General features: G+C 44.1%; 52 protein-coding genes and 2 pseudogenes (1 of these 54 running past the window's edge). 31 read left to right on the forward strand and 23 right to left on the reverse strand.

The genetic code is table 11. The annotated features are described in order from the left end of the window. The 3 genes and pseudogenes from FTU91_RS02550 to FTU91_RS02560 all read left to right on the forward strand — a co-directional run. Positions 1–117 (forward strand): annotated as a pseudogene (locus tag FTU91_RS02550) (IS982 family transposase); the annotation flags it as partial. 196 nt (positions 118–313) lie between these two features. Further along, positions 314–2,722: a YgiQ family radical SAM protein gene (locus tag FTU91_RS02555; protein WP_180080790.1), complete on the forward strand. Its 2,409-nt coding sequence runs from the start codon at positions 314–316 to the stop codon at positions 2,720–2,722. A 348-nt stretch (positions 2,723–3,070) separates the two neighbouring features. Beyond that, on the forward strand, positions 3,071–3,616 hold the full coding sequence (locus FTU91_RS02560) for a DUF2726 domain-containing protein (protein WP_180080873.1): 546 nt from the start codon (positions 3,071–3,073) through the stop codon (positions 3,614–3,616). Positions 3,617–3,660: 44 nt separating this feature from the next. Here FTU91_RS02560 and FTU91_RS02565 read toward each other — a convergent pair whose 3' ends face one another. Further along, positions 3,661–4,020, reverse strand: a complete 360-nt coding sequence (locus FTU91_RS02565) for a RidA family protein (protein WP_180080792.1) — start codon at positions 4,018–4,020, stop codon at positions 3,661–3,663. A gap of 279 nt (positions 4,021–4,299) precedes the next feature. Between FTU91_RS02565 and FTU91_RS02570 the strand changes: the two genes are divergently transcribed. Then, a complete protein-coding gene (locus FTU91_RS02570) occupies positions 4,300–4,731 on the forward strand; it encodes an Sbal_3080 family lipoprotein (RefSeq protein WP_180080794.1) in 432 nt (143 codons plus the stop codon). Between the two features lie 95 nt (positions 4,732–4,826). Further along, a complete protein-coding gene (locus tag FTU91_RS02575; RefSeq protein WP_180080796.1) occupies positions 4,827–5,066 on the forward strand; it encodes a hypothetical protein in 240 nt (79 codons plus the stop codon). 510 nt (positions 5,067–5,576) lie between these two features. Here FTU91_RS02575 and dinB read toward each other — a convergent pair. The 5 genes and pseudogenes from dinB to FTU91_RS02600 all read right to left on the reverse strand — a co-directional run bounded on the left by dinB (position 5,577) and on the right by FTU91_RS02600 (position 10,769). Beyond that, the gene (gene dinB, locus FTU91_RS02580) at positions 5,577–6,632 is read right to left on the reverse strand and encodes a DNA polymerase IV (RefSeq protein ID WP_180080805.1); all 1,056 of its coding nucleotides are present in this window, start codon (positions 6,630–6,632) and stop codon (positions 5,577–5,579) included. A 47-nt stretch (positions 6,633–6,679) separates the two neighbouring features. Continuing rightward, positions 6,680–7,636 (reverse strand): annotated as a pseudogene (locus FTU91_RS02585) (MBL fold metallo-hydrolase). 129 nt (positions 7,637–7,765) lie between these two features. Further along, positions 7,766–8,551 (reverse strand): GH25 family lysozyme, encoded by a 786-nt coding sequence (locus tag FTU91_RS02590; RefSeq protein WP_180080807.1) that lies wholly within the window; start codon positions 8,549–8,551, stop codon positions 7,766–7,768. A gap of 86 nt (positions 8,552–8,637) precedes the next feature. Then, the gene (gene mdtD, locus FTU91_RS02595) at positions 8,638–10,023 is read right to left on the reverse strand and encodes a multidrug transporter subunit MdtD (RefSeq protein WP_180080809.1); all 1,386 of its coding nucleotides are present in this window, start codon (positions 10,021–10,023) and stop codon (positions 8,638–8,640) included. Between the two features lie 125 nt (positions 10,024–10,148). Continuing rightward, positions 10,149–10,769 (reverse strand): TIGR00730 family Rossman fold protein, encoded by a 621-nt coding sequence (locus FTU91_RS02600; protein ID WP_180080875.1) that lies wholly within the window; start codon positions 10,767–10,769, stop codon positions 10,149–10,151. Between the two features lie 341 nt (positions 10,770–11,110). Here FTU91_RS02600 and FTU91_RS02605 point away from each other — a divergent pair, with 341 nt between their 5' ends. The 6 genes from FTU91_RS02605 (at position 11,111) to FTU91_RS02630 (ending at position 19,885) form a co-directional block, all read left to right on the forward strand. Beyond that, the gene (locus FTU91_RS02605) at positions 11,111–12,688 is read left to right on the forward strand and encodes a TerC family protein (RefSeq protein ID WP_086195153.1); all 1,578 of its coding nucleotides are present in this window, start codon (positions 11,111–11,113) and stop codon (positions 12,686–12,688) included. A 360-nt stretch (positions 12,689–13,048) separates the two neighbouring features. After that, positions 13,049–13,516, forward strand: coding sequence for a YchJ family protein (locus tag FTU91_RS02610; RefSeq protein WP_180080811.1), 468 nt, complete (start codon positions 13,049–13,051; stop codon positions 13,514–13,516). Between the two features lie 60 nt (positions 13,517–13,576). Then, positions 13,577–14,221 (forward strand): trimeric intracellular cation channel family protein, encoded by a 645-nt coding sequence (locus FTU91_RS02615; protein WP_086195155.1) that lies wholly within the window; start codon positions 13,577–13,579, stop codon positions 14,219–14,221. Between the two features lie 135 nt (positions 14,222–14,356). Further along, on the forward strand, positions 14,357–15,676 hold the full coding sequence (locus FTU91_RS02620) for an MFS transporter (protein WP_180080813.1): 1,320 nt from the start codon (positions 14,357–14,359) through the stop codon (positions 15,674–15,676). 164 nt (positions 15,677–15,840) lie between these two features. Beyond that, complete coding sequence (parC, locus tag FTU91_RS02625) at positions 15,841–18,060, forward strand: DNA topoisomerase IV subunit A (protein WP_180080815.1); 2,220 nt, start codon at positions 15,841–15,843, stop codon at positions 18,058–18,060. A gap of 148 nt (positions 18,061–18,208) precedes the next feature. Then, complete coding sequence (locus tag FTU91_RS02630) at positions 18,209–19,885, forward strand: AMP-binding protein (RefSeq protein ID WP_180080817.1); 1,677 nt, start codon at positions 18,209–18,211, stop codon at positions 19,883–19,885. Between the two features lie 58 nt (positions 19,886–19,943). Here FTU91_RS02630 and FTU91_RS02635 read toward each other — a convergent pair whose 3' ends face one another. Further along, positions 19,944–20,324, reverse strand: coding sequence for a hypothetical protein (locus tag FTU91_RS02635; RefSeq protein WP_180080819.1), 381 nt, complete (start codon positions 20,322–20,324; stop codon positions 19,944–19,946). A 105-nt stretch (positions 20,325–20,429) separates the two neighbouring features. On the opposite strand from FTU91_RS02635, the gene FTU91_RS02640 reads away from it, so the two are divergent. Both FTU91_RS02640 and ppa read left to right on the forward strand, forming a co-directional pair. Continuing rightward, positions 20,430–20,831 carry an MAPEG family protein gene (locus tag FTU91_RS02640; RefSeq protein WP_180080821.1) on the forward strand — a complete coding sequence of 134 codons (402 nt, stop codon included), beginning with the start codon at positions 20,430–20,432 and terminating at the stop codon, positions 20,829–20,831. A 125-nt stretch (positions 20,832–20,956) separates the two neighbouring features. Continuing rightward, positions 20,957–21,493, forward strand: coding sequence for an inorganic diphosphatase (gene ppa / locus FTU91_RS02645; protein ID WP_005233448.1), 537 nt, complete (start codon positions 20,957–20,959; stop codon positions 21,491–21,493). Positions 21,494–21,580: 87 nt separating this feature from the next. Here ppa and FTU91_RS02650 read toward each other — a convergent pair whose 3' ends face one another. Then, positions 21,581–22,915, reverse strand: a complete 1,335-nt coding sequence (locus FTU91_RS02650) for an OprD family outer membrane porin (protein ID WP_180080823.1) — start codon at positions 22,913–22,915, stop codon at positions 21,581–21,583. Positions 22,916–24,284: 1,369 nt separating this feature from the next. Here FTU91_RS02650 and FTU91_RS02655 point away from each other — a divergent pair. Continuing rightward, on the forward strand, positions 24,285–25,046 hold the full coding sequence (locus FTU91_RS02655) for a TorF family putative porin (RefSeq protein WP_180080825.1): 762 nt from the start codon (positions 24,285–24,287) through the stop codon (positions 25,044–25,046). A gap of 286 nt (positions 25,047–25,332) precedes the next feature. Here the strand turns inward: FTU91_RS02655 and FTU91_RS02660 are convergent, their stop codons facing one another. Together FTU91_RS02660 and FTU91_RS02665 are read right to left on the reverse strand one after the other, a co-directional pair. Beyond that, entirely contained in the window at positions 25,333–26,820 is a 1,488-nt protein-coding gene (locus FTU91_RS02660; RefSeq protein ID WP_180080827.1) for a YifB family Mg chelatase-like AAA ATPase, read from the reverse strand. A gap of 68 nt (positions 26,821–26,888) precedes the next feature. Beyond that, entirely contained in the window at positions 26,889–27,116 is a 228-nt protein-coding gene (locus tag FTU91_RS02665) for an accessory factor UbiK family protein (RefSeq protein ID WP_180080829.1), read from the reverse strand. A 279-nt stretch (positions 27,117–27,395) separates the two neighbouring features. Here FTU91_RS02665 and glnK point away from each other — a divergent pair, with 279 nt between their 5' ends. The 7 genes from glnK (at position 27,396) to FTU91_RS02700 (ending at position 33,571) form a co-directional block, all read left to right on the forward strand. After that, entirely contained in the window at positions 27,396–27,734 is a 339-nt protein-coding gene (gene glnK / locus FTU91_RS02670; protein WP_086174160.1) for a P-II family nitrogen regulator, read from the forward strand. Between the two features lie 58 nt (positions 27,735–27,792). Continuing rightward, on the forward strand, positions 27,793–29,199 hold the full coding sequence (locus FTU91_RS02675) for an ammonium transporter (RefSeq protein ID WP_180080831.1): 1,407 nt from the start codon (positions 27,793–27,795) through the stop codon (positions 29,197–29,199). Positions 29,200–29,337: 138 nt separating this feature from the next. Further along, the gene (gene nrdR, locus FTU91_RS02680) at positions 29,338–29,796 is read left to right on the forward strand and encodes a transcriptional regulator NrdR (RefSeq protein WP_086174158.1); all 459 of its coding nucleotides are present in this window, start codon (positions 29,338–29,340) and stop codon (positions 29,794–29,796) included. Between the two features lie 37 nt (positions 29,797–29,833). Beyond that, the gene (ribD, locus tag FTU91_RS02685) at positions 29,834–30,937 is read left to right on the forward strand and encodes a bifunctional diaminohydroxyphosphoribosylaminopyrimidine deaminase/5-amino-6-(5-phosphoribosylamino)uracil reductase RibD (RefSeq protein WP_180042633.1); all 1,104 of its coding nucleotides are present in this window, start codon (positions 29,834–29,836) and stop codon (positions 30,935–30,937) included. Continuing rightward, the gene (locus FTU91_RS02690) at positions 30,934–32,226 is read left to right on the forward strand and encodes a DNA adenine methylase (RefSeq protein ID WP_166169613.1); all 1,293 of its coding nucleotides are present in this window, start codon (positions 30,934–30,936) and stop codon (positions 32,224–32,226) included. Before ribD ends, FTU91_RS02690 begins: the two co-directional genes overlap by 4 nt. 27 nt (positions 32,227–32,253) lie before the next feature. Further along, the gene (locus tag FTU91_RS02695; RefSeq protein WP_180080833.1) at positions 32,254–32,913 is read left to right on the forward strand and encodes a riboflavin synthase; all 660 of its coding nucleotides are present in this window, start codon (positions 32,254–32,256) and stop codon (positions 32,911–32,913) included. Between the two features lie 112 nt (positions 32,914–33,025). Further along, complete coding sequence (locus tag FTU91_RS02700) at positions 33,026–33,571, forward strand: VTT domain-containing protein (RefSeq protein WP_180080835.1); 546 nt, start codon at positions 33,026–33,028, stop codon at positions 33,569–33,571. A 130-nt stretch (positions 33,572–33,701) separates the two neighbouring features. On the opposite strand, the gene FTU91_RS02705 is transcribed toward FTU91_RS02700, so the two are convergent. From FTU91_RS02705 to FTU91_RS02715, 3 genes are read right to left on the reverse strand one after another with little or no spacing between them, the layout of a single operon-like run. Next, positions 33,702–34,337: a hypothetical protein gene (locus tag FTU91_RS02705; RefSeq protein ID WP_349927960.1), complete on the reverse strand. Its 636-nt coding sequence runs from the start codon at positions 34,335–34,337 to the stop codon at positions 33,702–33,704. Between the two features lie 25 nt (positions 34,338–34,362). After that, positions 34,363–34,770 (reverse strand): DNA polymerase III subunit chi, encoded by a 408-nt coding sequence (locus FTU91_RS02710; protein WP_086195170.1) that lies wholly within the window; start codon positions 34,768–34,770, stop codon positions 34,363–34,365. Continuing rightward, a complete protein-coding gene (locus FTU91_RS02715) occupies positions 34,763–36,211 on the reverse strand; it encodes a leucyl aminopeptidase (RefSeq protein ID WP_180080839.1) in 1,449 nt (482 codons plus the stop codon). The genes FTU91_RS02710 and FTU91_RS02715 overlap by 8 nt, the downstream gene beginning before the upstream one ends. A gap of 159 nt (positions 36,212–36,370) precedes the next feature. Here FTU91_RS02715 and lptF point away from each other — a divergent pair, with 159 nt between their 5' ends. The 4 genes from lptF (at position 36,371) to FTU91_RS02735 (ending at position 41,418) form a co-directional block, all read left to right on the forward strand. Continuing rightward, positions 36,371–37,471 (forward strand): LPS export ABC transporter permease LptF, encoded by a 1,101-nt coding sequence (gene lptF / locus FTU91_RS02720; RefSeq protein WP_166169605.1) that lies wholly within the window; start codon positions 36,371–36,373, stop codon positions 37,469–37,471. 1 nt (position 37,472) lies between these two features. Beyond that, on the forward strand, positions 37,473–38,543 hold the full coding sequence (gene lptG / locus FTU91_RS02725) for an LPS export ABC transporter permease LptG (RefSeq protein ID WP_180080841.1): 1,071 nt from the start codon (positions 37,473–37,475) through the stop codon (positions 38,541–38,543). Between the two features lie 122 nt (positions 38,544–38,665). Then, positions 38,666–40,213 carry a 2,3-bisphosphoglycerate-independent phosphoglycerate mutase gene (gpmI, locus tag FTU91_RS02730; RefSeq protein ID WP_180080843.1) on the forward strand — a complete coding sequence of 516 codons (1,548 nt, stop codon included), beginning with the start codon at positions 38,666–38,668 and terminating at the stop codon, positions 40,211–40,213. A 26-nt stretch (positions 40,214–40,239) separates the two neighbouring features. Further along, positions 40,240–41,418 (forward strand): S41 family peptidase, encoded by a 1,179-nt coding sequence (locus tag FTU91_RS02735; protein WP_086195175.1) that lies wholly within the window; start codon positions 40,240–40,242, stop codon positions 41,416–41,418. A 25-nt stretch (positions 41,419–41,443) separates the two neighbouring features. Here FTU91_RS02735 and FTU91_RS02740 read toward each other — a convergent pair whose 3' ends face one another. The 3 genes from FTU91_RS02740 to FTU91_RS02750 are packed head-to-tail and all read right to left on the reverse strand — an operon-like array spanning position 41,444 to position 45,104. Further along, the gene (locus tag FTU91_RS02740; protein WP_180080877.1) at positions 41,444–42,856 is read right to left on the reverse strand and encodes a sigma-54 dependent transcriptional regulator; all 1,413 of its coding nucleotides are present in this window, start codon (positions 42,854–42,856) and stop codon (positions 41,444–41,446) included. Between the two features lie 19 nt (positions 42,857–42,875). Next, positions 42,876–44,441, reverse strand: a complete 1,566-nt coding sequence (locus FTU91_RS02745; RefSeq protein ID WP_180080845.1) for a PAS domain-containing sensor histidine kinase — start codon at positions 44,439–44,441, stop codon at positions 42,876–42,878. A gap of 27 nt (positions 44,442–44,468) precedes the next feature. Further along, on the reverse strand, positions 44,469–45,104 hold the full coding sequence (locus FTU91_RS02750) for a response regulator (protein ID WP_092819249.1): 636 nt from the start codon (positions 45,102–45,104) through the stop codon (positions 44,469–44,471). Positions 45,105–45,324: 220 nt separating this feature from the next. On the opposite strand from FTU91_RS02750, the gene FTU91_RS02755 reads away from it, so the two are divergent. After that, positions 45,325–46,371, forward strand: a complete 1,047-nt coding sequence (locus tag FTU91_RS02755) for a serine hydrolase (protein WP_180080847.1) — start codon at positions 45,325–45,327, stop codon at positions 46,369–46,371. Between the two features lie 102 nt (positions 46,372–46,473). Here the strand turns inward: FTU91_RS02755 and thrC are convergent, their stop codons facing one another. From thrC to xerD, 4 genes are all read right to left on the reverse strand, one after another. Beyond that, a complete protein-coding gene (gene thrC, locus FTU91_RS02760; protein WP_180080849.1) occupies positions 46,474–47,613 on the reverse strand; it encodes a threonine synthase in 1,140 nt (379 codons plus the stop codon). Between the two features lie 56 nt (positions 47,614–47,669). Further along, positions 47,670–48,974, reverse strand: coding sequence for a homoserine dehydrogenase (locus FTU91_RS02765; protein WP_180080851.1), 1,305 nt, complete (start codon positions 48,972–48,974; stop codon positions 47,670–47,672). 124 nt (positions 48,975–49,098) lie between these two features. Continuing rightward, the gene (locus FTU91_RS02770; RefSeq protein WP_180080853.1) at positions 49,099–49,914 is read right to left on the reverse strand and encodes a DsbC family protein; all 816 of its coding nucleotides are present in this window, start codon (positions 49,912–49,914) and stop codon (positions 49,099–49,101) included. A gap of 93 nt (positions 49,915–50,007) precedes the next feature. Beyond that, on the reverse strand, positions 50,008–50,925 hold the full coding sequence (gene xerD / locus FTU91_RS02775) for a site-specific tyrosine recombinase XerD (RefSeq protein ID WP_180080855.1): 918 nt from the start codon (positions 50,923–50,925) through the stop codon (positions 50,008–50,010). Between the two features lie 172 nt (positions 50,926–51,097). On the opposite strand from xerD, the gene FTU91_RS02780 reads away from it, so the two are divergent. The 5 genes from FTU91_RS02780 (at position 51,098) to ftsW (ending at position 56,241) form a co-directional block, all read left to right on the forward strand. Next, positions 51,098–51,358 carry a ferrous iron transport protein A gene (locus FTU91_RS02780; RefSeq protein WP_368856199.1) on the forward strand — a complete coding sequence of 87 codons (261 nt, stop codon included), beginning with the start codon at positions 51,098–51,100 and terminating at the stop codon, positions 51,356–51,358. Continuing rightward, a complete protein-coding gene (locus FTU91_RS02785; protein ID WP_180080859.1) occupies positions 51,355–53,217 on the forward strand; it encodes a ferrous iron transporter B in 1,863 nt (620 codons plus the stop codon). The genes FTU91_RS02780 and FTU91_RS02785 overlap by 4 nt, the downstream gene beginning before the upstream one ends. Before the next feature lie 30 nt (positions 53,218–53,247). Continuing rightward, a complete protein-coding gene (locus tag FTU91_RS02790; RefSeq protein WP_180042624.1) occupies positions 53,248–53,499 on the forward strand; it encodes a DUF6587 family protein in 252 nt (83 codons plus the stop codon). A gap of 177 nt (positions 53,500–53,676) precedes the next feature. Continuing rightward, entirely contained in the window at positions 53,677–55,023 is a 1,347-nt protein-coding gene (murD, locus tag FTU91_RS02795; RefSeq protein WP_180080861.1) for a UDP-N-acetylmuramoyl-L-alanine--D-glutamate ligase, read from the forward strand. A gap of 21 nt (positions 55,024–55,044) precedes the next feature. After that, positions 55,045–56,241: a putative lipid II flippase FtsW gene (gene ftsW / locus FTU91_RS02800; protein ID WP_166169579.1), complete on the forward strand. Its 1,197-nt coding sequence runs from the start codon at positions 55,045–55,047 to the stop codon at positions 56,239–56,241. Between the two features lie 15 nt (positions 56,242–56,256). Here ftsW and FTU91_RS02805 read toward each other — a convergent pair whose 3' ends face one another. The 3 genes in view from FTU91_RS02805 to dksA are tightly spaced (at most 55 nt apart) and all read right to left on the reverse strand, a layout consistent with a single transcriptional unit that may run on beyond the window. Further along, on the reverse strand, positions 56,257–56,490 hold the full coding sequence (locus FTU91_RS02805; protein WP_180080863.1) for a zinc-ribbon domain-containing protein: 234 nt from the start codon (positions 56,488–56,490) through the stop codon (positions 56,257–56,259). Positions 56,491–56,545: 55 nt separating this feature from the next. Next, entirely contained in the window at positions 56,546–57,445 is a 900-nt protein-coding gene (gene gluQRS / locus FTU91_RS02810) for a tRNA glutamyl-Q(34) synthetase GluQRS (RefSeq protein ID WP_257221644.1), read from the reverse strand. A gap of 22 nt (positions 57,446–57,467) precedes the next feature. After that, on the reverse strand, positions 57,468–57,671 hold the final stretch of the coding sequence (gene dksA / locus FTU91_RS02815) for an RNA polymerase-binding protein DksA (RefSeq protein WP_086174133.1). 324 nt of this gene lie beyond the right edge of the window; 204 of the gene's 528 nt are visible here — the last part of the coding sequence; its start codon lies off the right edge, out of view; its stop codon occupies positions 57,468–57,470.

The raw sequence follows: 57,671 nt of genomic DNA on the forward strand, positions 1-57,671 counted from the left end.
AAACATCGGACTATTTCCGGTTTTCTAGCAGGCATATTTTCATCTTTATGTGCTTATCAACTCTGTCAGAAGAATAAGCCAAAAATTCATGTCGTTAGAAATTTAGCTTATCCGTAACTAGGGTTATATAAGTGATCACTTACTGGAGCAGCGTTTTCAACTGAAGGATTATTTGGGGAGAATAAATTAAATCACTGGTTTTGTATAAATTATAATCAAGCAAGCTGAGTCGAATTCATGCTAAAATACTCGGCTTTCATCTTTGATCTAATTTTCAGATCTTCCATCATCTGCCAGCCGAGAATTGCTAGCCATGTCTACTGCTTATACCATGCAGACTGCGCCAAAAGCGTTGTTTGATTACGACAAATATTGGGCGTCCTGTTTTGAACCTGCGCCATTTTTGCCGATGTCACGCGAGGAGATGGATCAACTCGGTTGGGATAGTTGTGACTTTATTTTAGTCTGTGGTGATGCGTATATCGATCATCCCTCTTTCTGTTCTGGCATTATTGGCCGTACTTTAGAAGCTCAAGGTTTCCGTGTCGGGATTATTGCCCAGCCGGACTGGACCAGCGTGGATGCATTCCGAGTATTGGGTAAGCCGAATATTGCCTGGGGTGTGACGGCCGGTAATATGGATTCGATGATCAACCGCTACACCGCTGACCGTAAAATCCGTTCAGATGATGCCTATTCTCCAGACAATGTGCCGAATAAACGTCCTGACCGCGCGGCAACCGTATATTGCCAGCGTATACGTGAAGCCTATCCTGATGTGCCGGTATTGTTAGGGGGTATTGAAGCTTCTCTACGTCGTATTGCTCATTATGACTATTGGTCAGATAAAGTCCGTCGTTCGGTATTGATGGATTCTAAAGCCGATCTTTTGATGTACGGTAATGGCGAACGTTCGATTGTCGAAGTGATGCACCGTTTGGCCAAAGGCGAAAAAATTACGGACATCACGGATGTCCGTGGTACGGCCTTTATTGTCAATAAACATAACCGTGCTTCTAAAGCTAAATTCGTTGAAATTGCATCGAATGATGTGGACACCATCGGTCGTGTAGATCCCATTATCAACCCTTATGTGATGACGGAAGATCTGGATGGTTGTGAAATTGAAAAAGATAAAGGCAATAGTTTAAGCCAGTATCAAGGCTTCCAAAAAGAAGCGGTCGCCAATCCGATTGTCCGTGAAGGTGACAATCTGGATGCCGATACGCAAATTGTACAGCTACAACCTGCATCAAAGGCGATTAAACATAAGTTACCACCACGAGAACTGGCGGTAATCCGTTTGCCTGCTTTTGAAGAAGTGGTCAATGACCCCGTTTTATATGCACATGCCAACCGTATCTTGCATCTGGAAACCAATCCGGGGAATGCGCGTGCCTTAGTACAAAAGCATGGTGAACGTGATGTGTGGTTGAATGCACCACCTATTCCATTAACCACAGAAGAAATGGATTATGTGTTTGACCTGCCTTATGCACGTCTGCCACATCCTGCATATGGTAATGCACGTTTCCCGGCTTTTGACATGATTAAATTTTCTGTCAACATCATGCGTGGTTGCTTTGGCGGTTGTACTTTCTGTTCCATCACGGAACATGAAGGTCGTATTATCCAGAACCGTTCGGAAGACTCAATTCTGCGTGAAGTGGAGAAGATTCGGGATACCGCACCGGGCTTTACCGGCATTATCTCGGATTTAGGTGGTCCAACGGCTAATATGTACTGTTTGCACTGTAAAGACCCTGAGATTGAGAAAAACTGTCGTAAGCCATCGTGCGTATTCCCGGGTGTGTGTCAGAATTTGCATACCGACCATGCGCCATTGACGCAGTTATACCGTAAAGCACGTGCACTTAAAGGCATCAAGAAAATTCTGATCGGTTCAGGTTTACGTTATGACCTGGCGGTATTAAACCCTGAATATGTGAAAGAATTGGTCACTCATCACGTGGGTGGTTATCTCAAAATTGCGCCTGAACATACCGAAAAAGGTCCATTATCCAAGATGATGAAACCGGGGATTGGCACTTACGACCGTTTCAAACAGATGTTTGATCGCTTTAGTAAGGAAGCCGGTAAAGAACAGTATCTGATTCCTTACTTTATCGCGGCGCATCCGGGGACCACCGATTACGATATGATGAACCTGGCGATCTGGTTGAAAAAGAATGGTTTCCGTGCCGATCAGGTACAAACCTTCTATCCATCGCCAATGGCTACAGCAACCACCATGTATTACACCGGTAAAAATCCGCTGGCAAAAGTGGCGCGTTATACTGAAAATGTGGATATTGTGAAAGGTGAGAAACGTCGCCGCTTGCACAAGGCTTTCTTGCGTTATCATGATCCAAATAACTGGCCAATGTTACGTGAAGCTTTGAAAGAAATGGGCCGCTCAGACTTGATTGGTAATTCGAAACAACATCTGATTCCGAGCTATCAACCGCAAGGCACAGAAGGGCAATATCAGTCGGCACGCAAGAAAAACTCGACCTTGGCGGGAGATTCTGCAAAACGCACAGGTGAAAATACTGCACGTAATCAATCACGTAATGTTGCCAATACAAATGGCAATAATCGTCCTAAAAAAGGCCAGATCCTGACTCAACATACTGGCTTACCACCACGTGAAACTGGGGAGAAACGTCCATTTGCGGGTTCTAAATCCAAGATTAAATCTAAGCCTAAGTCAAAAGCTTGATTTTTTAAAAAAAAGGACGCTTAGGCGTTCTTTTTTTACCATTCAATTAAATAGCCCTCTAATGAAAACAGCTCATCGGAATTGTAGGACAATATTCAAAAGTAGTCTTGCATCCCTACTGTGCCTTGAGCTACAGTAATTTGGTGTCAGATAATGGATGAATCCTAGGCATAGATGTAAAAAATAAAATCAGTGCAACTTTTTGTCAGCATTTATAATGTTTTCGTCATGATTAAATGCAGTTCGTTTGCTTGAAATATTTAATAAAAATAAGCGTTGTATACTGAGGTTGATAACAAGCATCGGTGTGACACCGGAAATACTATAAAAAATTAAAGGATTAAGATGATGATAATTTATATTTTGGTCGGAAGTTTACTTCTGTTTGGCATTCTGTTGAAGGCTTGGAAAAGTCTGGAAGGTAGTGCTAAACAGCAAGATAGTGCTTTAAAACAAAGAGCTATTTTTAATATTAGTGAACAGATCACATTTACACGCCTTAAAGAAATATTGCCGCGCAGTACTGTGTTGGCTCATGTTTCATTTGATGCCTTGTTGACGACCAAATACAGCCGTACCCGCCATAAATATCGCAATATGGTGGCAGATTTTGTGATTCTGGATGAACATCATCAGGTGTTTGCCATTATTGCATTGGATGATCCCATGGCTTTACGCCATCCGCAAAATGCCCAATATCAGGATGCGCTGTTGGCGATGGCCGGGTATCGGGTGATTCGCTATGAAGATGTACCGGAATATTTTCAGTTAAGACAAGATTTTTTAATTGAAAACCCTACTGATTTTCAGCTAGATGAGTTAACAGAGGTTTCAATAAAAAAGTATGATTTTTATCCAGATTTGGGCCGAAAGAAAATCCGCCTGTTAGGTTAAATCACTATAAGCATGAATGACTGTTCATGCTTATTTTTTGGCTTTTAATTCGATGCACGAACAGCAGTGACAGTCATTTCTACCAGAACATCAGGAGCATACAACTTGGCCTCGACACAGGTACGAGGCAGGGCTTCAATATTAGCGACCCAGGCATCCCAGATTTCATTCATCGCCGCATAGTCATTTTCAATATCTTTTAAATAAATGGTCACAGACATAATTTGGCTCTTGTCTGTACCTGCATCCGCCAGCAAGCGATCAATAATTTCCAGGGTTTGCCGTGTCTGACCTTTAATATCCAGCGTGGTATCTGTAGCCAATTGACCAGCCAGATGTACTAGGTTTCCTGAAATGGCAATTTCAGAAAAGCGCTTTTCAACATGCAGACGTTGTACTGTCATAATATAAGTCCTTTATTTTCGGCATAATTGCTGCGAGCCATATCTTGGTCATACAGCCTGCAGCCAGGTAGATGGCAACATCATAATGCCATGAGCCCTTACCGTAAATCACTCATCGCGCAGTTATTGTTGGGCTATAGCTAACGCTGTACGTGCATGGAGTTAAAGTAATAGGGTAGTTATACTAAGCTATTTACGTACAGAGCTTAGGTCATTTCCTTTAAGCCTTAATGCTCAACTAAAATTATGCTATAAAACACTAATTAAAATAGGAATTTTATGAAAATAATAATTTTATTCGGCTCTATGATGCTTCTTACTGGGTGCGCTACAACTAAAATCACACCTGTACAATTAAGCCAAGGGGAAAAGATTCAAAAAGTTTGTATAAAGCATAACCCTAAAGTGATAGTTCAAAATCTAGAGGACATCATTACTTCTCGTTTGGAATATCACAATATTGTTACTCAAGTTTATAGTGGGGAAAGACCAGAACTATGTGAATATTCACTCAGGTATGTAGCATATCAAAAGTGGGATTTTTCAATGGTACTTACTCAGGCACAATTAATTCTCTATAAAAATGAAAAACGAATTGGGGTTGCTGAATACAAATTACATGCTGGGGGATTATTAAATCCTACTAAGTACAAAAGTAATGAATCCAAAATAGAACCGTTAGTGGATCAGTTAATTGGGGAAATTCAATAATGACATTTATGAAAGTTAAAGCACTGGTTATTAGCGTGCTGATTTTAACTGGTTGTGCAACAGCAGATATTGTTCCTATTGGTAGAGATACCTAGATGATTTCTCAAATGTCAGCTGGTGGAGTATTTACCAATACTTCCAAACTTAAGTCAGATGTAATTTTAAGAGCTAATGCCTTTGCCGAAAGTAAAAATAAGATCGCTATCCCTGTTGCATCCACTGCACAATCTGCTGTTCCAGGTAGACTTCCTAGTTTTGAATATCAGTTTCGATTAGTTGATAAGGATGATCCTAAGCTATTGGTAATGAATTGCGCTCTACTCCTGACAAAATAAACGAAGAAAGAACCATATTGAAGCACGCGTAAGCTTCTTAAAATTGTTTCATCTATGTATATGATTTATCTAAAGCAGAAAGTCCGCCTAGTTGCGGACTTTATTGCATTATCGCCTGTCAAAAATCTATCACTGCACTATGGTTACCACAGCAGAGACTTTTAAAATAACAGGGACCAGCAGAAGATACCGTAGCAAATCGGAGTGATCGAGAGTAGCTTGTATAAAATGCTTCAGTGCAGTAGGAGATATGCTGTTTTTAGGAATTTATAGAGATATATGCAGAAGAAATGCGAGCGAGGGACCATGCGGTTCAACAGAGTTGCCCTGTAATATTCGGATTTGATCGTCACGCCAATCACAGGACAGCATGCTAAAAGTAAAGGTGATTTTTAGCATCTCGGCGGTTACATGGATAAATGTATCGCGCCCATAGAGTACCGCAAAAATCATGCTTGTGTGTAATCAATTGGTCTAATTTCATTCTTTTGGTTGAAAAACATGCAAACTCTACCAGAGAGAAAGCTGTGACTGATCTTGCTGCTCCGAAAGCTGGTACAGCCCAACGCCAATGAGACGAAACTGAAAATGTTCTGGAATATGCATTTCAATGAGTAGCTGTTGCAGTACCTGTTCCAGTTGTTGCCGATTTTGCAAAGGCTGTTTAAAACTCTTGCTGTGTTGCAAGACCTGAAAATTTTTTAGCTTGAGTTTGGCCGAAACCCCACGTGCACAGAGTTGTTTGCGCTCTAGACGGTTCCAGACCTGATCAATCAGTCGAGGCCAAGCATTCTGGCATTGTATTAAGGTCAGGTCATCATCAAAGGTGGTTTCCTTGGAAATTTGCTGGCGTTCACGTTCAACTTGTACAGGCCGTTCATCAATACCCTGGGCATAGAGAAAAAGTCGTTTGCCATATTTGCCAAAATGCTGAACCAGCACATTTTGCTCAATTTTTTGTAAATCTCCCAGCGTTTGTAATTGCAGCAACTTGAGCTTTTCTTGCATCACTTTTCCCACACCGGGAATTTTTTTTAGCGGTAAATTCTGAATAAAATGCTGCACCTGTGAGGGCTTAATGATACAAATGCCATCCGGTTTGTTCCAGTCTGAAGCAATTTTGGCTAAAAATTTATTGGGTGCTACCCCGGCAGAGGCGGTTAAACCTGTAATTTTGAAAATATCTTCCCGTATACGCATCGCAACTTCAGTAGCACTTGGAATATTTTGCAGATTTTCTGTGACATCCAGATAAGCTTCATCTAAAGATAAGGGTTCAATCAGCGGCGTGTAACGCTGGAACACCTGATGAATCTGGGCGGAGATGGCACGGTATTTTTCAAAATTGGGTTCAATCACCACTACGTGTGGACAAAGCTTTCGGCCTTGTGCCATCGACATGGCAGAGCGCAATCCAAACTCGCGCGCAGGGTAGGACGCTGCACAAATCACGGCCCTTGGATGATGGGAAGACACGACCACCGGCAAATGCTTTAACTCCGGTCGGTCTTTGAGTTCCACAGATGCAAAAAAGGCATCCATATCGATGTGAATGATTTTTCTCATGCAGTCCCAAACTCTGCCTGTATGCGCTGGGCTTCAGTATCTCATCTTCATGGGTCAGATTGTAGAGCAGGATCAAGTGGATACGACACAGGTTGACTAAGTAAAACCAGCCGGGTGTTTTGTTGCTCCGCTGCTTGAATCAGAATCTTGAGGCTTTGCTCGGTGTGATCTGCCAGATAAGGTAAAAATTCCAAAGGCTGATCAATCGGCTGGAAAAAGTTATCCCAGTGAATTGGCATCACGACTTTATGCTTTAAGCTTCTCAGGGTTTGATCGAGATAGTGCTGCTGAAATTCTTTCGATTGGCGTGACAGTTGGGCAATGCCTAAAAATAGCGTATCGACTTGCAAGTTCCTGAGTTGATCTGGAATGGCACCAGTACCGGCTTTGACTAAAATACGATGTCCTGAATGTTCAATCAGATAGTCAAAACTATGGCCTTCTTTAAATTCAGAAAAACGGGCAGGAAGTTGCAGAGGCTGTTTAATTTCCTCACCAAGGTCATTATTGACTGCTGTTGCTGGCGTATGCTGGGAGGGAATGGTCATTACTTTGAATTGCCCAAAACTGATGAATTTAAAAGACTGAACCTGGATGAGTTGCTGTTCTGCAATATGGCCGCCACGGGCGATATTTAAGGTGCTGCTTGAACCGATAATTTTCGTATTTGGAAGTCTTTTGCCAAGTTCGGCAATATCCAGCGTATGGTCATAATGTGAATGGGTCACCAGTATGGCTTGGGTTCGCTGTAACTGCTGCTGTTGCACGATATGTTGAATGACTTGAGGCTGACTTTGAATTTTGCTGAACAGCACCTCTGCAATGGAAGGACGACTAAAGAAACCGTCAATTAAAATTTGGGTTTTGCCATTATCGAACAGTAGGGTGGAAATGCCAAAGAATTTGACCTGGAGCTTTGAAGACGGCGCTGTTTTTTCAGAGGGTGAATATTACCATTTTTGAAAATCAGACACCTGACCTGAAGGCTGCAGCAGCAAAACCATTGCAGCTACTCCAACGAGTATGCTGATGCCTACTCCCACAACAGCCAAAATCCTTTTTGATTTGCCATAAATTTCCCGTTTTTATGCAGTTTGATTTTTTATTGGGATTAGAGAAGTGGAGTTATCTTGTTATTTTTTCGGTAAATTTTCCACCTTGTTCAGTGGATAGATTCCATTGCGTTCTAAAAATCGTGTCCAGTCATCCTCATCACCATTAAACACATTTAAGTCGACGGTTTTGTTAATGCCCTTGATGGTACCCTGATTGGTATGCTGCCAGAACAGCCATTTTGGCTTGCCTTTTAAATCCGGTTTGCCTTTGTATTCACGTACCCAAAGAGGTGTTTTTATAAATTCCCCAGCCAGAATAATGTTATAGAAGGCTTTGGAGGTATAAAAAATCGGTTGTTTGCCATAATGCTGATACAGCCGGTCATGCATGACCTGAATTTCTTTTAGCAGTTGTTCCTTGGTATAGGTATTGATGCAGTTGCTGTCATATTCCAGATCAATCACTGGAGGCAAGGCATTGGCTTTATTGGGTACAGTTTCAATAAAATTTTGCGCCTGAACTTCGCCATCCCTGCATAAACGATAAAAATGATAGGCACCCACGGTGAAACCATGTTCACGGGCTTGCAGCCAGTAATCCTGAAATTTTCGATCTTTAAAATCACCACCTTCGGTCGCTTTCAGATAAACAAATCGATAGGTTTTGGGTGAAATCTGTTGCCATTGAATGTCGCCCTGATGATGCGATACGTCAAAACCTTTGACCGGATACTCCTGTGCCGAAGCAGGATTATGATGAAACACAAAAACATACAATACGATTGCAACACAGCTCAGCAACAGGCCGATGCAAGAAGCATACAGTTTGTGATGATGGTGCTTGGCAAATCGTTTATTAGACATAGATAATTTAGGCGTGATTTATCAAACACATGATAACGCGATCTGAACATTCAGACCACGTTGTTTCTGATGTCATCTGATTCTACTTAGGTGTGACGTGGAATTTGCCAGAAAATGGCTGCGGTAATCAGATTAATGCAGCCGAGGAAAATCAGTGTGGTATGGAAAGCTGTCACGATCTGCTCGCTACCGAAATAGGCGGTAAACAGGTTGACCAAGGTTCCGGCCAAAGCCACGCCGATACTCATCGATACCATCATGATCATTGACAAAAAGCTGTTGCCACTACTGGCATCTTGCTGAGGTAAATCCTTCAGGGTCAGGGTATTCATGGAGACAAACTGCAAAGAATTTAGTATGCCGAAAACAAAGAAATGTAAGGCTCTTAACCAAGTTGGGGTATCCGCCGTAGTGAGGGCAAAACTGGCAATACATGCTCCGACCAATAAGGTATTGACCAGTAATACCTGGCGATACCCAAAGCGTTGAATAATCTGGCGAATAATCGGCTTGGAAGCTAGAGAACCCAGTACTGTCGGAATCATCAACAGACCGGTAATAAATGGCTCAAAGCCAAAGGCAACCTGCAACATCAGCGGAATTAAAAAAGGTATCGCGTTGCCGCCTAAGCGGGCAAAGAAATTACCGATAATGCCTATAGCATAAATTTTATTGCTAAATAATGTACTGCGGAACAGCGCATTGTGATGTGTATGGGCATGAATGGCATAGATAATCGCTGCCAAGACACCCGCAAGTACCAGACCTATACTCCACCATAGCGATTGATGGGGGCTGGCAAAATTTTCAATGCCCAGTGAAAGTCCCACCATGGCAATCACCAGCAAGATAAAACCTGAAAAATCAAAAGATTTGACAGCAGGTTCAGTGACGTTCGGCATGGCCTTCAAGGTAATTAGAACGCCTAACAGTCCCATCGGAATATTAATTAAAAAAATCCAGTGCCATGTTGTCACTTCGACCATCCATCCGCCCAATGTCGGACCAATCAAGGGACCCATCAGACCAGCTAAACTCATCAAGCTCATGGCAGATAAAAACTGGGTACGCGGAATGACCTTGAGCATTGCCAGTCGGCCTACAGGAAGTAACAATGCACCGCCAATGCCCTGAATGACTCGATAAAAGAGCAGCTGGTTTAAACTGCTGGATAGTCCGCAGCCCAGTGATGCCAAGGTAAAAATAATAATGGCCGCAAAGTAGGTATTGCGCACACCAAAACGGTCGGCCAGCCATCCGCTTAAAGGAATACAGGCAGCGACCGAAAGCACATAGGCCACCACCACACTATGCATCTGGAGCGGATCTTCAGCCAGATTGGCTGCCATGGCGGGAATTGCCGTATTGACAATGGTGGTATCCAAACCTTGCATAAAAAAACCGATTGATACCAACAACACTAACAGGCGGAATTCAGGTTGTAGGGCTTGATGCGAAGGAGTGGCGTTCATAACAATATTAAAGTGATTTTTTACAGAGTTTAAAGCAATCCGTTTAAAGTGGTGTAAGAAAAAGTTGTGCTATCCATTATGGGATAGCACTGTCTGGAGTTCACTTTTTATGTCCTGGTTTGGACTTAAATGGCAAAGTGTTGTGGTGCATCCAGATTTTTAATGGCATTGAGAATCTGATCGGCATGATTGCAGATAATCAGTTTGGCCCGATGCTGCGGCGGTAAAAAGCCTTCACTGACCGCATGATCCAGCTGGCTCACTAGGGCATCATAAAAGCCATTCACGTTATAGAGCATCATCGGTTTTTGATGCTGATTTAACTGTCCCCAGGTGGCAATTTCCAGAATTTCTTCAAACGTGCCCAAACCACCGGGTAAAGCGACAAAAGCACTGGCACGCTTAGCCATCATGGCCTTGCGTTCATGCATGCTTCGTACAATGTGTAATTCGGTGAGCTGATGATGCGCAATTTCATAATCCAGCATAAATTCAGGGATCACCCCGACGGTTTCACCGCCACGCTGTCTGACGGCATCAGCCACTTGCCCCATGAGGCCTATACTTGCGCCACCATAGACCATGCCGAAACCCAGATCAGCCAGTGCCTGAGCCAAAGCTACGGCTTTTTCCTGATAAATTGGTTTATTGCCTGAACGTGAACCACAGTAGAGTGCAATTAAAGGTTGAGTTGTTTTGGGAGTAGGATTGTTATGTTTGGGAGTCATTTTTAATACACTGTTCATCATTATATTTTTACCATAGCATTTTATTTTTTCAGTCTCTAGCTTAACTGTTAAATATGACAGGTCGTGATCAGCCTTATACCAACCTTGCAAAGATTTGTTGAAATTGGGTGAGCAAAAAACAGCGCAGTGAGGAAAAGAGGATGAATTTCTACTTCATCTTGCTATACTAAAAATCTGTTTTCCAACAAATGAATTAACATGGGTAGTGGTTGTCCTCACTCTGAACACTTCAATGCTTCTGAAAAAAATATACAGCATGCTGTTCATCGCATATTCAGCGATTTTAATATGAACCTTCTAAAATCAGTCCCTCATCATCCTGCACAGGAGAATATCCAATGATCTTGGAATGGATGTCAGATCCATCAGCATGGATTGGACTGGCAACTTTAGTGGTTCTAGAAATTGTACTGGGTATCGACAACCTGGTTTTTATTGCCATTTTGGCGGAAAAACTGCCCCCAGAACAGCGTAATGCAGGCCGTATCGTCGGCTTGATTATGGCTTTGTGTATGCGGTTGATTTTACTGGCTTCCATTGCCTGGGTGGTGACCTTGACCCAGCCACTGTTCCATGTTCTGGATCATCCTTTTTCCGGCCGTGACCTGATTCTGCTGTTTGGTGGCGTATTCCTGCTGTTTAAAGGCACCATGGAATTACATGAGCGTATAGAAGGTGCTCAACCGCAGAAAGAAGAAAACCCGGTGCATGCCGCATTCTGGATGGTGATCGTTCAGATTGTGGTACTGGATGCCGTATTCTCTCTGGATAGCGTGATTACCGCAGTCGGCATGGTCAAAGACCTGTCGGTGATGATGATTGCGGTGGTGATTGCAGTCGGCATCATGCTGTGGGCATCTAAACCACTAATGACCTTTGTCAACAGACATCCGACCGTGGTGATTCTGTGCCTCGGCTTCCTGATGATGATCGGCTTTTCACTGATTGTTGAAGGCTTCGGTTTCCATATTCCTAAAGGCTATTTATACGCGGCGATTGGTTTCTCTGTGGTGGTGGAATTTATCAACCAGACTATGCGCCGTAATCAGGAGCGCATGGTGACCACGACGGACCTGCGTTACCGTACTGCTTCTGCCGTGATGCGTATGCTCGGGGGTAAAAGTGAATCGCAAAACAATGAAGCCGAAGATGTGCTGGCGACACGTGCCTTTGCCGATGAAGTCTTTAATGAAGAGAACGGGGTTTACCATAGTGTGCTGGTGCAAGGTGTGCTGGGGCTGTCGGAACGGCCTGTGAAATCGGTGATGACACCGCGTCCGGAACTGGAATGGATTGATCTGGATGAAGATGAAGCCTCCATTAAAGAACAGTTATTAAGCATGACCCATTCACGTTTGATTGTGGCACATGGTGAACTGGACAATATTGCCGGTATAGTGCTGACCCATAAAGTCATGAACGACTACATCGAAACTGGAAAACTGAATTTTGAAGCGCATTTACGCGAGCCGGTGATTGTGCATGAAAATGCTCAGGTGTTGATGGTAATGGAACAGTTGCGTCAGGCACCGCTGCAAATGGCAATTGTATTGAATGAATACGGTTCGATTGAAGGGCTTGCTACCCCGATTGATGTGCTTGAAGCGATTGCCGGTGAATTCCCGGATGAAGATGAATTTGAAACAGCTGCAGAAAGTCTGGAAGACGGGACTTTAATCCTTGAAGGTTCTACCGATATTCGTCATGTTTCCTTGTTGTTAAACCGTGATCTGGTAGATGAGTCTGAACAGTATTCAACCTTGTCCGGTTATATCCTGTTCCATCTGGGGCGTTTGCCGGAAAGTGGTGCCAAATTGCAGGCAGATAAACATATTTTTGAAGTGGTGACGATGAATGGCCATAAAATTGATAAGGTTCATATCATCCCGCTCAATCAAAATCAGACGGAAGATTAATTTCACCTGCACAGCTGATCTTTATCGATGTTGAATTAAAATAGCCCGCATTGTCGGGCTATTTGATTATGAGGGTCTGTTGACATTTCATAAATGGCTTGCGTTGTAGGCTAAAATTGATCAGACAAGGAATGAAATGCAAAGAATGGTGGTTCCATTTTTAAATTTCATAACGAAGTCTGGGATAATTTTAGCCACAACCCTTCGGGACTAGAGTATTTTTTGACGCTACGTCGTTGTGAACTACGCATTTAGAATGACTAAATTTTGTAGTTCACGCCTTGTATCCTCTAAAAAATATTCGTAGTCGCAAACATAGACGAAGTGTTAACAGACCCTAATCTAAGTTGGAAAAAATTGATGTCAGAAACAGAATGTCCATGTGGTCGAGGTGATTACGCCAGCTGTTGCCAGCCTTTACATTTGGGTCAGGCCAAAGCACACACTGCAGAGCAATTGATGCGTTCGCGTTATAGTGCCTTTGCCAAACAGGAAATTGACTATATTGTGAAAACCACGGCCTTAGGCCAACAACAAGCGCTGGATGTGGCAGCCATTGCCGAATGGAGCAAGGCCAATCAGTGGCTCAAGCTGGAAGTGGTTCAAGCCCAGGAAAAACTGGACAAGCACCATGCCCAGGTTGAATTTAAGGCACATTATCATGATAGTCAGCAAGCACAGGTTCATCATGAAATTTCCCATTTTGTGAAACATGAAGGGGCCTGGTATTTCCTTGATCCGACCACAAATATGCAAATCACCATGAAACAGCCGTGTATTTGCGGTTCAGGGAAAAAATTTAAGCAATGTTGTGCGCAATTTTTGTAATTTTCATCTGAATTTGCCTTAGAATAGCGCGCATCGATAACCCTCAGTGGAAGCAGGGCAATGTTGCTATTGGTCATTTATATTATCGCAATTACGGCTGAAGCCATGACAGGGGCACTGTCGGCAGGTCGGCGCAGTATGGACTGGTTCGGGGTAACGCTGATTGCCTGTGTGACTGCACTGGGTGGTGGCTCGGTTCGCGATGTACTGCTTGGGCATTATCCTTTGACCTGGGTGAAGCATCCGGAATATCTGGTGTTGACCTGCTGCGCAGCCTTTGTCACTATCCTGATTGCCAAATGGATGCGCCATTTACGTTCCATCTTCCTGATTCTCGATGCTCTGGGTTTAATCGGTTTTACTATTATTGGCTGCCAGATTGCCTTGCAGATGGGGCATGGTTTTGTGGTTTCCGCAGTTGCCGGTGTGTTGACTGGAGTTTCCGGCGGTATTCTGCGCGATATTTTGTGTAATGATGTACCCTTGGTATTCCGCCGTGAATTGTATGCCAGTATTTCTTTTGTTTCCGTGATCTGTTACTGGATTTGTCAGGATATCGGTTTCTCTCTGGAAATCACTGTCATTTCCACCTTAATCTTCGGTTTCTCTTTACGCTGCATCGCTATCTATTTTGGTCTGGAAATGCCGAAATTTATTTATAAAGATGACGATGACCAGTCCGCATCCTCCAAAGATGCTTCCTAGAATATTGCCTTAATATGATGAATGACTGACGAAATGAGCGGTCATCATCTGCAAATTGGCGTATAAAAATTAATACAATTATAAATCCTGTTGGGAAAGCAGCATGCATTCTTTCACCAAATCAGAGCTCTTGTTATGGATTTAGTCTCACGTATACAACGTTTACCGATTGGTAAATTTCACTATACCTTGCTATGGGTGATTGGTCTGGGCTGGATGTTTGATGCCATGGATACCGGATTGATTTCCTTTATTCTGGCCAAAATGGCGGAAGACTGGGCCATGACGCCGGATGATAAAAGCTGGGTGGTTTCCATTGGTTTTATTGGAATGGCCATTGGTGCAGTGTGTTCGGGAGCCCTTGCCGATCGTTGGGGGCGTAAAACGGTTTTTGCCTCAACTTTAGTGATTTATAGTCTGGCAACCGCTGCCTGTGCTTTTGCACCGAACCTGACTTGGTTGCTGGTGTTCCGTTTCATTGTAGGGCTTGGACTGGGTGGTCAGCTACCGGTGGCCGTGACGCTGGTGAGTGAATATATTCCTGCCCATGTCCGTGGCCGCTTTATTGTGCTGCTGGAAAGTTTCTGGGGTTTGGGGTGGTTGGTGGCAGCATTGGTTTCGCGGTTTGTGATTCCCGATTTTGGCTGGCATGCTGCTTTTCTGATTGGGGGTATTCCTGCGCTGTATGCGATTGTGATCTGGAAAATGGTGCCAGAATCAGTGCCTTACTTAATTAATCGGGGTCGACATAAAGAAGCGCATGCTTTGGTGAAAAAAATTGAAGCGCAATGTGGCGTGGAAGTGATTGAAATTTTTGAAGTCAAACCGGTGGCCGAAAAGCATGACATTAGCTTCTCTCAACTCTGGTCCGGCATTTTTGCCCGCCGTACCCTGATGCTATGGCTGATCTGGTTTGGTATTGTATTTTCCTACTACGGTATTTTTACCTGGCTGCCAAGTTTACTGGTCAAAGAAGGCTATACCATTGTGAAGTCTTTTGAGTATGTACTAGTGATGATTCTGGCCCAGTTGCCGGGTTATATTGCCGCGGCATGGCTGGTGGAAAAACTGGGACGTAAGGCAACATTGGCGGGTTTTATTGCCATGTGTGCAGTCTCTGCCTACTTCTTTGGTCAATCCGACAATGTGACCCAGATTGTGGTATGGGGCTGTTTGATGTCCTTCTTTAACTTGGGCGCCTGGGGTGTTTTATACACTTATACCCCAGAACAGTATCCAGCCAATATCCGTGCCTTTGGTTCGGGCTGGGCCGGAGCGATTGGCCGTATTGGTGGTATTTTCGCGCCATTTGCTGTCACCCATATAATGGTGCTCGACCATGGTTTCAGCTATGTCTTTATGATGTTTACCGCCGTTTTAATTGCCGTGGCACTGATTATCCTGCTGCTGGGTGAAGAAACCAAAGGTAAAACTTTAGAGTCGATTGGTTTATAAAATTGCTGATTTTTGGGTTGATTGGCCCTTATAAAATGGATATTTTTAGTCCATAAGACACAATTTGTCGCAGAGTGTGGGTTACTGCCCTTGTGTAGTCCGCAGCTGCGACATAGCATAACAACGTAGATACAAAAACGAATTATTTAGGATTTCACGCTTTTATGACCAGCCTTGTGCATCATGCGACAGAAAATCGTTCCGTAGCCGAATTTACTGAACAAGCTTACCTTAACTATGCCATGTACGTGATTATGGATCGTGCATTGCCGCATATCAGTGACGGTTTAAAACCAGTACAGCGCCGTATTGTCTTCGCCATGAGTGAATTGGGCTTAAAGCATAGCGGCAAACCGAAAAAATCGGCTCGTACCGTGGGTGATGTACTGGGTAAATACCATCCGCATGGTGATTCTGCCTGTTATGAAGCGATGGTACTGATGGCACAGCCATTCAGTTACCGTTATCCTTTTATTGAAGGTCAAGGTAACTGGGGTTCACCCGATGATCCGAAATCCTTCGCGGCCATGCGTTATACTGAAGCCAAACTTTCGCTTTATAGTGAAGTGTTACTGTCTGAGCTGGGGCAGGGTACCTGTGATTGGCAGGACAACTTCGATGGTTCAATGAAAGAGCCGGTGAATTTGCCAGCGCGTGTACCGAACATCTTATTGAACGGAACCACAGGCATTGCTGTGGGGATGGCGACCGATATTCCACCGCATAACTTGCGTGAAGTGATTAAAGGCACCATCGCGCTGATTCGTAATCCAAATTTAAGCGATGAAAAAGTGGCGGAATATATTCCGGCACCCGATTTACCGACCAAAGCCGAAATTATCACTGCACCTGAAGAACTGCTCAAACTGCAAACCACAGGACGTGGCAGTTACCGTATGCGTGCGGTTTATAAAATAGAAAAAAATGAAATCGTGATTACCGACTTACCGTATCAGGTGTCGGGTTCTAAAGTGATTACCCAGATTGCCGATCAGATGCAGGCGAAAAAATTGCCTTTGGTTAGTGACCTGCGTGACGAATCGGATCATCAAAATCCGACCCGTCTGGTGATTGTATTACGTTCTAACCGGATTGATGCCGAAGCAGTGATGAGTCACTTATTCGCAACGACCGATCTGGAATCCAGCTATCGCGTCAACATGAACATGATTGGTGCCGATGGCCGTCCGCAAGTGAAATCGATTCGCCGCATTTTGCTGGAATGGATCGAAATCCGTAAAAATACGGTAACGCGCCGCCTGCAATACCATTTAAATAAAATTGAAAAGCGTCTGCATATCCTGGTCGGCTTGATTATTGCCTACTTAAATATTGATGAAGTAATTCGGATTATTCGTGAGGAAGATCAGCCCAAACCGGTGCTGATGTCTCATTTCAATATTGATGAAATTCAGGCTGAAGCCATTTTAGAACTCAAGTTACGTCATTTGGCCAGACTTGAAGAAATGGAAATGCGCCGCGAACAGGAAGAACTGGAAGCGCGTGCGGCTATTATCCGCGAGCAGCTGGCCAATCCTGAATCTTTAAAAGCATTGATTATTAATGAACTTAAAGAAGATGCGAAAAAGTTTGGTGATGACCGCCGTTCGCCTATTGTACGCCGCGCCGAAGCATTGGCCATTAATGAACAGGACATGTTGCCAGCCGATCCTGTGACTGTGGTGTTGTCTGAGGCGGGCTGGATCCGTTCAGCTAAAGGCCATGAGGTCGATGCCGAAAATCTGAATTTCCGGGCCGGTGACCAATATTTAAGCCATGCCCAAGGTAAATCCAATCAACGGGTCTATGTACTGGACGATACCGGTCGTAGTTATGCACTGGCTATTAACACTTTACCTTCGGCACGTGGTTTGGGTGAACCTTTAAGTTCTAAACTTGCACCCGCCAGCGGTGTAGGTTTCATTCAGGTGTTTATTGCCGAGGATGAAGCTGAAATTTTGGCCTTGAGTTCCAAAGGTTATGGCTTTAAAACCCAGGCGAAACAACTGGATACCAATGCCAAGGCAGGGAAGTCCTTTCTGACTGTGCCTGAAGATGGCAAAGCGATGCCACTGCAAGCAATAGAACAGGCGACTCATGTGGCCTTACTCAGTTCAGCAGGCCGTATGCTGGTTGTCGATTTGTCAGAATTACCAAGCCTGAACAAAGGTAAAGGTAATAAATTGATACAACTCGAGGCGAAAGATCAAATTGTATCTATGACAATGTTGAATTTAGATGAAATAATTCAAGTAGTTGCTGGACAGCAACAATTAAAATTAAAAGGTGATGATCTTCAAAAATATATCGGTAAGCGAGGCACTAAAGGTCAACTCTTACCACGAGGATATCAAAAAGCAAATAGACTGTTCATTCAAAGATAAAACTAGCATCCCAGATATGAAATAGGCTATATATGGTGTAATTCGTGCAAATGGATGCTTTGTTGAACAATACAAAAGGAAAAAACCAGGTTCAGCAAAGAAAAAAATAGTTTAAAAACTAAGGATTAAGATTGGAGTGATAGGCATTATGGAAAAGATTTGGTTCGCTGAATACCAAAAGACAGGGATTCCAGAAACTGTAGAATTACCGGCTGAAAATACCTCATTGGTTGATGTGTTTGAGCGCAACTTCCAAAAATTTGGCTCACGTGACGCCTTTATTTTTATGGATAAAGTTCTCTCTTTTAGTGAGCTGGAAGAAGCAAGCCGTAAATTTGCAACATATTTACAAAGTTTAGGATTGGCAAAGGGTACACGTGTGGCGGTGATGATGCCAAACGTACTTCAATATCCTGTTGTCGCATTGGGGATTTTCCGCGCAGGTTTAGTGCTTGTAAACGTTAACCCGCTTTATACTTCTCGTGAACTTGAGCATCAGTTAAATGACTCCGGTTCTGAAGTGCTGGTCATTATTGAAAACTTTGCAACGGTTTACCAAGCGATTATTGGTAAAACTCCTGTGAAGCATGTGGTAGTGGCTTCTGTGGGTGATATGTTGGGGGCCTTAAAAGGTACATTGGTCAACTTTGTTTTACGCTCTGTACGCAAGCAAATCCCGGCTTGGAATATTCCAGGACATATCCGTTTTAACGCAGCAATGTCAAAGGTAAATCCAAGCAATTATAAGCGTCCAAACCTGACTTTAAGTGATACAGCCGTACTTCAATATACGGGTGGTACCACGGGTGTTTCTAAAGGTGCTGAACTGACTCATCGTAACCTAGTTGCGAACATGTTACAGTGCGATGGTATTTTCCAGAGTAAATTTGGTGCTCAAGATGGGCAACCGGATGACCGTATTTTCTGTGCTTTACCACTTTATCACATCTTTGCATTCATGGTTTGTGCGCTGTATGGCATGTATAAAGGTCAGGCCAACGTGCTTATTCCAAACCCGCGTGACCTACCTGCGGTAATGAAAGAATTGCGTAAATACCAGCCATCATTCTTCCCGGCAGTGAATACCTTGTTTAATGCATTGGTGAACAATGAAGAATTTAAACAGCTTGATCATAGCAAACTGAAAATGGCTATGGGTGGTGGTATGGCGGTATTACCTTCTACTGCTGAAGCATGGAAGAGAGTTACCGGTACCAATATCATTGAAGGTTACGGTTTATCTGAAACTTCACCGGTTGCAACAGCCAATCCACCGCAATCCACTGAATTTAGCGGTACCATTGGTATTCCATTACCACTGACTGAAGTTGCAATTTTGGATGATGACGGCAATGAAGTGCCGCTTGGCGAACAGGGCGAAATCTCGATTCGTGGTCCACAAGTCATGAAAGGCTATTGGAACCGTCCAGATGAAACTGAAAAAGTGATGACCAACGGTTTCTTCCGTACCGGTGATATTGGGATCATGGATGCTCGTGGTTATATCAAGATTGTCGATCGCAAGAAAGACATGATTCTGGTGTCGGGCTTCAACGTTTATCCTTCAGAAATTGAAGAAGTAATTTCTACGCATCCTAAAGTATTGGAAGTTGCTGCGATTGGTGTGCCGGATGAAAAATCAGGTGAAGTGCCTAAACTATTTGTGGTGAAGAAAGATCCGTCACTCACCACAGAAGAAGTGCTTGCTTTCGCTAAAGAGAACTTAACAGGCTACAAACGCCCACGTTATGTTGAATTTATAGATGAATTACCAAAGTCCAACGTAGGTAAAATCTTACGTAAAGACTTGCGTAAAACTGCATAAATGCTGCAATAAAAAAGCGCCGATCACGGCGCTTTTTTATTTGGAAATAGGCCAGGCTTTAATCTTTCAGCATCCATCGATCAATATAGGGACGTGCTATCCCGGTAATCCATAGAAAGGTCGTGATGCTACCGAATTGATAGATGTATCGCTGTAAATCAAATGCACCAAAGCTATATAAGTTATCAAGCAAACAGTAGAATGCAACGACTGTGGTCCATATCCAAAGGGCCTGACGTTTAATTCCCACCATCCAAAGCGCGAGAATTGAAATAACAATGGTAAAAATAAGGGAAAGCCTATTAAAATTGGCACACACGACTGAAAGTAAAAATCCCGTAATAGGCAATACGACTTTGAATACCCGATCCACTTTAAGTTGATGCTGGCGCTGCTTTTCGAGTACATCAAACATTTTTTCTTGATCAGGATTGATCATTATGGATCCTTATTGCTCATTTATAAAAACGCTATAATTTACAAAAAATATTGCGAAAACACCATGCTATGATAGGCAGCATAAAATTTTAATGAGAAAAGTGAGATGCAAAGCATTAGCGGAATAATCTATCTCATCTTAATCGCATGTTTATTGCCCTATGTTTTTACTGCAATTGCAAAAAAAACAGCAGGTTTTAAAGCACGAGATAACCAGAACCCGCGTGAATTTCTGGCTAAAACTACTGGTTTGGCCGCCCGTGCCAATGCGGTACAACAAAACAGTTTTGAAAGTTTACCCTTATTTATTGCTTCCATTTTAATGGCAGAATATATGGTGATTTCTCAAACCGTAATCATGACTTTTGGTATTGCCTATATTGTACTCCGTATTTTCTACGGCATCTGCTATTTAGCCAATTGGGCCACTTTGCGTTCCATTATCTGGACCTTATCCTTACTTTGCCCAATTTGCCTGTTGCTACTGGTGATTAAATTAACCACATGAGGCCTGAGAAGGTGGAAATACATATTTTCACCCAGCAGATGTATAATCGAAAAGTTATTTAATACGCAAAAACCGTTATAATCGTCGCGGTTTAAAAAAGATTTAACTTGTTAAAGAGTGATGCTATGAGCTACAGCAATATCCCAGCGGGTAAAGATGCACCAAACGACATCTATGTAATTATTGAAATTCCTGCAAATGCAGCACCAATCAAATATGAAATCGACAAAGATTCTGATGCATTATTTGTAGACCGTTTCATGGGTACTGCAATGTTCTACCCGGCAAACTACGGTTATGTGCCAAACACATTGTCACTTGATGGTGACCCACTTGACGTATTGGTTGTGACTCCACACCCGGTTGAACCAGGTTCAGTGATTCGTTGCCGTCCTGTAGGTAAATTGAACATGGAAGATGATGGTGGTGTTGATGCGAAACTGGTTGCAGTACCGCACGACAAATTAACACCGATCTATAAAGACGTTCAGGAATATACCGATCTTCCTCCGCTTTTAATCAGCCAAATTGAACATTTTTTCCAGCACTACAAAGACTTAGAGCCAGGAAAATGGGTGAAGTTAAGTGGTTGGGAAGGTGCTGATGTTGCTAAACAGGAAGTGCTTAGCTCAATTGCAGCTTATGCAGAAGCAAACAAATAATTGTTTGTTTCGAATTTAGCCTGAAAGGCTTAGATAAAAAAACCTGCACATTGTGCAGGTTTTTTTATCTCTTGAACTTACTGTGAATTAAAATAATTTCACAGGAATATCAAGGAAAATACGCCATTCATTGGTATCACCAATGTAATTACTTTGATAATCATTGCTTGCACGGTAGTAAGAATTACGTAGGCGAAGGCTAGCATCTTTAGCAAAACCACTTTGAACAGTATATTTCACCTGGTTAAAGAACTCGCGTTCTTGAGCATTGTCACTGATCATTGTTCCTTTATTATCAGTTGCTTTGATATCCCAACCGTAAACGAACGCTGATGTCCAGGTTAAACCAGGAACATTCATTGCACCAAAGTCATAAGTATATTGAATTTGCGCTGATTTTTCGTCATTACCAATAAAGTCTGACAGATAAGAGTTTGGCATGTAAATGGTTTGATGACCATCACCCACACCTCGACCTAAACCATAGTCATAACCAGTATTGCCTGAGTTTTGCTGGTAAGCCAACATGACATTATGCGGACCTTTGTTATAAGTACCAGAAACTGCCCAAATTGAGTTTTGGTAATTACCATCAGCTGGACCAATGAATGAATATAAGTTGCTATTGGCACCACGATCCCATTCAGTATGATAGCCACTGAAGTCATAAGTGAGTGAACTGTTGTTGGCAAGACTTTGCTTAAAGTTTACATTGGCATAATGGCGTTCTAATTTATCTTTAATGTCTACACCGTAGTATGCAGTATTTAAAGCATCATTCACTTTATATTTAGCACCCCATACCACAGCACGGTCTAGTTCATTACCATCTGAATTGATCTGGTCTGAATACTGGTTTTTAGTGAATTTACCTGCGGTTAGTTCCAGACCTTTAATTTCACGGCTTGTTACAAGGAAGCCGTCGAAATATTCAGGAACTAAACGGGCTGTATTGCTGGCTAATACAGGCAAGTCTAAAACTTGAGTACCATAACGTACATCAGTATTAGATACACGTGCTTTTACATTGGCACCACCACGGGTCCAGTGATCATAAGTATCACCTGCACCTTTAGTGAGTTGACCTTGACTGTTTAGGCCAGTTTCACGTGGAATCATGCCATTACCGGCATGTTTATTTTCGCCCAATTTAAATGAAGCATCACCCACGACACCCACACCAAAACCGATCAGGCCTTGAGTGTAGCCGGAATCCAGGTTCACAATTGCTGTTTGAGCAAAAGAGCTTGTGTCATCTACGCCATTTTTTTTGTCACGGCTTAAATAGCCTGTACGGAACAATACAGAACCTTCTGCATCTTCAACAAAGCCTTTCGATTCGCTTTGCTCGCTAGCATATACAGTTGAAATTAAGGCAGCTTGAATTAAAACTGCTAAGGTAAGTTTTTTAGCTTTTTGCATTGGGAGAGAGCCTTATACAAAATGGGAGAAGAAATTGGCAGAATTGTATACGTAATGTATCGCAAAAAAAGCTTTTTTTAATACATTTTATTTAATTAAAGTTATAACGTATTCAAATGTAAATTATACCTTTTGGTTAACAAAATATTAAAAAATTATTATTTGTGTAAATTTTTTTACAAAACAATATGATATTTTAACTCTAAATAAATTCTGGGCTAATGCCGATGCCTCATTAAAAATTGATAGGGAGTTGTGGTTTTGAAAAATGCTATTTTAGCATCCTAAATTTTGATATCAGGCCTAAAACATGGCTTTTATCAACCAGTGATATCAGCAGAAACACCTCTTTATAATGATTTAATTTTTAAAAAAGTAGCAAAATCAGCTGACTTTTGGCTGAAGTAATTAGACATTCTGGTCAAAAAATTAGGCTTACATGTCGATTTTTTTTGTTCAATAAATATGCTTTAAAATGATCAAAAAATTGACCAAAAATTATAGATAAATTTTTAATTATTGTTGTTCAGTTTATCATTGGGTAAAATATTAATCATTCCATAGTCGGAATAAATTCTGCTAGGTCCAGATAAAATTGTATTATTTTTCGCGCAATAAGTTCCTGATTTATATGAGTCGAAAATACGGTCTGATTATCAGCAAAAAAGTCCATGCGATGCTTTTGTGCATAAAATGTGGGCAGTGAGATAAAAATAATGATCTTTTTTAGCTATCAGTAGGGCATAGGTACATAAAAGCTGATTCATCCTTGGTTCCGCAGCTATTGTCCAGTCTATGTCAGGACTTTTGAATAATCGTGTGCAGATCAAGATGAAGGTTTTAAACAGAACTTTGCAGGAGCTGCTCATGCTCCCGACATTTACTGCGATGCATGCTTAATATGTCAGTAAGTCAAACATGGCCAATATTGTTTGATTAAAACTTGAGAAGGTAGCAGCTGATTTTGATCCAGATTTTTGAGCCGGTGGATTGGGGTTTTAACTGGCCGATTTTAGCCAGAGAAGGAGAGAGATGCATAAACAAGCGTACAGTGAATATTTTTTGTGCACTTTTTCTAGGCATTTTTAGCTCTACCGGAAAAAACAGTCTCAAAATAAGGCAGGTTGTAAATAAATATTTAAGCCGTATTAGCATGCAGACCATCTAAAAGAGAGAAAGCTATCAATCTGGTAAAGCTCGAAAAATGACTAGGTTTTGTTTTTATTTTTAAATAATAAATTTATAAATATCAATATATTAATATATTATTGGTGATTTGCGGGCTAAAAATTACTGTGTTGTTTTTTAAACTGGCATAGCAATTGCTGATATCTCTTGAATCCATAAAAATCTGTCGGGGATCTATAAAATGCTTAAAAAATTATTTGCTGTGACCACTTTAGCTACTATGTCAGGTGCTGTATTTGCTGCAGATGCTCCTGCCTTACCTTTTGGCCTGTCTTTTAGTGGTAGTGCAGCCGTCACTACAGACTATCGTTTCCGTGGTGTGACTCAAACGGAAAATGATCCAGCCGTACAAGCAGGATTCACGCTAGCTCATACTTCAGGGTTATATTTTGGCTTGTGGGGTTCCAATGTGAATTTTGGCAGCGGCACACCTAGCCTGGAACTAGATCCATCGCTTGGCTATGCCACCACGCTTGAAGCTTTCAGCAGCAAACCGACAGTAGATGTTGGGGTGGTGTACTATAATTATCCAAGTGCCAGCGATCTGAACTGGGCAGAATTATATGGCAAATTAGGCTTCAAAAGTGTGATTGCAGAAGGCGATAGCATTTTAACCAATCTCAATTATACCAATGACTATGCCGGTGCAGATGCAGACAGCTGGAATGTGAATGTGGGTTATTCAGTTCCATTTGGTTCATCAGGTTTTGGTGGGGTCGGCGCTGTAGGCTATACCGTTGTAGATGAAGACAAATATACCTTTAATGGTGATGATAATTATGTAGACTGGAAAGTGGGGGTAACGTATGGCTTTAAATCCATTTCAGGTGCCAGTGCTGAACTGGCAGCTGTAGGCACCAATATTGATACTAATGGTTTATCGGATGTCGCAGAACGTGCGGTGGATACCGGTGCGGTATTTACCCTTACCAAAACATTCTAATTGTAATTTCAAAGCATTAAAAAACCTCCAAAGCATGACTTTGGAGGTTTTTTTATAGGTCAGGATCTGATGTGCAGGCTGTTGCAGAAAATGCAGCGCGGATCAGCACTGAATTGATGCCGTGTTATGACTATCCAGGTAAAAAAAGCTAGCCAAGGTATTGGCAATCAGGTATTCGCTATCATTTGAACCGGGCTGACCTTTAAATGTCTGTTTAATCATTTAGCCCATCTGTATGGCATCGACAAGACTTTCAGGATGGCAGAATAAAGTTTCGCATCTAGTATTAACCCTGTTGTGCCCGATAGGACAGCGCTTCAGTTAAATGCTGGCTTTGAATGTCAGTATGTTGGGTTAAATCGGCAATGCTTCGCGCCACACGTAATACCCGATGATAAGCCCGGGCAGACAGGTTTAAGCGTTGCTGGGCCATTTCCATAATTTTCTGTGCCTGCGTATCAAGGCAGGCAAACTGTTCCAGCTGTTTGGGACTTAAAGCATGATTCAGGCATTGTTGTCGCTGGATTTGTAAATTATAGGCTTGAATTACCCGTTCCCGAACCGTGTGTGAGTTTTCAACTGGTGTAGTTGCCTGTAATTCATGGGCTTGTAAAGGCGGCACATCGATATGCAGGTCAATCCGGTCCAGGAGGGGGCCTGAAATCCGGTTTTGATAACGTTTAATTGCATCTGGGGAACATTGACAGCGGATATCCTGATTAAAAGCATAACCACAAGGGCAGGGATTCATTGCGGCAATGAGTTGAAAGTTGGCCGGGAAGGTAATTTGCCTGGAGGCACGGGAAATCACTATTTCCTTGGATTCGAGCGGCTGTCTTAATACTTCCAAGACCTTGCGATCAAATTCAGGTAGCTCATCTAAAAATAATACGCCCAAATGAGCCAGCGTAATTTCCCCCGGTTTGGGATGTGAACCCCCTCCCACCAAGGCAATTGCGGAAGCGGTATGATGTGGCGCACGAAAAGGGCGCTGCCCAAAGGGATGTGAGCTATTGGCAATCGAGTAAATACTGGCTACTTCCAGATTCTCCTGCATGTCCAGAGGGGGCAAAATGCTGGCCAGCCGTGAAGCCAACAGTGTTTTTCCTGTACCGGGCGGGCCTTTAAACAATAGTGAATGTCCACCAGCGGCAGCAATTTCCAAAGCCCGTCGCGGGCGCAATTGACCTTTGATATCGACTAAATCAAATTTGTACTGATTGATTGGATTGCTGCTAGGGGCTTGATATTGCTGAAGCGGATGTTGTCTGGATAAATGTTCACAGACATCTTTTAGATGGTGGGCAGCAAATACTTCAAAATTGGGCAGTTGCGAAGCATCTTGGGCATTCTGCTGCGGCAGAATCAGTTGATGTCCAGACTGCTGGCAGGCAATGGCAATGCTTAAAATACCGCTGATGGGACGAAGTTGACCATCCAGGGCCAGTTCACCAATAAATTCCAGCTGATCTGTCGCATTTTCAGGTAGTTGGCCTGAAGCGATTAAAATCCCCAAAGCAATGGGTAAATCCAGGCGCGAGCCATCTTTGGGTAAGTCTGCAGGCGCTAAATTGATGGTGAGACGTTTGGTGGGGAATTGGAAACCACTATTAATAATGGCAGAACGTACCCGGTCTTTACTTTCCCGAACTGCTGCTTCAGGCAGCCCGACAATGGTTAAAGAAGGCAAGCCCTGACTGACATGAACTTCCACTTCAATTAAAGGTGCATGAAGTCCAAGCAGACCTCGAGTGTAAATTTTAGCAAAAGACATTTATTATTGTTCCATTATGGTGCGTTATTTTTAATCGTTTTTGGTCTTTTTATGCACTAAACAAGTGCTTATTTATTGTTCTTGATTTTAATTTCTAAAGCTTCAACCTGTTTAAGCAGTTCATTCAAGCGCAGGTTGGCATGATTTAATGCAGTACGTTGACGTTCAATTTCTTCTTTGGAAACCAGATCCATCTTGCTGACTGCTTCATTCAGTAAGGCGCGTAAATTATGCTCAACATCTTTTTTCGGTTGATCGAGCTGTTCCATTATGGCTTGTAATAAGGTTTCAATCATTGCAGTACCCATATAAGGATGGAGAAGTGGCGTTAGTGTAACATTGCTGCTACTTGGACCATAGTCCCACTCGACCGGATATAGCTTTATCCGATGTTTAAAATCGTTAATTTTATAGTAAAAATGTCTAGTTTCTGGAATTCAGACTACATGTAAAAGGATAAAATAGGTTATAAAGAAAACTCGTGTCAAAGTTTCTATTTCCCCCAACCTTAGAATTTTTGGCACGGAATTTGAACATAAAACCTTACTGGTGAAAGAAGCCGAAGGAAAACAAACATGAAGCTCGTAACTGCAATTGTAAAACCCTTTAAATTGGATGATGTGCGTGAAGCACTCTCTGACATTGGTGTTCAAGGGATCACCGTAACTGAAGTCAAAGGCTTTGGTCGTCAAAAAGGTCATACTGAACTTTACCGTGGTGCAGAATATGTTGTTGATTTTTTGCCTAAAGTAAAAATTGAAATCGCCATTAGCGATGAAATGGTAGATTCGGTCATTGAATCGATTACCCGTGTAGCAAGTACAGGAAAAATTGGTGACGGTAAAATTTTCGTTACTAATTTAGAACAAGTCATCCGTATCCGTACCGGTGAAACAGGTGCAGATGCTGTTTAATTTGGCATGAAGTTTGCTGAGTAGCTAATAACTCACAAAACTAGGTTGGGGGATACGAATGAAAAAAATGCTTATTGCGCTGAGTTTATCTGGCGCACTTTTAGGTGGTTCTGTTGCATGGGCTGAAGAAGCGCTAACAGCAGCATCCACTCCTTCTGAAAATGTAGTAGTCACTGAAACTACTGATCCATCTTTAACAACAAATTCCGAATTGGCTGCAGCCCCTGCTCCAGCTGAACCAGCAGCACCTGCCGAAGAAGAACCAAAATTAGATACAGGTGACACGTCATGGATTTTAGTGTCTACAGCTCTGGTTTTATTGATGACCATTCCGGGACTCGCATTATTTTACGGCGGTATGGTTCGTAAGAAAAACGTACTGGGCACCATGGCACATAGCTTTGTTGCGGCAGCCGTTGTCAGTATTACCTGGGTGGTGATTGGTTATACCCTGGCCTTTGGCAGTGGCAATGCTTTTATTGGTAACCTGGATAAAATCATGCTATCCGGCATTACCACAGATGCCTTAACCGGAACGATTCCAGAAATTCTGTTTGTCATTTTCCAAATGACATTTGCCATCATTACTGTAGCCATTATTACAGGTTCGATTGCAGAACGTATGAAATTTGGAGCTTTCGTTGCCTTCATTACCATTTGGAGCATCGTGGTTTACGCGCCAATTACCCACTGGGTATGGGGCGGCGGCTGGTTAGCGAATGATGGCGCACTCGACTTTGCTGGTGGTACGGTGGTTCATATCAACTCGGGTGTTGCAGGTCTGGTTGCTGCTTACATGCTGGGTAAACGTATGGGTCTGGGCCGTGAATCGATGGCTCCGCATAACCTGACTTTAACCGTAATTGGTGCAAGCCTGGTATGGGTCGGCTGGTTTGGTTTCAATGGCGGTTCTGCACTCGGCGCAAACGGTTCAGCAGGTTATGCATTGATCGTAACCCAAGTTGCAGCAGCGGCAGCAGCCATTGCCTGGTTGATCACTGAAAAAGTGATTCGTGGTAAAGCTTCTGTATTGGGTGGTGCATCTGGCGCAGTTGCAGGTTTGGTGGTCATTACGCCGGCAGCAGGTTTCGTGACTGTAGGCGGTGCATTGGCGATGGGTTTGATCGGTGGTGTGGTGTGCTTCTGGGGTATTACAGCGCTTAAACGTGCACTGAAAGCGGATGACTCTCTGGATGCCTTTGGTCTGCATGGTGTAGGTGGTATTGTCGGTGCAATCCTGACTGCGGTATTTGCCAGTGAATTCATTATGGGCGATAAAGTGCCGACAGACATGATGCATCAATTATGGGTGCAACTTGAAGGTGTACTGGCAACCATTGCTTACTCTGCAGTATTGACCTTTATCATTCTGAAAGTGATTGATCTGGTCATCGGTATCCGTGTTGCGAGTGATGACGAACGTATGGGTCTGGACCTGAGTCAACATGGCGAACGTGTAGAATAATATAAAAACCCAAAATCAATATATTGTGTAAAACAGCCCGTCAGGGCTGTTTTTTTTCCATATCTTGCGTAAGTCTCTACAAAGGGCAGAATTTTTGCTACACTCTGAATCCGATTTGATTTGTTCAATTAAACCGCTATGCACTGTCCATTTTGCAACGCTGCAGATAGTAAAGTGATCGATTCGCGTTTGGCTGCTGAAGGTTGCCAGATTCGCCGACGTCGTGAATGTATCAGCTGCGGAGAACGTTTTACCACCTTTGAAACCTATGAAGTGGTGATGCCCCGGGTGATTAAATCTGATGGTAAGAGTGAACCGTTTGACGAAGCAAAAATGCGTCGTTCCCTGATGCATGCTCTGCAAAAAAGGCCGGTGACCCAGGAACAGATTGAAACCGTACTCAGCGATATCCAGTTGCAAATTCGTCGTTTAGGTGAGCGCGATGTAAAATCCCGTACTATTGGCGAAATTGTGATGCAGGCTTTATTTGCCCTTGATCATGTCGCGTATGTCCGTTTTGCTTCAGTCTATCAAGACTTTCAGGATGTTGAAGCCTTCCGTCGTCAAATTGAACAGATGCAGCAGCGCGAACACTAAATCGAACACTAAAATTATATTTTCCAAGAGTCATGCAATGTCCGAGTTAAAACAAGATTCCATTCAGCCAGATCAGCTCTGGATGCAGCGTGCAATCGAATTGGCACGACTTGGACAATATTCCACTAAACCCAATCCTAATGTCGGCTGTGTTATCGTCAAAAATGGTCAACTGGTCGGTGAGGGCTTCCATCCGAAGGCCGGACAACCGCATGCAGAAGTATTTGCCATGCGTCAGGCCGGTGAGCAAGCCAAAGGCGCAACAGCTTATGTCACTTTGGAGCCGTGTGCGCATTATGGCCGTACACCGCCGTGTGCCAAAGGTCTGGTCGAAGCTGGAATTGCAAAAGTGATTGTGGCCTGTCCGGACCCGAATCCCTTAGTGGCGGGTAAAGGCGTGCAGATTTTAAAAGATGCCGGTATTGACGTCAGTGTTGGTATTTGCGAACAAGAAGCAGAAAAACTCAATCTGGGTTTTTTAAAAACCATGGCCACTGGCATGCCTTATGTGCGTTTAAAAGTCGCTTCCAGCCTGGATGGTCGAACCGCCATGGCATCGGGTGAATCGAAATGGATTACCGGAAGCGAGGCCCGTCAGGATGTACAGCACTGGCGTGCCATTTCCGGTGTGGTGATTACTGGCATTGAAACGGTACTTGCCGATGACTGCCAGCTGAATGTGCGTCAGCTGAATGGCATTGCAGATATCAGTACGATTGTGCAGCCCAAACGTCTGGTACTGGATCGCCAGGGACGTTTGCCGCTGACTGCAAAAATACTGCAGCAGCCCGAAACGCTCATGGTGATGGGACCGTTTCGTCAGGAACTGGCCGATTTGGGCGTGCTACAATTGCCAGTACAGCCTTTAAAAGACTTGCTACAGACCTTATCTACCCAACATCAGGTTTATGATGTGCTGGTGGAAGCAGGGGCAACATTATCCACGGCCTTTTTACAGGCACAGCTGGTGGATGAAATGATCAGCTATGTTGCACCGACCTTTTTAGGTCAAACCGCTCGTGCGATGTTTAATGCGGAATTCGACCGTATGGCAGAGCAACTTCGATTTAAGCTCATCGACCTGGTTCAAGTCGGGAATGATGTGCGCTTAAGGTTAATCCCTTCTCAAGAGACAGTATGAATTCAGAGTCTTCGGTTTATCATAAACGTCGTCATTCAGCACGTACTACAGATGAATACCTTTTCAACCAGCTTGTTCCGTATTTAGGCAATAAACGCCGGTTACTGCATCTGATTTTGGAAGCGCTTGAGAGTACGGGAACCTTAAATAATCATAATGGTCGTGCGCCAATTTTTGCTGACTTTTTTGCCGGTTCCGGCGTGGTTTCGCGTCTGGCGCGACAAAATGGCTATCGGGTCATTGCCAATGACTGGGAACCCTACAGCCATGCGTTAAATAGCGCGATTTTGTCCTGTGTCGAAGCACCAGCATTTAAAGAGCTGGGGGGTTATCAAAAAGCGATTGATTATCTGAACCGTTTGCCGGAAGTCAAAGGCTGGGTGACGCATAACCTGTGTCCGCGCAATGACGAAATTTATGATCCGACCCGCGACCGTCTGTTCTTTAAACGCCGTAATGGCATGCGTATTGATGCCATCCGCCAGCAGATTGCCACCTGGCAGGCACAAGGTGCGATTGATGATGTGGAAATGTCGGCATTACTGGCTCCCTTGCTGTATTCCGCCAGTTTCGTCAGTAATACTTCTGGGGTATTTAAAAGTTTCCACCATGGCTGGGGTGGTAAAACCCAAACGGCTCTGGAACGGATTGAATCCTTACTTTGGCTGACCCCAAGCCGTTTCTGTGAAATCGGCGACCCGAAAAAACCGGCCGCGGAAATGTGGTGTGTTGATGCCCAGCATCTGGCCAACCAGATGAGTCATTTTGAAGTCGATATCGCTTATCTGGACCCACCGTATAACCAGCATGCCTATAGCAGTAACTATCATGTGCTAAATGCCTTGACGCTGTGGGATCAGGTAGATTTGCCGAGTCCAGACACCAAAGGCTTTAAAAGCGGGATTGACCGGGCATGGCGTAAAGAACGTCCGAGCCAGTACAATTCTTCCAAGCATGCCAAAGAAGCCTATGAAAAATTATTGGCAACCATTAATGCACGTTATATTCTGACCAGCTATTCGACCGATGGTAATATTGAAGCGGGCGATTTGCTGCAGGCTAACTTGAAGCGTGGTCGCGTCACCTTGCTGACCCAAGATGTACCGCGTTACCGGGTGAGCAAGCAGCGCCAGTCAGAACGCGCACGTGTGCTAGAATTTATTGTCATCACCGATACCCATGCCAAATCGGGTCCGCCATTACGTCAACTCTTGGGTCAGCTGTATCATTTTGCTGAGCTTGGCGGTGTGGATACGACCGGTGTAAGTACGCAACTGGCATTGTGGTAAAACAACGACAGAATTAGAGAAAAAGTTATGTTTACAGGCATTATTGAAAGTCTAGGTAAAGTAGAAAGCTTGCAAAATGTGGGTGGTGATGTGCGTCTGCGTATTGGCACCGACCTCGACATGTCTGATGTGCATTTGGGCGATTCGATTGCCACCAACGGGATCTGCCTGACTGTGATTGAATGGGGCGAAAACTGGTATGCTGCTGACGTTTCACGTGAAAGTCTGAATCGAACTACTTTAGGTACCTGGAAAGTCGGTCAGCCGGTTAATGTGGAAAAAGCCATGTTGCCAACCACCCGTTTTGGTGGACATATTGTCAGTGGTCATGTCGATGCAGTGGGTGAAATCACGCTGGTACGTGAAGATGCCCGTTCCATTTATTATGAGGTAACGGCTCCGGCTGAAATTGCCAAATATCTGGCAGAAAAAGGCTCGGTCACGGTAGATGGCATTAGTCTGACCATTAACCACCTGCGTGGCAATATTATCAGTCTGAACCTGATTCCGCATACGGCAGAACGAACCAATATTGGCACCTGGAAAACCGGCGCCAAAGTGAATTTGGAAGTCGATGTTTTAGCGCGTTATATCGAGCGTTTAATGCTGGGGGATAAAGCTGCTGAAGTCAAAGAGCAATCCAAATTAAGCATGGCATTTTTAGCAGAAAATGGCTTCTTGAAATAAAACATCTTAGAATAGAAAACAGTCTGATTGAAAAGTCAGGCTGTTTTTTTTGTTTTTTGTTTTTATTTTTAATAAGTTATGAAAATAATGTGGTTAAAGTGAGTAGCTGAAGATGCTTGATTTTCTAATGCATATTGAACAATGGTTACCTACTTTGCTGGATCAGTATGGTTTGTGGATCTATGCCATTTTATTTCTGATTATCTTTGCAGAAACCGGTTCCGTATTTATGTTCTTCTTGCCGGGAGACAGCCTGCTGATTGCGATTGGTGCCCTCTGCTCAACCACAGATGTGATCCATTTAAATACCATGGGGCTGTTGCTGTTTAGTGCTGCGGTACTGGGTTATATTGTCAATTATTATACTGGGCAGATTTTGGGGTTTAAGTTTTTCCATGAACATTCACGCTACTTAAAACCGACCTATATCGTAAAAACCAACCATTATTTTACCAAGCATGGCGGTAAAACCATTCTGATGGCTCGCTTTGTTCCATTTGTACGTTCATTTGCGCCCTTTGCTGCTGGGGCAGGGCACATGAATCTCTTGAGTTTTATGCTGTATAACGTGGCCGGTGGTTTAATCTGGATTGCGGTATTATTGAGTATAGGCTACGGTGCCGGGAATATACTGGGTCTAGCAGTGAACCTGTTTTAATTTAGGATGCTTGGGATTTAGATTCCAGCAGCATTTCACATGATTGGCTCAAAAAAAAGTCCACCGAAATGGACTTTTTTTTGTCATGGCAACAATATTTAAAAAATACCTGAAGTCGCCATGCTGAAACTCAAGTGCCAGGTTTTTCCGAAGATAAATTAGAGTTCTTTAAAATATAGTCAATTTCTTCCTGACTGGCTTGATGCAACTTGGCGCGAAATACAGTCACCGCTTGCTCAATCAGCGTTTCAGCTTCCAATTCCAGACGCAAACGCAGGCTTTCCAGCTCCGATAATATTTCATGGTCAGCAATAGAGAACATGCCCTTGGCAAAATTCAAGGCCGGGCCCGCAGGGTTCTTGTGATAACGTGCAGTATAGGTTTGCGTTTCATGCTCTATATTTTGACGTATAAAAGCCAAGGTATGAACCTGCTCGGCAAATTGTCTTTCTTCGTCTAGCTGTAATGCCCGTGCATAAGCCGCCTGTTCGGCACGCTTATTTTCCAGCGACTGTTCCAGTGCACGTTGCTTGCGCAAGCGCGCTTCTTCAATCAGCTGGGCCTTACGTTCGGCATAGGCATGTTCAATCTTTTCATAAGATTGCTGCTGGGCTTCTTTGTCTTTTTCTAGCCACTTCTGAATATTGGTTTCAGGTTTGAGGACATTGCAGACGCGGTGTAGGTCATCAATAAATGCCTGACGAACAGCCTCAGGTACGTTTAACCAGCGCTGTTTAAAATCTTGACCGACATTTAATGCCACCACATCTCTCCTTATTTCCATTGATCGGTTAAAGCTTGAACGTTCGAGGCTCAATACCTAAGCGTCGATATTGTTTAAATTTTTCACGACCCAGTTGTTTTGCCGATTCATTATTTTCGATGATTTCTATAATGTGACTAAATTTATCAATCTGTTCAAGGGCTTGATTGTTAAAATTAAACACAATCCAGTCAGACTCTTGCGGCAGGCGGGATGAAATGCAAATGCTAGCCTGTTCCTGATCAATGCCATGCGGAATAAAACTGCCAGGATCAAAACTCCACAACTGTTCATCAAGCTGCTGCTGCAAGTCGGTATTTTCGCAATATAACCAGATCTGTGCCGGCTGTTTCAGAATCTTGCGGCACAAACGGCAAGTGCTTTGCACTTGCCGTTCATTGCTTTTTTCAAACAGGTAAAAGCTGACTTTAGCCATTTGACTGCGCACGATTGGCCAGGAACTGAACCAGTAATGGTACAGGACGACCGGTTGCACTTTTGGCTGTACCTGAGTTCCAAGCTGTACCGGCAACATCCAGATGCGCCCAGCGGTATTCACGGGTAAAGCGTTGCAAGAAACAAGCAGCCGTCACAGAACCGGCTTTCGGTCCACCAATATTGGCAATATCGGCAAATGGTGAATCCAACTGTTCCTGATAGTCTTCAATCACCGGCATGCGCCATACCCGGTCAAATGAAGCCTGGCCTGCAGCGGTAATTTCAGCAGCCAATTCGTCATCCGGGGTAAATAAACCTGACAACACTGAACCCAAGGCCACCACGCAGGCACCGGTCAAGGTTGCAATATCAATCACCAGCGCCGGATTGAAACGCTTGATGTATGTCAGGGTGTCGCATAGCACCAAACGGCCTTCTGCATCGGTATTTAAAATTTCCACCGTTTGTCCACTCATGGTGGTCACGATATCACCTGGACGGGTGGCATGACCTGAAGGCATGTTTTCAGCAGCGGCAATGGCACCGACCACATGAATTGGCAGTTTAGATTCACACAGGGCACGGATGGTGCCGAGAACGGATGCTGCGCCGCACATGTCAAATTTCATCTCATCCATGCCCAGACCCGGTTTGAGTGAAATGCCGCCGGTATCAAAGGTTACGCCTTTACCGACCAGTACCACAGGTGCCTGTTCGGTATGGGCTTTATATTCGAGGGTAATCACACGACCTGGACGGTTTGAACCTTTGCTCACCGCCAGGAAGGCATTCATGCCCAAGTCTGCCATTTGCTGTTCATTAATCACAGTGACTTTCAGCAAGTCCGGATATTGTGCTGCCAAGGCTTGGGCCTGTTCGGCTAAATATTCAGGGAAACAGATATTACCTGGGCGATTGCCTAAATCACGGGCCAAATTTTGACCGGATTGCACTGCATGAATCAAAGATAATTGTTGCGGGTTTAATGTGCTGTTTTCGGCAATCAGATGAATTTCTTCAAGGATAAATTCATTTTTCTTCGATTTGTACTCATCAAATGCATAACTGGCCTGAGTCAGCGCCAGTGCAAATAAATAATGCTGTTCAGGGGCTAGGGCAGAAATATCAATACTGATCTGTTTGAATTTTTTTTGTGACTCTTTGATAATATTTTGTGCGATTTTTGCTAATTTGGTCGGCTGAATTTCAGCTGCTTTATCTAGGCCAATCAGCGTGGTATTGGTACAGGCAGCCACTTTGCCGATCAGGGTTAAAGATTCGCATAGACTCGCCTTGAATTGTGCAGCTTCGACTAAACTATTTAAATCATTGATTTGATAAGTGGTCGAGGCCTTTTGCAGCTGTTCGGAATCTACTAATATCAATAAACATGGGCTAGATGCATTCTCTTGGAATGACGTATTAATGGTCAGTTTCATGTGCTGTATTCATGCCTTGGAAAGATTGCAAATCATTAAACCATTGAAACATTTCTATGAATAGGGTTTCAATGCGCAACAACAGTATAGGTTTTATATTTTCACCATTCGGGTAAACTAGCGCTAGTTTTATTTGTTTCTTTTTTGGGAAGAATTAATTTGATTATTCGGCGTTATCTGGTCAAGCAAGTGCTGTCTACCTCCCTGGTGGTCATTGCTTTATTGACCTTAATCATGATGGGTGGTCGGCTGATCAAGTTTTTTGGTGTGGCGGCACAAGGTCGTTTAGATACCAGTATTTTGTTTAGCATTATTGGTTATCGACTGCCAGAATTTTTAACATTAATTCTTCCGCTCGGCTTTTTCATTGGTCTGATGCTGGTGTTTGGCCGTCTCTACGTCGATCATGAGATGGCAGTCATGAATGGTAGTGGCATCAGCCGTAATCAGTTGGGACGTTTGCTGATTCCACTGACTGTGGTTTTTCTTGCGGTTCAAACAGTATTGATGGTGTGGATGTCCCCTTGGGGACTACGTCACTTTGAAGAACTGATCACCAATCAGGCGGTGAGAACCGGTTTCGATTTGGTCCGCCCCAAAGAGTTTATTTCCTCTGGTCCCTATACCATTTATGCAGGGGATTTGTCGGAAGATCGTCATAATTTAAAAGATGTGTTTTTCTATCAGCGTGCTGAAAAACCGGGCAAACCTGATGTCATGATTTTGGCGAAGGAAGCCACCCGTGTAGAAGTGGCTAATGAAACGGCCAGTATTGTGGATTTGGTAGAAGGGCGCCGTTATGAAATTTTCCCGGGAACACCGAAATATACACAAGCAGAGTTTCAATCTTATCGTTTACGTTTAGAAAGTGATCAAGAAGCAAAATTTGAAAGTGCTGAAGTGGAAGCCTTACCAATTGCCAAACTTTGGAACAACCGCAATGATCCTGTCGTTGTGAGTGAATTGGGCTGGCGTCTCTTCGTACCCTTTTCCATTGTGGTTGCCTTAATGCTGGCGATTGCACTGTGTGAAGTAAGCCCACGTCAGGGACGTTATTTAAAACTGTTCCCGGCCTTACTGATTTTTGCCAGTCTGATTGTGGCTCTGATGGCGGTCAAAACGCGCATCAGTAAAGATGAAATGGGCATCTGGGCCTATCCTTTGGTGTTGCTGGCCTATGCTGTTGCCGCAGCACTGTTTTCCCGGAAACAGAAACTGGCACCCAAAATCAAGAAACGAATTCAGCAGGTGAGGTCTTAAAATGTTAGCACGTCGAATAGTCGCCAAACATGTGACCAAAACCACGGCACTTGCCATGCTGGGTGCAACCGCAGTGCTCTCTGTTTTACAGGTGCTGTTCACCTATTTGGGTGAATTGGGTTCGCTGAACGAAAACTATGGGGCTTGGCAGGCATTTCTCTATGTATTATGGGGTGCACCGCGTTATCTCTATGAGATTTTGCCGATCTCTGCCCTGATTGGGGCGGTGCTGGGTTTAGGTACTCTGGCTTCCAATAGTGAGCTGGTGGTGATGCGCTCGGTGGGCATCAGCCTGTGGCGTATTGTGGGCTGGGTGATTCGTTCAGCGCTGATTCTGGTGGTGTTATCCTTTGTCTTAAGTGAATGGGTGATTCCGTATACCAATGAACAGGCCAAAAGTGTCAAAGATCACCGTAGCGCCAGTGCATTGGGTGAGGTGAGGGGCTACTGGACCCGTGAAGGCCAGCGTTTTATTTATATTGATTATGCCAATGCACAAGGCCAGCTTCAGCGTGTTCAGGTGGTCGACTTTGATGACAATTATTATCTGAAAGGTGTACTGAATGCAGAACAGGGCCAGTTCATTAAAGATGGTGACTGGAAGCTGCAGCAGGCAACCCAGATGGATATTCTGCCACAAGGCAATTCTACTCTGCTACAGAGCGCACAGCTACCGCTGGCTTTAGCCCTGCAACCGAAATATGTGCATATGGTCACCATTGACCCTGAGGATTTATCTCCAAGTCAACTGGTAAGTTTTATGAGCTATATGCGTGAATATAGCCAGATTCCGAAAACCTACCAGCTGGCATTCTGGCAAAAAGTCGGTTCGCCATTTGCCTTGATTGCCTTGGTGCTCATTGCCTGTTCCTTTATTTTTGGTCCCTTACGTCAACAGTCGATGGGTTTCCGTCTGGTCATTGCCTTGTTTATTGGCTTGGGATTCTTCTATCTGCAGGACTTTCTGGGCTATGCCAGTCTGGTCTATTCACCATCACCAGCCTGGTTCGTGTTTGTGCCGATTGTGCTGATGCTGCTGGTCGGTGGTTATTTGCTGCGCCGTGCACGTTAAACTGCTCCGACAGTGATAAAAAGAATGTGCATGATCAGCTTTAGTCATGATCTGCACATAGAGTCTTGACCGAAAATTCGGTAAGATATGACGATGAAATTGTAAACAAAAGAGTGTTCATTATGACGGATGCAACTGCTGGCAAAATCCCTCACGTATTGGTAATTATGGATGGTGTGGGTCATCGCGAAGCGGTCGAAGACAATGCTTTCCTGGCAGCAAAACGACCTAACTTAACGGCTATGCAACAAAAGCATCCACATGGTTTGATTTCAGGTTCAGGTGAAGATGTCGGCCTGCCTGATGGTCAAATGGGCAACTCTGAAGTGGGTCATATGAACCTGGGTGCAGGTCGAGTGCTGTATCAGGATTTCACTCGCATTACCAAAGACATCCGTAGCGGTGCTTTTTTTGAGCACGAAGTGCTGGTCGATGCCGTTGAAAAAGCCAAAGCTGCGAATGGCGCAGTCCATATTATGGGCTTGTTGTCGCAAGGTGGCGTGCATTCGCATGAAGACCATATTGTAGCCATGGCTGAACTGGCACTGAAACGTGGTGCAAACGTTTATCTGCATGCTTTCCTGGACGGTCGTGATACACCGCCTAAAAGTGCACAGCCATCTCTAGAAAAACTCGATGCATTGTTTGCCCAATATCCGGGTCAAGGCCGTATCGCCACCCTGATCGGCCGTTACTTTGCCATGGACCGTGACAACCGTTGGGATCGTGTAGAACAGGCCTACCGTCTGCTGACTGAAGGTGAAGCAGTACGTACCGCTGCAACAGCCGTTGAAGGTCTGGAACAGGCTTATGCAGCTGAAGAAAGCGATGAATTTGTCAAAGCCACCCGTATCGGTGATGTGGCGAAAATTCAGGATGGCGACAGTGTAGTGTTTATGAACTTCCGTGCCGACCGTGCGCGTGAAATCACCAAGGCCTTTGTCGAAAAAGATTTTGCTGGTTTTGAACGTAAAGTGGTTCCAAACCTGTCTAAATTTGTGATGTTGACCCGTTACCAGGCGACCATTGATGCACCTGTGGCCTACATGCCTGAAGCGCTGAAAAACTCGATTGGCGAGTATTTATCAAGTCTGGGTAAAACACAGCTGCGTATTGCCGAAACAGAAAAATATGCCCATGTGACTTTCTTCTTCAGTGGTGGTCGTGAAGATGAATATCCAGGTGAAAAACGCATTTTGATTCCATCTCCAAGCGTTGCCACTTATGACCTGAAACCGGAAATGAGTGCTTTCGAGGTGACTGATGAACTGGTTGCTGCGATTAATTCGGGTGAATATGACTTATTGGTTGTGAACTATGCCAATGGTGATATGGTGGGGCATACCGGTGTATTCGATGCCGCAGTGAAAGCAGTGGAAGCAGTAGATACATGCCTCGGTCGTGTCTATGAAGCGGTGATGGCACAAAAAGGTCATATGCTGATCACCGCCGATCATGGTAATGTAGAGCAAATGCAGGACTACCGAAGTGGTCAGGTCCATACTCAACATACCACTGAACTGGTTCCGTTTATTTATGTCGGCCCAACTTCTGCAACCATTGCTGAAGGTGGTGTACTTGCAGATGTCGCACCGACATTGTTGAACCTCATGCAAATTCCTGTACCTGAAGAAATGAAAGGTCGTAATTTGATTACTTTAAAATCATAAAAAATTTCGTATAAACAGGTGGATGGATGGCTTTACAGCGCTGGAAAAAGGTTGTCATTTTAACAACGTTATTCATGTGTGTGAGCCATTCCGCTTTTGCTGCGGTAAAAGGCAAGGGCCAGCCTGTTTTAGATTTTGATGATGAAGCTGAACAGAACTATGCTGAAGTTCCGGTGGAATCGATTCAGCAGTTCGTGCAGATTTATAGCATTGTCAAAGAAAATTATGTCGATGAAAAAAATGATGAAGCCTTATTTCAACAGGCGATTAAAGGTCTGGTCAGTGGACTCGATCGTTATTCCCGTTATTTAAGTCCAGAAGAATATAAGCAGTTATTACAATACACTGAAGGGGATATCGCCTCTGTCGACTTTGAACTGACCTATGATCCGCAATTGCATCAATGGGTCATTCAAGGCTTAAAGGAAAATGCAGATTCAACCAAGCAAGGTTTGCGCAATGGGGTCAGTGTATTCAAGATTGATGACCAGGAACTGAAAAAATTCAATCATGATCAGGTGAATAGCTTGCTGAATGGTTCGATTGGTTCGACCTTAAGCTTACAGCTGGCACAAAATAGCAAGCCGTTGATTTTAGTTCGTAATAAAAAAATAGAAACCGATATTCAGGCAACCTTATTGCATAATCAGGTGCTGGTGATCAAGGTCAGGGTGTTTCAGCAAGATACAGCCAATGAAATCAAACGCTTGATTGAAGAGTATTCTTCTTCACGCTTGAAAACGGTGTTATTGGATTTAAGAAATAACCCTGGCGGATTGTTGTCCGCTGCGGTTGAATCGGCTGATCTGTTTTTGAACCAGGGAATCATTGTTTCAACCAAAAGCCGTTCCGAAGGCGACCAGCAGTTTCAGGCCCTGCCCAGTTTTGAGTTTCAGAATTTAAAGTTGGGTATTTTAATCAATAACCGTTCTGCCTCTGCCGCTGAAGTCTTTACTGCCGCGATGAAAGATCATGGCCGTGCCTGGGTGATCGGGGATAAGAGTTACGGAAAAGGGGTGGTACAAAAACTGTTCCCACTTTCCAACGGTGCAGCTTTACAGATGACGGTATCGCATTACTACACTCCTAAAGGGCAGATGATTGAAGGGGTAGGTATTCAGCCCAATCAACACTATCTGCAACATGAAATGAAAGAAGAAAACTATCTAGAACATGTTGCAGAGATCATTTTAACTCATAAATAAAACGGCCTGATCCTTAAAAAATGGTCTAGTCCTCGTCGGTATCTAAACCAAATTTTTTCAGTCGATAACGCAAGGAACGGAAAGACATGCCCAGTTTCTTGGCAGCCAGTGTTCTGTTCCAATGGGTTAAATTTAATGCATTGAGTAAAATATCTTTTTCAATATTTTCCAGATAAAGCTCCAAACCTTCATCGGGTAATTTCTTGGAAGACATCACGATGTCACTGCGCAAGCTGTGCGGGTCTTCCGTTACCTCTGGCACTGCTACAGTAGGGTAGCGTAAAGGTGCGCTTTGCAGGTGTTGCAAATCGATTCTTTCATCATCGCTTAAGGTAATGGCGCGTTCAATAATATTGCGCAGTTCGCGGACATTGCCGGGATAATACTGACTCAGTAAAAAGCTTTTCGCACGATCAGTCAGCTGTTTTTGCGGAATATCCCATTCCTGACTAATTTTCTGAATAAAGTGATGCGCCAATAAAATAATATCGTCACCGCGGTCACGCAGTGGAGGCAAGACCAGATCCATGACATGGATACGGAAAAACAAGTCCTGTCTAAAGCGGCCTTGCTGAACCAGGGCTTCCAGATCCTGGTGGCTGGCACTAATCACCCGGAAATCGACATCAATTTCACCATCTGAGCCGACTGGACGAATCCGTTTTTCCTGTACGGCACGCAGCAGTTTAACCTGCATGTTTAAAGGCAGTTCGGCAATTTCATCCAGAAACAGACTGCCGCCGTGGGCAGACTGAATTAGACCCTGTTTGTCTTGTGTAGCGCCGGTAAAGCTGCCTTTTTTATGCCCGAACAGTTCGCTTTCCATCAATTCAGTCGGAATGGCGCCGCAGTTAATGGCAATAAAAGGACCTTCATTACGGTTACTGAGGCGATGCACCAGATTGGCAATGACTTCTTTTCCCGTTCCGGATTCACCGGTAATAAAAACAGGTGCCTGAGAGCGGGCAATTTTATTTAAGGTCACCCGTAACTGTTGAATTGGCAGTGACTGTCCAATTAACAGTTTTTGCTCCAGGCTATCTTCCTTGATCTGCAAATGTTCTTGTGGTTTGTTAAAGGCTTTTTGCAGGAGCTGCTCCAGATGCTTCTGATTCACGGGTTTGCTGACAAAATCGAAGGCACCGGCTTTGAGTGCTGCGATGGCAATTTCCATATTGCCATATGCCGTCAGTACCGCCACGGGTACGGATGGAAAGTGCTGGTTAATCCATTCCACCAGTTGCAGTCCATTGCCGTCCGGTAAATTTAAATCGGTTAGACAGGCATCATAGCGGTATTCGGACAAGAATTTTTTGGCCTGTTCCAGACGATAGGCAATATGGGTTTTAATTCCAATACGAGATAACGACATTTGCATGAGGGTACACAAATCTTCCTCATCATCCACCAATAAGACAAGTGGTTGTTGTTCCACAATACACCCCAGCAATTTTCATTTATAAAGCAACTTGCAGGCATTCTATCCGAAAGCATGCTCCCTGTTCTTGTTTTACATAGTTCAGTTTTGCCTGATTGGCTTCACAAAAACTATGTGATAAGTACAATCCTAAACCTGTTCCTGTGATTTCGGTACTAAAAAAAGGTTGAAATAAATAAGCCAAATCCTTGGATGCAACGCCCGCGCCAAAATCACGAACATCAATACGCACATTGTTGTCATGTAAGTAAACATTCAACTCGATATGTGAATGCTCGGGTGCATTATGTCGAATGGCATTGCGAATCAGGTTAATCAGCACTTGACGAAGTTGTGCCTCGTCAAAATGCACAAAAATATTACCTTGAACAGTATATTTAATTTGGGGCGCAATATCAGCCAAATCTTCCAGAATCAGTAGAGGAATAAACTGTTTCAACTCAATGGTTGAGGGGTGGGTTTCTTTATTGCGCACCATATTCAGCGTGTCTTGTATAATTCGGTCAATACGCTGTGTCTGCTTGGAAATCATCCGGCTTAAGGCCGCCTGTTGATGCGGGTCGCTATCACTCAAAAGTTCATTAGCCTGAACAATCGCGGCTAAAGGATTGCGAATTTCATGAGCAATACTGGCGGACAGTTGCCCGAGTGCCGCGAGTTTTAATTGTTGTACACGTTGATTGAGTTTGGTGGCATCCTGCAATACCAACAATGTCAGGGTTTGTTGTGGCACCATGAGTTTTTGCACTTCAATATGCATATGATAATGGCTAAGCTGTGACTCAAACTGAAATTTTTCCCCATCCCGCAGTTGATCAAATTTAAGCAATTCAAATAAATCCGGCTGAGCCTTGTATAAGGGATATTTGTCATAGGCATAGAGCGGAGGAATGCCTAAAAGCAGGCAGGCAGCAGGATTGCTCAGCACAATATGACAGTTTTCATCTAAAACCAGATACCCCAGTTCGATCTGTTCCAGAATATAGCGATTCAGGTTTTGCAGCCGGTTTAACTCCAAAGACTGCGAAAAATTTAAATTTTCAAGCAGTTGAAAGCGTTTTACTGCAATTTGCCCACTGCCATACACCACTAAAAACAAAAAAGCCAATATCGCACTGTTGCCAATATTATTCAGTGAAGAAAAATCAAAAATACTGCCTAAAAAAAGCTGATAAATCACACTGATCACGGCAATCAGGGTAATGATCAAAGCCTTTTGGGCATCGAGTAATAAAGATGCTGCGAAGATGGTAATCACAAACAGCAAACTCAATTGCAGGTTCGGGCCATCTACCGCGAGGGTGAGCAAGCTTAAAGCAATGACATCGACAACAAATAACAGCGGGAGTTGCTGGGCAGTTTTAAAGCGTATGCTTTTGAGTATGATTAACTGGATAAAACTTGCCGATACGTAGCCGATTAGCACGTAAAGATAAAGCTGCGGATAGTGATAATCTGAGTTTAAGCGCTGAGACGTGAGTAAGAAAATCAGCAGAAGACTGGTCGCAATAATGAGTCTATAGGTGCTATACCAAATACCTAAATGATATTGGTTAAACTCTAAAGTATAGCTATTTTGCGTCATGCATGTCTTCTAGCAAGCCAAAGGGCCTTAAGGTTTAATCAGGCCATAGCGAATGGCCAGATGAGTCAATTTGACATCACTATCCAGATTCAGTTTTTCGAAGATGCGGTAACGGTAAGTATTCACCGTTTTAACACTGACAAAAAGTTTATCGGCAATTTCCTGGGCACTAATACAATTTACCACCATCATTGCGACCTGCATTTCGCGTTCCGACAAGGCATCGAAAGGAGATTGCTGGGTATCGGAAAGGTAAGAACTGGCCAGCTGTTCGGCAATGTCGGCACTGAAATATTTTCCGCCTTGCATGACCTTGTTGATGGCACGTACCATTTCGGAAACCGGTGCACCTTTGGTGATATAGCCTTTCGCCCCGGCTTTCAGTAATAAGGAAGGATAGGGTTCCTCCGCCAGACCACTGACGGCCAGTACTTTGGTTTCAGGGGCTGTTTGCAATAGGCGTCGGGTAGTTTCTACCCCGCCAATGCCCGGCATGTTGACATCCAGCAAAACGACATTCGGATGATGATGACGGACTAAGTTAATCGCTTCTTCACCAGATTCAGCCTGACCAATCACTTGAACATCCGCATGGTCTTCGAGCATACGGCAAATTCCGGTACGTACCAATTCATGGTCATCTACCACTAAAACTGTGATCACCTAGTTCTCCCTCATCTCAAAAAAATGCATTTTTTTGTTACATAAAGCAAAATAAGCTTGCAATGAAATGACAAAATTAGCAATCCTATTCTTTATCTTTCCATTAAATGTTATACACAATGTTGTGAGTAACAAAAAGTGTTCATATTTGTGTTTAAATGTAAGCATTTTTGAGGGAATATACAAATGTATATTGCCTTCTTGAGTTGAGTAAATCACCGTGAAAAATTCGAAAAAATCTTTAATGCATGTGCTAGGCATATCGATTCTGCTAGGCATAAGTTCAACCAGTTTTGCTGAGCTGGTGATGGATGCGTCTAAAGGGGCGGGACAAGCGACGTTAAACTGGTCCTCTGAAGATGTGAGTCAATTATTAAACGGTGATGCTTCAGCTGAAGAAGTCTCTCCACAAGGTTCAACAAAAGTAACCACTTCTGTACGCAGTTCAAATGCTGCAGCTACTCATTCTGCACCCAAGGCTGTACAGATTTTAAATAATTCCAGCTATGGCAATCAGCCTTCGGTGAATGCCCGTGCTGCTTTGGTGATGGATGGCCAGACAGGTGAGGTTTTATACAGTAAAAATAGTAATACTGCCTTTCCAATTGCTTCCCTAACCAAGCTGATGACTGCTGTGGTCATTGCTGATGCGCGTTTAAACATGTCTGAGACAATTACCTTACAACAGGCTGACTTTTCTTGTTTAGGCTGTAAGAGTTCAAGCTCAACGCTCCGTGCGGGTGATAGCATGAATCGCGCTGAAGCTTTACTGTTTGCTTTAATGAAGTCTGAGAATCCGGCTGCTTCTGCATTGGCACGTACTTATCCAGGGGGACGTTCGGCTTTCATCGCAGCGATGAACAAAAAAGCCAAAGCACTTGGAATGAATTCAACCCATTATCTGGAGTCAACAGGTTTGAACCCGGGCAATGTGTCTTCAGCACGTGACCTTGGTATTTTGGTCAATACTGCATCGCAATATGGTTTGATTCGCCAGTTCTCGACCACTCCAAGCTATGACTTTAACCTTGGTTACCGAGTATTGAAATCGAACAATACCAATGCGTTAGTACGTAATGGTGGTTGGAATATCAATATTTCCAAAACCGGTTATATCAATGAAGCAGGACGTTGTGTAGCCATGCATACCACTTTAAATAACCGTCCGGCTGTGGTTGTGCTTCTTGGAGCAGATTCTTCTGCCGCACGTACCAATGATGCCACCCGTTTAATGACTTGGGTTAGCCAGTTACCCAAGCGTATTTAAGGCTGAATTTGGAGAAGTCTTCAAATCTACTCAACGTTTGAATGCTTCTAAATGAAAAAAACCCTGCGATCGCAGGGTTTTTTTCTTTGGTCTACATATGCATTACATATTAGAAAGAATAGACTCTTTCACTTGATCCATAGAGGCATCGATAGACAACATCACGGCATCAGAACATTGTTTGATTGCTGTATCAGGGTCTTTCAGGCCATTACCGGTTACTGTACATACGATAACAGAACCTTCAGCAATTTTACCTGCTTTAATATCACGAATCGCACCACCAATAGACGCTGCAGAAGCAGGTTCTACGAATACACCTTCATACATAGAAAGTAAGCGTTGTGCTTCCAAGATTTCAGTATCAGTTAGTTCATCGAACCAGCCTTTTGAATCACGTACCACCGCTTTGGCATGATGCCAGCTTTGCGGGTTACCAATACGAATCGCTGTAGCTACAGTTTCAGGGTTTTCAACCGGTGCACCACGCAGGAACGGCGCAGCACCAGATGCCTGGTAACCGACCATGGTTGGCAAGCCTTCAGGTTTAGGGCCAGTGAACTGATCAGTTGCAGCATCATAAACCACTTGTTCAAACTGCTCTTTAGGCTGGTTGGCAACAGCTTCAGTATAACCCATCCAGTGAGCCGTGATGTTACCTGCGTTACCCACTGGCAAGCAGTGATAATCAGGCGCACGACCTAACTCATCCACGATTTCATAAGCAATGGTTTTTTGACCTTGCAAACGGTAAGGGTTGATTGAGTTTACAATCGTCACAGGTGCTTGGTCAGCCACTTCTTTGACCAGACGCATACCGTCGTCGAAGTTACCGCGGATTTGCATGGTGACAGCACCATACATCATCGCTTGTGCCATTTTGCCCATGGCAATTTTGCCTTCTGGAATGAGCACAAATGCTTTGATACCAGCACGGGCAGCATAAGCGGCTGCAGCAGCAGAAGTGTTACCGGTAGAAGCACAGATAATCGCTTTAGAGCCTTCTTCAACTGCTTTAGTAACCGCCATGGTCATACCACGGTCTTTAAATGAACCAGTCGGGTTTAAGCCCTCGTACTTCACATAAATTTCAACATTTTTGCCAATAATGCGTGGAATGTTCTCAAGCTTGATCAGTGGCGTATTCCCTTCGCCTAAAGAGATTGCGCGAGTAGTTGCAGACACTGGTAAACGGTCGCGATAGCGGTCAACTAAACCAGTATAACGATTGGCATTAGACATGATGATGTTCCAATTGTGTGTAGAGCTTGGCAAGGGGAATACTCCCCTCAACCCGATTAATTATCAAGCGATTCTAAACGAATTCGTACAATTTCGCCATGAATGACGGGCAATGCTTGAATTTGCTGAAGGGCTTCATCCATTTTTGATTCCTTGACTGGATCAGTCAGAATCACGATAGGAATAAGGTCTTTTAAGCGCGGCTGTTGCATGATCGCGTCAATGCTAATACCGGCACGGCTTAAAATGGTGGTGACATCTGCCAGAACACCTGTTTGATCTTCGGCATTAATGCGGATGTAATAGCCCGTGGTCATTTCTTCACGCGGCAGAATTGGCAAATCTGTCAAAGCTTCAAAAGCCAGTTGTGGAATGGTTCCGGCACCATCTTCTGTGTAAATAATATCACGGACAATATCCACGATGTCTGCGACTACCGCAGAAGCAGTAGGGCCAGCACCTGCGCCTGCGCCGTAATACAGTGTTGGACCAACAGCATTGGCTTGAACCAAGACTGCATTTTTCACGCCATTAACATTGGCAATCAGTTGATCATCTGGAATTAAAGTAGGATGAACACGTAATTCAATACCAGATGCAGCACGACGGGCAATTCCCAGGTGCTTGATACGGAAGCCCAGATCTTCGGCATATTTCACGTCTTGAGCAGTCACTTTGCTGATGCCTTCGGTAAATACCTTGTCGAACTGTAGAGGAATACCAAAGGCACATGAAGCCAGAATCGTCAGTTTATGTGCAGCATCAATGCCTTCAACGTCAAAGGTTGGATCTGCTTCGGCATAACCCAGCTCTTGCGCTTCTTTCAGCACGTCTGCAAAAGCACGCCCTTTTTCACGCATTTCACTTAAAATGAAGTTGCCTGTACCGTTGATGATGCCCGCTAGCCATTCAATCTTGTTGGCAGCCAGACCTTCACGAATAACTTTAATAATTGGAATACCACCAGCAACGGCGGCTTCATAGGCAATTTGCACGGCATGGTCTTCGGCTGCTTTAAACAGCTCATTGCCATGTTCAGCGAGCAGGGCCTTGTTAGCCGTTACAATGTGCTTGCCGTATTTCATCGCTTCCATAATGACTTCATAAGCAGGATGAATGCCGCCCATGACTTCTACCACGATATCGACATCCGGTTGACGAACAATATCGAGCAGATCAGCACTTTGTTTCACCGAAGCAGGCAAATCCAGATCAGGACGAGGGCGACGAGTACCCACATGGGTAATCTCAATTTCACGACCGGTGCGACGCTTAATCTCAGCAGCATTTTCTTTTAGTAGTTTAAGGGCACCACCACCCACAGTACCTAGACCGAGGATTGCCAGACGAACTGGTTTCACGTCACACTCCAAATATGTATTCAACTTTAAGCGAACTTAGATCATAGCTAAAAAAACGGCCAGACTCTAGGGCAGAAATCACTTTATCTCTACCTATTAAATTTAGTAGATGAACTGATAAAAATTAGTTATTTAAACGCTCTACCAATTCTTCAGGCGAGAGATATCCACCCAGGTAAACGCCCTCGCTGTTATAAATGGCCGGAGTGCCATTGACGCCCATATTCAGCCCCAGCTGATATTGATCTCTGACCGGATTCTTACAAGTCGCTGGAGCAAGCGGTGCTCCGGCAATGGCCTGATCAAAAGCCGCCTGACGGTCTGCACTACACCACACGCTTTCCATGGCTGGCATGAACTGTTCGCCACGTGGCCAAGCGATATAGCGTACTTCGATGCCCTTGGCATTAATTTCGCTCATATGCTCATGCAGTTTATGGCAATACGGGCAACTGGCATCGGTAAACACATACACGATATGTTTGGTTTTGCCTTGGGCTTTATAAACCAGCAAGTCTTCGGTTTTTAAGTTGGCCAGTAGCTTTTTATTGGCTTCGGATTGCAGGTTTTCACTGACATTGTGAATTTTACTGTCGCCTAGACGCAGCACGTCACCCTGAATAATGTATTTGCCATCAGCGGTGGCATAAACTGATGACATACCTTCCAGGTTAACCCAATACAGGTTAGGAACTTCGGTTGCCTTGATATTTAAAATTTTGGCATTGATATTGGCTTTCTTGAAGTGCTGTTGCAGCGTGTTTACCAGACGTTGCTGTGCATTGCGTTCTGAAAGATTGGAGGCCTGGCCGGTAGCAGGTGCACTAGCGGTTAAGGTATTTTGTTTTTTTTCATCATTATTCGAATTGGAGCAGGCCATTAATCCTAAGCCAGCAGCAAGTGTACATGCGAGAAAAATTTTTGAACGGGTAAATGACATAAACAACCCTTTCTTGTAGGCATAAAAACAGGTGCCTAAGCATAACAAAAAAAAATGCCCGCGATAAAACTTCTTGGTCTGAATTTGCTGCCCTTAAGCGCGTGGGTGATAAGTGGCATGCAATTGCTGCATGCGAACCTGAGCCACGTGGGTATAAATTTGAGTAGTGGATAAATCACTATGCCCGAGCAGCATCTGGACCACACGCAAGTCGGCACCATGATTGAGCAAATGGGTGGCAAAGGCATGACGCAGGGTATGCGGCGAAAGTTCGGTTTGAATACCGGCTTGCAAGGCATAGCGCTTGATAGCATACCAGAAATTCTGCCGGCTCATAATGCCGCCATGCTGGGTTAAAAATACATAGTCAGTGGCAGTTTTATATAAATGGGAACGCGCTTCATTAAGATACTTTTCAATCCATTCGCAAGCGACTTGTCCCAAAGGCACCAGACGTTCCTTGTTACCTTTACCGACAATGCGCAAATAACCTTGTTTTAAATTAATCAGTTCCAGTCTTAAATTGAGTAATTCCGATACGCGCAGGCCGCAGGCATAGAGGACTTCAAACATGGCCCGGTCGCGTAAGCCCAGAGCCGTATTGATGTCGGGAGCGTTAATCAGGGCTTCAACATCGGCTTCAGACAAATCTTTAGGCAAGGCCCGGCCAATCTTAGGCGTTTTATGGGTTGCAACAGGATTATCGCTACGTAATTTTTGTTCACGTAAAAATTTATAAAAGGATCTGAGTGCAGAAAGTGAGCGGGCAATCGAGCGCGGACTTTTGCCCTGTTTGGTCAAATTCAATAAAACATCGGAGATGTCATCACTATTCCAGTCTGGAATTGAAACCGCATGACATTCACTACATTGAATTAAATCAGATAGATAAGCATTACGTGTATGTGGACTGACGGTTTGAGCAATTAAATAATCTCGAAACCCCTGTAAAAAACTTAAATGTTCAGGAATATTTACCGGTGCAGGAATACGAGGCTTTTTATTGAGCATGTCACTTCTACATTGAATGAAAAATCCAAGTTTTTCTTGGTGTTGATCAATGTAGACCAATTTTTTTGCAATGTCGAACGCTACAGACAAGATGAGAATTGGAATCAAACCTTACTTGGTAATTATTCTCATTTGTTTGTATACTGTAGCAAATATTTTAGGATTAGATGCGGTGCGATTATCTGATTTGAAAGTGAAACAAACGGCCATCATTCGCAAAGTCAACCGTACTTTGAATAGTGATACAGCTCAGACTGATCTGGTGGCGAGTCGTTTGGAAACTTTGGGCTTTGTACCGGGGACTAAAGTTCAGGTCATTACCAAAGGTATTTTTGGTGGTGATCCTATCCTGATACAGGTGGGGTTTACCCGTTTCGCACTGCGCAAAGTTGAAGCTGAAAAAATTGAAATTGAAGAGGGGATCACTGCATGAGTGATGCGCTACGTATTGCCCTTGTAGGTAACCCGAACTGCGGTAAAACATCATTATTCAACCATTTAACCGGAACACGGCAGAAGGTTGGCAACTATGCCGGGGTCACGGTTGAACGTAAAGTAGGGCAGTTTACTTTACCTTCAGCTCGTGCGGTTCGTGTACTGGATTTACCCGGGACCTATAGTCTAAATGCCACTAGTCCAGACGAAGCCATTACTCGCGATGTGGTGCAAGGAAAAATTGCAGAAGAAGGTCAGCAAGATGCCTTTCTATGTGTAGTCGATGCAACTAACCTAAAATTGCATCTCGGTTTGGTTCTGGAAATGATAGAGCTGGGCCGTCCGATTTTACTGGTCTTAAACATGATGGACGAGGCACGCCGCCGTGGCATGCAGATCAACACGCAAAAACTATCGCAACGTTTAGGCATTCCTGTGGTAGAAACCGTTGCAGTACGTAATTCAGGGATTGAAAACCTGATGGGTGCACTGGATGCAGAAACGTTTAGAACGCCCAATGCTGAACTGAGTGATGTCAAAATTTCGGGTTCAAATCATGAAAAAATTGCTCAGCTGCTAAAAGATGTGGTGGTTTTTGTTGACCATGAAGACAAACGCTCCGATTTTCTGGACAAGATATTTTTACATCCGGTGGGGGGACTGGTCAGTCTGGCCCTGATGATGTTCATCGTGTTCCAGGCGGTATTTGCCTGGGCTGCGCCATTCATGGATGGCATCGAAAGCTTTTTTGGCTGGCTGGGTGAAGTGGTCAGTGCACAGATTTCCCATCCGCTATTGAACAGTCTGGTGGTGGATGGAATTATCGCCGGTGCTGGTGGTGTGGTGGTGTTTCTGCCCCAGATTTTAATCCTGTTCTTTTTCATTTTGGTGCTGGAAGAATCGGGTTACCTCCCGCGTGCGGCATTTTTGCTGGATAAGCTGATGTTTAAAGCCGGTCTTTCAGGTCGTGCTTTTATTCCACTACTGTCCAGCTTTGCCTGTGCGGTGCCGGGCATTATGGCAACCCGCAGCATCAGTGATCCACGTGACCGTTTAACCACGATTTTTGTGGCACCGCTGATGACCTGCTCGGCCCGTTTGCCGGTCTATGCCTTGCTGATTGCCGCTTTCATTCCGGAAAAAATGGTTTGGGGTATATTCAATTTACAGGGTTTGGTGCTGTTCGGTCTATATATGGCTGGGATTGTTAGTGCCTTGATTGTGGCGACCGTGCTGAAATTTTTCCAAAAAGACAAGTCACAGCATATGTTGTTAATGGAGTTGCCAAGCTACCGTTTTCCTGATGTCAAAAGCGTTTGGATTGGTCTGCTGGATCGCGCCAAAATCTTCCTGAAACGTGTCGGTGGCATCATCTTCGCCCTGTCCATTTTACTGTGGTTCTTGTGTACCTTCCCGCAAGCACCGGACGGTGCAACTGCCCCGGCAATTGATTATTCCTTTGCCGGAATGCTGGGTCATGTGATGCAGCCAATTTTTGCCCCACTGGGCTTTAACTGGCAAATCTGTATTGCTTTAATTCCTGCAATGGCGGCTCGTGAAGTGGTGGTGGCTGCATTGGGTACCGTATATGCACTTTCTGCGGTAGATGAAGATGCCATGTCACAGGGTCTGGCCTCTATTATCGGTGGCACAGGTGAATTGGGCTGGTCATTGGCGACTGGTTTGTCATTGCTGGTGTGGTTTATCTATGCACCGCACTGTCTGGCCACGCTGGCGACGGTGCGCCGCGAAACGGGGTCGTGGAAAACCATGTCTTTCATGACCCTGTACCTGTTTGGTCTGGCATATCTGATGTCATTCCTGACCTATCAAATTGCTTCACATTACTTTGGATAGTGTGATTTAAGGCTGTGAAAGGAGACTGAAATGATTGAAATTCTGATTGTGGCTGCTTTGGTCCTTTGGAGTGCTGTCGTGGTGTTTAAGAAAGTTTTTCCCAGAACATCAAACTCAGTCTTCACGGCACTGTCTCAGCACTGTGAAAAGCAGGGTTGGACAGCTTTGGCAAAATGGTTAAAACCGGCGATGGTTTCAGGTTGCGGAGGAAGCTGTGGCTGTGCTGCAAATCCCGACCCGGTTCAGAAAAAATCTGAAGTGCAAGCGGTAAAATGGAAATAACTTTCAGGTCATATTTCCATCTTCAATAAGAATTTTGCAAAACCGTCATTTTTATGACGGTTTTTTTACGCGCTGACACAAAAAAGCCGAGATAAAGTCAAAACAGAAAAAGCATTCAAAACAGCAAAGTGCTAACATTTTGTCAGTTTTAAAAACAGACCATAAAATGGGGCAAAAATGTTAATACAGCGTGGTGGATTAAAAGTTGTTGCAGGACTCGGAATTTCAGGTGTTGCAGCAGTCAATTTCTTATATGAACATGGCTACCGCGTTGCAGTAACAGATTCTCGAAAGACACCTCCCGGACATGATCAGATTCCTGCCGATGTTCAGACCAGTTTTGGTCAGCTTGATCAAGATCTGTTATTACAAGCTGAAGAAATTGTGATCAGTCCGGGGCTTGATCCAAAGATTGCAGAAATTCAGGCAGCGATTGCCCAAGGCATTCCGGTAATCAGTGAAATTCAGGTTTTGCGCCGTGCCACCGATAAACCGATTGTGGCGATTACCGGTTCAAATGCCAAAAGTACCGTAACTACCCTGATTGGCCTAATGGCTAAAGATGCCGGTAAGAAAGTGGCGGTAGGCGGTAACCTGGGTCGTCCTGCACTGGATTTAACCAAAGATGACCCTGAACTGTATATTCTGGAATTGTCCAGCTTCCAGTTGGAAACTACCTCCAATTTAAATGCCGAAGTGGCAGTGGTACTGAACATGAGTGAAGATCATCTTGATCGTCATGGTGATATGTTTGGTTATCACACTGCAAAACATCGTATTTTCCAGGGCGTGAAAAAAGTCGTGTTTAACCGTGATGATTCACTCACTCGTCCGCTGGTTCCAGATACGACACCCATGCAGAGCTTTGGTCTGAATGCACCGGATTTAAATCAGTACGGCATCTTAAAAGAAGATAATGGCACGATCTGGCTGGCACGTGGTCGTGAACGCCTGTTAAAAAGCACAGATATGTACATTCAAGGGACACATAATGTAGCCAATGCCTTGGCTTGCCTGGCTTTGGGTGAAGCGATCGGTTTGCCGCTGGACAGCATGCTGGAAACGCTGAAAACCTTTAAAGGCCTAGAGCATCGCTGTGAATTTGTTAAAGAAGTCAATGGTGTTCGTTATTATAACGACTCTAAAGGCACCAATATTGGCGCAACCTTGGCTGCCATTGATGGTTTGGGGGCTGCAATTGAGCCGCAACAGGGGAAAGTGGCAATCATCCTGGGTGGTCAAGGTAAATGTCAGGATTTCACTGCTTTACGTGAGTCTTTAAGCAAATATGCCAAAGTCGCGGTGTTAATTGGTGAAGACCATCCGATTATTGAAGCCGCCATTGAAGGAACCACGACATTGCTTCATGCCGAATCTTTAAAAGAAGCGGTGGAATTATGCCAGCAACATACCCAAGCCCATGATGTAGTGTTATTGTCCCCTGCATGTGCAAGTTTTGATATGTTTAAAGGTTATAGTGAACGTGGACACCAGTTTGTTGAATGTGTGAACACACTTGCTTAGAAGAACGATAAGGAAAGTTGTATGGCTGGGTTAGCTCAGACGACCATAAATAAAATTAATCAGGTCTACAATGAGTGGGGAGCGAAAATTCCCGCTGAAGTTACGCCACGTAATGTACTGATTTTTTGTGTGATTGCCTTGCTTTGTATCGGTTCAATCATGGTGGCATCGGCATCGATGCCCTATGCTGACCGCTTACATGAAAATGCATTTCATTATGTAATCCGACACGGCATTTCCATTTTTGTGGCAGGTGTAGCTGCATTTCTGGCTTATAAAGTATCGCTGAATGTTTGGTTTAACAATACCTTTCCCCTGTGGATTATGACCATTCTGCTGCTGGCGGTGGTGCTAGTTGCCGGTACTGAGGTCAACGGTTCCACCCGCTGGATTCGTATAGCCGGTTTTACCTTGCAGGCCTCGGAAGTGGCCAAGGTCATGATGGCCATCTTTACTGCGGATTATGTGGTACGACGGGCAAAAGAGGTGCGAAGCAGTGCATCCGGCCTATACCGCTTGGTCGGCGTGATGATCATCACTGTAGGCTTAATCCTGCTGGAACCCGATCTGGGTGCGACTGCGGTAATTGTCCTGATGATTTTAGGCGTTTTCTTCCTGGCTGGCGCACCGCCAATTCAGTTTATTTTCTTCCTGATCGCAATTATCTTTGCTTTGGCCGCCGCAATTATCTTTGAGCCTTACCGTTTACAGCGTGCCTTATCATTTACCAATCCTTGGGCTGACCCCTTGGGCACCGGCTATCAGTTGTCTAATGCGCTGATGGCCTTTGGTCGGGGTGAATGGATGGGAGTCGGACTCGGTCATAGTATCCAGAAAATGTCTTATCTGCCTGAAGCGCATACTGATTTTATGTTAGCTATTTTAGGTGAGGAATTTGGCTTTTTCGGTATCAGTACCGTATTGATCCTATCCTTCATGATGGTGGTCTGTTGTATCAAGATTGGACATCGGGCCTTGCAGTATCAATATTTGCGTGCAGGTTATCTGGCCTATGGCATCAGTATTATTTTCTTGCTGCAAATCCTAGTGAATGCCGGCATGAATATGGGCATGTTACCGACCAAAGGTTTGACCTTGCCGTTTATCAGTTATGGCGGTTCATCGTTAATTATGTGTGCAGTGATGATCAGCCTGATTTTGAAAATTGATGCCACCACGCAAAAAGCCAATCCAAGTAAAGAGGAATCAAGCTTCTAGCGTTGATTCGGACAATTATTCCGGCTGAGCATGGTTTAAAACGGTGCTCGGCATTTCAGTTCCACAATGCAAGCATTGCACAAATTCTCCTTTTACTTTTGAGAGGGGAATCAGTGGAATAAAAAATAAAGAAAAATAATTGCCTTGCTGTTTCAATTCATAAGCGCTGCGCGTTCTGCATACCGGGCATAGAGACTGATTTTTCTCGACCACTTTGGTTTTAGGGCCAATACCAAAGATAAAAAACATTTTAAGTCTGCCATTGATTACTGTAAATGTTTTTAGCTTAACGATAATCCGAGTTTTATAAATAGCTGCCGTGTAGCTCAGTTGTATGCGGAATCAAGTCTGTATTCCACTGGACAATGGCCTGTTTCAGCATATTTTGGGGCGTGTCTAAATCGACTTCCGGTTGGTGCAAAGCGCGAATGGCTTGCTGTAATAATTCAGGAGCACGCTTGAGATCGAGTGCTTGAGCCAGATTTTGTTTAGAGAGTTTTTGTCCCTGAGCATTCATCGCCAAAGGCAGATGCATATAGTCAAGTTGCGGATAACCCAGCAGCGAACCGAGCCAGATTTGCCGTTCGGTATTATCCAGCAGGTCGGCACCGCGAACTACGTGGGTCATGCCTTGCAGATAATCATCAACCACTACGGCGAGCTGATAATTGATAATGCCATCACGGCGCTTTAGCATGAAATCGCCCAGGTCCTGTTGCAGGTTGGAACAGTGTGTGCCTTGCAGGCGATCGGTGAAGCAAATCTGTTGATTTGATACTTTCAGACGAATGGCTTGCTGCTGAAAAGGCAGGTTTAAATCCCGGCAGGTTCCGGCATAGATATGATTGGAGCCGAGCATTTTACGGGTGCACTGGCAGGCATAGACCCAGCCTTGCTGATGCAGCTGTTCTATGACAGATTCATAAATATCGAGGCGGTCTTTCTGGAAAATGATCTCGGCATCGGGCTCAAACTGGAACGCATCGATTGAGCGCAAGATATGTTCTTCACTACCGGGATAAATACGCGGCATGTCGGTATCTTCAATCCGGACCAGCCATTGACCCTGATGGGCACGGGCATCGCAATAACTGGCCACCGCTGTAATAAGCGAGCCAAAATGTAAAGGGCCGGTTGGCGATGGCGCAAACCGGCCCACGTAATTCTCTTCAGCTTTCCCTCCCTTTTTTAAAGGGAGGGTCAGGGAGGGATTACTTAACACAGTATTAACCGTTGTTTTGCTTCTCTTTGATTTCTGCCAAGGTTTTGCAGTCAATACAAAGGGTAGCGGTTGGACGTGCTTCAAGACGACGCAGACCAATTTCAATACCACAGGTTTCACAGAAACCGTAATCGTCGTTTTTAATCGCTTCGATGGATTGCTCAATCTTGCGAATCAGCTTGCGTTCACGGTCACGTGTACGGAGTTC

The sequence above is a fragment of the Acinetobacter sp. YH12201 genome (genome assembly GCF_013418145.1).
GTDB lineage: Bacteria > Pseudomonadota > Gammaproteobacteria > Pseudomonadales > Moraxellaceae > Acinetobacter.

Coding starts and splice junctions, on each gene's coding strand:
- FTU91_RS02555 (WP_180080790.1), top strand. CDS start 314: ATGTCTACTGCTTATACCATGCAGACTGCGCCAAAAGCGTTGTTTGAT.
- FTU91_RS02560 (WP_180080873.1), top strand. CDS start 3,071: ATGATAATTTATATTTTGGTCGGAAGTTTACTTCTGTTTGGCATTCTG.
- FTU91_RS02565 (WP_180080792.1), bottom strand. CDS start 4,020: ATGACAGTACAACGTCTGCATGTTGAAAAGCGCTTTTCTGAAATTGCC.
- FTU91_RS02570 (WP_180080794.1), top strand. CDS start 4,300: ATGAAAATAATAATTTTATTCGGCTCTATGATGCTTCTTACTGGGTGC.
- FTU91_RS02575 (WP_180080796.1), top strand. CDS start 4,827: ATGATTTCTCAAATGTCAGCTGGTGGAGTATTTACCAATACTTCCAAA.
- dinB (WP_180080805.1), bottom strand. CDS start 6,632: ATGAGAAAAATCATTCACATCGATATGGATGCCTTTTTTGCATCTGTG.
- FTU91_RS02590 (WP_180080807.1), bottom strand. CDS start 8,551: ATGTCTAATAAACGATTTGCCAAGCACCATCATCACAAACTGTATGCT.
- mdtD (WP_180080809.1), bottom strand. CDS start 10,023: ATGAACGCCACTCCTTCGCATCAAGCCCTACAACCTGAATTCCGCCTG.
- FTU91_RS02600 (WP_180080875.1), bottom strand. CDS start 10,769: ATGAACAGTGTATTAAAAATGACTCCCAAACATAACAATCCTACTCCC.
- FTU91_RS02605 (WP_086195153.1), top strand. CDS start 11,111: ATGATCTTGGAATGGATGTCAGATCCATCAGCATGGATTGGACTGGCA.
- FTU91_RS02610 (WP_180080811.1), top strand. CDS start 13,049: ATGTCAGAAACAGAATGTCCATGTGGTCGAGGTGATTACGCCAGCTGT.
- FTU91_RS02615 (WP_086195155.1), top strand. CDS start 13,577: ATGTTGCTATTGGTCATTTATATTATCGCAATTACGGCTGAAGCCATG.
- FTU91_RS02620 (WP_180080813.1), top strand. CDS start 14,357: ATGGATTTAGTCTCACGTATACAACGTTTACCGATTGGTAAATTTCAC.
- parC (WP_180080815.1), top strand. CDS start 15,841: ATGACCAGCCTTGTGCATCATGCGACAGAAAATCGTTCCGTAGCCGAA.
- FTU91_RS02630 (WP_180080817.1), top strand. CDS start 18,209: ATGGAAAAGATTTGGTTCGCTGAATACCAAAAGACAGGGATTCCAGAA.
- FTU91_RS02635 (WP_180080819.1), bottom strand. CDS start 20,324: ATGATCAATCCTGATCAAGAAAAAATGTTTGATGTACTCGAAAAGCAG.
- FTU91_RS02640 (WP_180080821.1), top strand. CDS start 20,430: ATGCAAAGCATTAGCGGAATAATCTATCTCATCTTAATCGCATGTTTA.
- ppa (WP_005233448.1), top strand. CDS start 20,957: ATGAGCTACAGCAATATCCCAGCGGGTAAAGATGCACCAAACGACATC.
- FTU91_RS02650 (WP_180080823.1), bottom strand. CDS start 22,915: ATGCAAAAAGCTAAAAAACTTACCTTAGCAGTTTTAATTCAAGCTGCC.
- FTU91_RS02655 (WP_180080825.1), top strand. CDS start 24,285: ATGCTTAAAAAATTATTTGCTGTGACCACTTTAGCTACTATGTCAGGT.
- FTU91_RS02660 (WP_180080827.1), bottom strand. CDS start 26,820: ATGTCTTTTGCTAAAATTTACACTCGAGGTCTGCTTGGACTTCATGCA.
- FTU91_RS02665 (WP_180080829.1), bottom strand. CDS start 27,116: ATGATTGAAACCTTATTACAAGCCATAATGGAACAGCTCGATCAACCG.
- glnK (WP_086174160.1), top strand. CDS start 27,396: ATGAAGCTCGTAACTGCAATTGTAAAACCCTTTAAATTGGATGATGTG.
- FTU91_RS02675 (WP_180080831.1), top strand. CDS start 27,793: ATGAAAAAAATGCTTATTGCGCTGAGTTTATCTGGCGCACTTTTAGGT.
- nrdR (WP_086174158.1), top strand. CDS start 29,338: ATGCACTGTCCATTTTGCAACGCTGCAGATAGTAAAGTGATCGATTCG.
- ribD (WP_180042633.1), top strand. CDS start 29,834: ATGTCCGAGTTAAAACAAGATTCCATTCAGCCAGATCAGCTCTGGATG.
- FTU91_RS02690 (WP_166169613.1), top strand. CDS start 30,934: ATGAATTCAGAGTCTTCGGTTTATCATAAACGTCGTCATTCAGCACGT.
- FTU91_RS02695 (WP_180080833.1), top strand. CDS start 32,254: ATGTTTACAGGCATTATTGAAAGTCTAGGTAAAGTAGAAAGCTTGCAA.
- FTU91_RS02700 (WP_180080835.1), top strand. CDS start 33,026: ATGCTTGATTTTCTAATGCATATTGAACAATGGTTACCTACTTTGCTG.
- FTU91_RS02710 (WP_086195170.1), bottom strand. CDS start 34,770: ATGGCTAAAGTCAGCTTTTACCTGTTTGAAAAAAGCAATGAACGGCAA.
- FTU91_RS02715 (WP_180080839.1), bottom strand. CDS start 36,211: ATGAAACTGACCATTAATACGTCATTCCAAGAGAATGCATCTAGCCCA.
- lptG (WP_180080841.1), top strand. CDS start 37,473: ATGTTAGCACGTCGAATAGTCGCCAAACATGTGACCAAAACCACGGCA.
- gpmI (WP_180080843.1), top strand. CDS start 38,666: ATGACGGATGCAACTGCTGGCAAAATCCCTCACGTATTGGTAATTATG.
- FTU91_RS02735 (WP_086195175.1), top strand. CDS start 40,240: ATGGCTTTACAGCGCTGGAAAAAGGTTGTCATTTTAACAACGTTATTC.
- FTU91_RS02745 (WP_180080845.1), bottom strand. CDS start 44,441: ATGACGCAAAATAGCTATACTTTAGAGTTTAACCAATATCATTTAGGT.
- thrC (WP_180080849.1), bottom strand. CDS start 47,613: ATGTCTAATGCCAATCGTTATACTGGTTTAGTTGACCGCTATCGCGAC.
- FTU91_RS02770 (WP_180080853.1), bottom strand. CDS start 49,914: ATGTCATTTACCCGTTCAAAAATTTTTCTCGCATGTACACTTGCTGCT.
- xerD (WP_180080855.1), bottom strand. CDS start 50,925: ATGCTCAATAAAAAGCCTCGTATTCCTGCACCGGTAAATATTCCTGAA.
- FTU91_RS02785 (WP_180080859.1), top strand. CDS start 51,355: ATGAGTGATGCGCTACGTATTGCCCTTGTAGGTAACCCGAACTGCGGT.
- FTU91_RS02790 (WP_180042624.1), top strand. CDS start 53,248: ATGATTGAAATTCTGATTGTGGCTGCTTTGGTCCTTTGGAGTGCTGTC.
- murD (WP_180080861.1), top strand. CDS start 53,677: ATGTTAATACAGCGTGGTGGATTAAAAGTTGTTGCAGGACTCGGAATT.
- ftsW (WP_166169579.1), top strand. CDS start 55,045: ATGGCTGGGTTAGCTCAGACGACCATAAATAAAATTAATCAGGTCTAC.
- FTU91_RS02805 (WP_180080863.1), bottom strand. CDS start 56,490: ATGTTTTTTATCTTTGGTATTGGCCCTAAAACCAAAGTGGTCGAGAAA.